This is a genomic window from Pseudomonas zhanjiangensis (genome assembly GCF_041027545.1).
GTDB lineage: Bacteria > Pseudomonadota > Gammaproteobacteria > Pseudomonadales > Pseudomonadaceae > Aquipseudomonas > Aquipseudomonas zhanjiangensis.
Genome location: NZ_JBFTEG010000004.1, coordinates 55,757 through 113,427, shown reverse-complemented (window position 1 = coordinate 113,427; position 57,671 = coordinate 55,757). Strand labels below are relative to the sequence as shown.

The window sequence follows — 57,671 nt, the reverse complement described above, 5'->3', positions numbered from 1 at the left end:
GGAAACCCAGGCCACGGCGATGCACCTGGCCGAGGCGTCCGAGCACCAGGCCCAGGAAATCGCCGGCGCCTCTGCCGCGATCAACGAGATGGCCGTGTCGATTGACCAGGTATCGGCCAACGCCAGCGAATCCTCCGCGGTAGCGGAACGTTCGGTAGCCATCGCCAACAAGGGCAACGAGGTGGTGCACAACACCATCACCGGCATGGACAACATCCGTGAGCAGATCCAGGACACCTCGAAGCGGATCAAGCGTCTCGGTGAGTCGTCCCAGGAGATCGGTGACATCGTTAGCCTGATTAACGACATTGCCGACCAGACCAACATCCTCGCACTCAACGCCGCGATCCAGGCCTCCATGGCCGGTGACGCGGGCCGCGGCTTCGCCGTGGTAGCGGACGAAGTACAGCGCCTGGCAGAACGTTCCTCGGCGGCAACCAAGCAAATCGAGGCGCTGGTCAAGACCATTCAGACCGACACCAACGAAGCGGTTATCTCCATGGAGCAGACCACCTCCGAAGTGGTGCGCGGTGCTCGCCTGGCGCAGGACGCGGGGGTCGCGCTGGAAGAGATCGAGAAGGTATCCAAGACCCTTGCGGCCTTGATCCAGAACATCTCCAACGCGGCGCGCCAGCAGGCCTCGTCGGCCGGCCACATCTCCAACACCATGAACGTGATCCAGGAGATCACCTCGCAGACCTCGTCCGGTACCACCGCCACCGCCAAGAGCATTGGTAACCTGGCCAAGATGGCCAGCGAGATGCGTAGGTCGGTATCCGGCTTTACCTTGCCGGAAGCTGGGGAGCAGGCGTAAACGGCGGGCGTGGCGAGCCGGTTTCGTTAGGCAGCCGGCCGCCGCCCAGGATCAGCAGCGAGGTTCTCGACATGCAGTCAGGCGTCTGGGCCTTGCAGCCGGTAGTGGACATGTCCGCCACCGAGTTCCGCGACTGGCAGGTCTTGCTGGAAGATCGCACCGGCGTGGTGATCAGCGAACAACGCCGAGCCTTCCTGCAGACCAACCTGACGGCGCGGATGCGTGAACTGGGCATAGCCGACTATGCCGACTACTTCCGCCAGGTCACCGATGGGCCGCGCGGTGCGGTGGAATGGTCGACCCTGCTGGATCGCCTGACCGTGCAGGAAACCCGCTTTTTTCGCCATCGGGCCTCTTTCGATGTGCTGGAAGCGTACCTGCGTGTTCGCTTGCAGCAAGGGATGACCAGGCCCTGGGAGTTATGGAGCGTGGGCTGCTCCAGTGGCGAGGAGCCGTACTCGCTGGCGATCAGCGCCGCCGAGGTACTGCGCCAGAGCGAGTACCCCGAGTACTTCGGCGTCACGGGCACCGACATCAGCCTCAATGCGTTGAACAAGGCGCGCGCCGGCGAGTATGGCGCGCGCAAGCTGGATCAGATGGATACCGACCTGTGCCAGCGCTATTTCGCCAGGCAGGTCGATGGACGATTCAAGGTAAAAGCGAGCCTGGCGACACGGGTCTGTTGCGCCAAGCTCAATGTGCTGGAACTGGCCAAGGCGCCTATGTCCGGTATGGACGTTATTTTTTGTCAGAACATGTTGATCTATTTTCGTCGCTGGCGTCGCCGCGAGATCCTCAATCGCCTGGCCGAGCGCCTGGCGCCAGGAGGGCTGCTGGTGGTGGGAGTGGGCGAAGTGGTCGGTTGGCAGCACCCGGAGCTTATCCAGGTCGCCGACGAGCGGGTTCTGGCGTTTACCCGCAAGGGATAGGTTTATGAGTGGAGTGGCTATGGGTGATCGGCACGACTATGTCGCCCTGGAATGGGTCAAAGGCGAAATCGCGGAAACCCTGAAGCAGGCGCGCCAGGCCCTGGAGGCGTTCGTCGAGAACCCGCAGGACGCGACGCGCATGCGTTTCTGCCTGACCTATGTGCATCAGGTTCACGGCACTCTGCAGATGGTCGAGTTCTACGGCGCGGCCTTGCTCGCCGAAGAGATGGAGCAGCTGGCCCAGGCGTTGATGGAGGGCCGCGTGACCAACCAGGGCGAGGCCCTGGAAGTGCTGATGCAGGCCATACTGCAGCTGCCGGTGTACCTCGACCGGATCCAGACCGCACGGCGCGATCTGCCGATGGTCGTGCTGCCGCTGCTCAACGACCTGCGTTCGGCCCGCGGCGAGAAGCTGCTGTCGGAAACCAGCCTGTTCTCCCCCGACATGTCCGCGCGCCTGCCGGCGCTGTCGAGCGAGTCCATGGCGCAGTTGCGCGCGAGCGAGTTGCTGCCGCTGCTGCGCAAGCTGCGGCAGATGCTCCAGGTGGCCCTGGTCGGCGTGATTCGCAACCAGGATCTGCCGACTAACCTGGGTTACATGGCGCGGGTGTTCGCGCGCCTCGAAAGCCTGTGCCAGGGGGCGCCGCTGAGCGCCCTGTGGCAGGTCGCCTCGGGCCTGGTCGAAGGCCTGGCCGCCGGCAGCGTGGCCAATGGCAGTTCGGTGCGCACCCTGCTGCGCCAGGTCGACAAGGAGCTCAAGCGCCTGCTCGAGCAGGGCGCCGACGCGGTCAACCGGCCCGCGCCCGACGAACTGATCAAGAACCTGCTGTTCTACGTGGCCAAGGCGCCGGCCCAGACCCCGCGCATCCAAGCCCTGAAGGCCCAGTACCGACTCGACGATGCACTGCCCGACCATGAGGTGGTGGACGAAGAGCGCGCCCGCCTGGCCGGCCCCGACCGCGACGCCATGCGCTCGGTGGTGGCGGCGCTGTGCGAAGAGCTGGTGCGGGTCAAGGACAGTCTCGACCTGTTCGTGCGCAGCGACCGCAACCAGGTGGTCGATCTGGAGGCGCTGCTGCCCCCGCTCAAGCAGATCGCCGATACCCTGGCGGTATTGGGTTTCGCCCAGCCGCGCAAGGTGATCGTCGACCAGCTCGAGGTGGTACGCAGTCTGGCCCTGGGCCAGCGTGAGCCCAACGATGCGGTGCTGATGGATGTCGCCGGTGCGCTGCTTTACGTCGAGGCAACCCTGGCCGGCATGGCTGGGCCGGTGGAAGAGGCGGGGCGTGAGGAAAGCCGCCTGCCGACCACCGACGTGGCGCAAATTCATCAGCTGGTGATCAAGGAAGCGCGCAATGGCCTGGAGCAGGCCAAGGACGCGATCATCGAATTCATCGCCTCGCAATGGAACCATGAGCACCTGGCGCGTGTGCCGGAGCTGTTGACCCAGGTCCGCGGTGGCCTGGCGATGATCCCGCTGGAGCGTGCCGCCGCCTTGCTGAACGCCTGCAATCGCTATATTCAGGAGCAGCTGCTGGCCCGCAAGGCCGTGCCCAATTGGCAGAGCCTGGACACCTTGGCCGATGCGATCACCAGCGTGGAGTACTACCTCGAACGCCTGAGCGAGGATCATGGCAGTCAGGGCGAGCTGATTCTCGATGTGGCCGAGGAGAGCCTGGAAAGTCTGGGCTATCCACTCAAGGAAAAACCCTCGATTCTCGATCGCGTCGAACCCGAGCAAGAGACCGCTGCTCCCCTGGCCGATCCGTTGGACGACCTGCAAGTGCTGGCCGACGAAGCCGTCGAGCCGATCGAGGCGCCAAGCGAGCCCGAGACGCAATGGTCGGCCCTGGAAGCGCTATCCGTCGAAGAACTCACGGGCGAGATTGCCGAGCCGGAGGAGGCCGGCGTCGGTGAGTTGCCGGATGATCTGGGCTACAGCATCGAAACCCTGGACCTGGATGTCGACTCGGCCGGTCTGGAGACGCAGTCCAGCACTGAGGCCGAGCTGCCGAGCCCGCCGGAGCATGAGGCGCCAGCCGATCCCGGCAGTGTGGAAGAGCATCTGCTGGAAGAGTTCAATCTCGACCCGCTGTCCAATCCCGCCGATTGGGACGAGGCCGAGCTGGCGTCGCTGGAATTGCCGGAGGTCGAGCTGCCGACGGCCCAAACGCCCGCCGCCGAGCCTGCGCCAGCAGCCGACAAGCCCCTGTCGATGGCCGATGTGATGGCCGCGCCGGTACAGGCGATCAACCCTCCGGCGCACGACGTCCCGCCGAGTCTGCTGCCGCCGCCGGCCGACGAGGAACCCGTGGATGAGGAGCTGCTGGAGGTCTTTGTCGAGGAAGTTGGCGAGGTCCTGGAGACCATCGCCGAGTATCTGCCGCAATGGTGTGCCGATCCGGCCAACAAGGATGCCCTGATCGAAGTCCGTCGAGCCTTCCACACGCTCAAGGGCAGTGGCCGGATGGTCCGTGCGCTGGTCATCGGCGAGCTGGGCTGGTCGATCGAGAACCTGCTCAACCGGGTGCTCGATCGCAGCATCGAGGGAACCCCCGAGGTGCAGCAGGTGATTGGTGAGGTGGTGGCGCTGATGCCGGAACTGGTCGAAGAGTTTGCCGCCAAGGCCCAGCGCCAGCGCGATGATGTCGACCTCCTGGCCGCGACGGCCCATGCCCTGGCGAAAGGCCAGGCACTCCCAAAAGCTGACGCCCCGGCCGAACAGGCAGCCGAGCCAGTGGGCGCAGTCGAGGCTGCCGAGGTGCCGGGTGACGGCGCCGAAGTGCTGGACCCGCAGCTGCTGGAGATCTTTCGCAACGAGGCGGAAACCCATCTCGATACCCTGGTCGGTTTCCTCGCCGATTGCGCGCAGGAATTGCCCCAGCCGATTACCGACGACTTGCAGCGCGCCCTGCATACGCTCAAGGGCAGCGCCTATATGGCCGGTATCCTGCCGGTGGCGGAGATCGCTGCGCCGCTGGAGAAGATGGTCAAGGAGTTCAAGAGCAACCTGATCCAGATGGATCTGGCCGAAGCCGAACTGTTGAGCGGCGCCGAGAAGCTGTTCCGCCTCGGTCTGGAGCAGCTGGAAAGTCAGCCCCTGGCACCCTTGCCGGGCGCAGCCGAGTTCCTTGAACGGGTGCAGCAGTTGCACCAGGAGCGCCTGTCGTCCGCGCAGAGCGGACGACAGGGTGAGCCGGGTGAAGGCCGTGACCCGCAGCTGATCAGTATCTTCCTGGCCGAGGGCATGGACATCCTGCTGGATGCCGAAGACTTGCTGCGGCGCTGGCGCGAGCACCCGAGCGAGCGGCAGGAGCTGAGTGCCCTGCTGGACGAGCTGACCACCCTGGGTCGTGGCGCGGAAATGGCCGAACTACCGCAGATCGATGAGCTGTGCGAGGCCTTGCTCGATCTCTATGGTGCCGTCGAGGAAGGCAGCCTGGCCGTCAGCGAGCGGTTCTTCAGCGAAGCCGAGCAGGCCCATGAGGCCCTTATCGGCATGATGGATCAGGTCGCCGCCGGCCTGCAGGTCAGTGCCCAGCCCGAGCGGGTCAAGGCATTACGCAGCCTGCTTGGCGAGGCGCTGGACCCGAACACTCTGGCCCTGCTGTCCAGCGAGGGTGGTCAGGGTATGGAAATCGTCGAACTGGATGCGGCGACCGCGGCGCTCGAGCGCTCGCGCTGGGCGCTCGAGGCCGACGGCGAAGTCGCCACCGAAGTCGACGTGCAGGTCGATCAGGATGAGTCCAGCGACCAGGGGCGTACCCCGGCGGCTGGTCCGTCGAGCGATCATCAGGCGCTCGATGGGGAAATGGTAGAGATCTTCCTCGAAGAGGCGGTAGATATCCTGGAAAGCGCCGGCCAGGCGTTGGAGCGCTGGTCGGCCGATCCGGACAACAAGGCCGCGCTGTCGTCCCTGCAGCGGGACCTGCACACGCTCAAGGGCGGCGCGCGAATGGCCGCGATTCGACCCATTGGCGACCTTGCCCACGAGCTGGAGTCGTTGTATGAAGGCCTGGCGGATCGACGCTACAGCTACTCGCCAGGGCTGGCCGGCCTGCTGCAGCGCAGCCACGATGAACTGGCACTGGAACTCGAGCAGCTGCAAGGCGGGGGCGAGCTGCAGGTGCCCACGGCACTGATAGCTGCCATTCGCGAATTCCGCCAGGGCGGCCAGCCGAGCTTGCCCGTGGCGCAGGCCCCGGCCGAGACTGAAGCCGAAGCCGAAGCCGAAGCCGAAGCCGAAGCCGAAGCCGAAGCCGAAGCCGAAGCCGAAGCCGAAGCCGAAGCCGAAGCCGAAGCCGAAGCCGAAGCCGAAGCCGAAGCTGATGTAGAACCGGACATGAATCTGCAGGCAGGCGAGCAGCAGGCGCTGGTCGAGCCCGATGAACCGGGCACGAACGAGAGCCCTGCAGCGCTCCTGTCCGAGCTGCCGGCTGAGCCGGAAGAACCGCAAGAGGCGGCGCCTGCCGTAGCCGACGAGCGCGACGCCGAGTTGGTGGAGATTTTCCTCGAGGAGGGTTTCGACATCATCGACAGCGCCGGTGCAGCCCTGCAGCGCTGGATGGACGACGTTGACAACAGTCTCGAGCTGGAGTCCCTGCAGCGAGACCTGCACACCCTCAAGGGCGGCGCGCGGATGGCGGAGATCCGTGAGATCGGCGATCTCGCCCATGAGCTGGAGTTCCTCTACGAGGGGTTGGGTGATGGCCGTCTGCGCGCCAGCCCGGCCTTGTTCCAGTTGCTTCAGGCTTGCCATGACCGGCTGGCCGAGATGCTCGAGGCGGTCAAACAGCGGCGCCCGGTGCCCGATGGCGCGGCCTTGATCGAGGCGATCAAGGGCTTTCGGAGCAACCCCGACGAGCAGCTGAGCATGCCGTCGGCCGTGCAGCTCAAGATTGCCGCTGCCGAAGAGGACGAAGACGAGGCCGAGACCGACATTCTCGACATCTTCCTGGAAGAGGCCGATGACCTGCTCGAGGCGATGGAAACCAGCATTGGTCGGTTCGAGGACCACCCCGAGCAGGGGGGCGCCATCGACGACATGCTGCGCATCCTGCATACCCTCAAGGGCGGCGCGCGCCTGGCCGGGCAGAAGCGCCTGGGTGATCTGAGTCATGACCTGGAGCAGCACCTGACCGAGGCCCAGCAGCAGGGCGCGCCCTGGCCGGAGAGCCTGTTCCTTGACGTCCAGTCCGGCTTCGAGGGCCTGCAGAAAGAACTCGACCAGCTGCGTCAGCGTCTGTTGCAGAGCCAGGTACCGGAGACGGCCCCGGCAGCCGACAGCGAACCGGCTGCCCTTCCGGCGGTTAATCTGTCCACGCCGATCATGGCGGCCAGCCCGATGCCGGCCCAGGAGCTGGTGACCAAGGTACTGCCTTTCGTGCGCCGCGCCGAACAGGCCGCCCAGGATGCCGCCGCACGGCGGGCGCCGCAGGAGCTGGTCAAGGTGCCCGCCGAGTTGCTCGAAGGCCTGGTCAACCTGGCGGGGGAGACCTCGATCTTCCGTGGTCGGGTCGAGCAGCAAGTCAGTGACTTCGGCTTCACCCTGAACGAGATGGAAGCGACCATCGACCGGGTCCGCGACCAGTTGCGCCGCCTGGATATCGAAACCCAGGCGCAGATCCTCAGCCGCTACCAGGCCGAGGCCGAGCGCGCCGGCTACGAAGATTTCGACCCGCTGGAGATGGACCGCCATTCGCAACTGCAGCAGCTCTCGCGCGCGCTGTTCGAATCAGCTTCCGACCTGCTCGACCTCAAGGAAACCCTGGCAACCCGCAACCGCGACGCCGAAACCCTGCTGCTGCAGCAGGCGCGGGTCAATACGGAACTGCAGGAAGGCCTGATGCGCACCCGCATGGTGCCCTTCGACCGCCTGGTGCCGCGCTTGCGCCGCATCGTCCGGCAGGTGGCCGGCGAGCTGGGCAAACAGGTCGAATTCGTCGTCGGCAACGCCGAAGGAGAAATGGACCGCACGGTGCTCGAGCGCATAGTCGCGCCCCTGGAGCATATGCTGCGCAATGCCGTCGACCATGGCATCGAGGCCGCCGAAGTGCGCCGCGCTGCGGGCAAGCCGGCGCAGGGCCATATCCGCCTGAACCTGGGCCGCGAGGGCGGCGACATCGTCCTCACCCTGGCCGACGATGGCGGTGGCATCAAGCTGGACGCCGTGCGCCGCAAGGCCATCGAGCGCGGCATGATGGACGAGCAGTCGGACCTGACCGACCACGAGATTCTCCAGTTCATCCTCGAGGCCGGGTTCTCCACGGCGGAGAAGGTCACCCAGATTTCCGGGCGTGGCGTCGGCATGGACGTGGTGCATTCCGAGGTCAAGCAGCTCGGTGGCTCCATGAGCATCGACTCGACGCCTGGAGAAGGTACCCGCTTCACCATTCGCCTGCCGTTTACGGTATCGGTCAACCGGGCGCTGATGGTGCTGTCCGGCGAAGACCTCTACGCCATCCCGCTGAATACCATCGAGGGTATCGTGCGGGTATCGCCCTACGAGCTGGAGGCCTACTACGCCCCGGATGCGCCGCGTTTCGAGTATGCCGGGCAGGCCTACGAGCTGCGTTACCTGGGCGACCTGTTGAACAACGGCCAGCAACCCAAGCTGGTCGGGCAGAGCCTGCCGTTGCCGGTCATCCTGGTGCGCTCCAACGAACACGCGGTGGCCGTCCAGGTCGACTCGCTGGCCGGTTCGCGGGAAATCGTGGTGAAGAGCCTCGGCCCGCAATTCGCCGGGGTGCACGGTATTTCCGGCGCGACCATCCTCGGCGATGGCCGGGTGGTGGTGATCCTCGACCTGCTGGCGACCATTCGCGTCCTGCATGCCCACCTGCTCACCCAGCAGCAGCCGCGTCTGGCCGTGCGGGCGCCGAGCGTCGAGGAAATCGAGGCCGATCGTCCGACCCTGGTCATGGTGGTGGACGACTCGGTGACCGTGCGCAAGGTCACCAGTCGCCTGCTCGAGCGCAACGGCATGAACGTGCTCACCGCCAAGGACGGGGTGGATGCCATCGCCCAGTTGCAGGAGCGCAAGCCCGACATCATGTTGCTGGATATCGAGATGCCACGCATGGACGGCTTCGAGGTGGCGACCCTGGTGCGCCATGACGAGCGCCTCAAGGACCTGCCGATCATCATGATCACCTCGCGTACCGGCGAGAAGCACCGTGAGCGCGCGTTGGCCCTCGGGGTCAACGAGTACCTCGGCAAACCCTATCAGGAGTCGCTGCTGCTCGAACGTATCGCGCAACTCGTGGACCGCCACCCGGTGGACCGCCACCCAGTGCAGGACCACTCGACGGATCGCCCTTCGGATAAACCGACATGATGGAAAAAGCAGCGGCACGCATCGCGGTCATCGCCGACACCTCGCTGCAGCGCCATGTGCTGCAGCAGGCCCTGGTCGGCAGCGGCTACCAGGTGGTACTCAACAGCGACCCGGCGCGATTGGATGAGGAGGCCCTGGCGGCCTGCGAGACCGACCTGTGGCTGGTCGACCTGGCCCAGTCCGAGGATTCGCCCCTGGTCGACAGCCTGCTGGAGCGGACCTCGGCGCCGGTGCTGTTCGGCGAGGGCCACGCGCCGGAGCGCCACTCGGAAAACTACCCGCGCTGGGAGCGGCGGCTGTTCGGCAAGCTGAAGAAGCTGGTCGGCGACCCCTCGCAGGCGGTCGGGCCCAGCCTCGAGGCCCTGCTGGCCGAGGCGCAGCGCCCCGCGCGCCTGGATTTGCCGCAAGTATTGGCCGATACCCCGCTGGTGGCGGGCGAGCCCGCTCGCCAGGTGTGGCTGTTGGCCGCGTCCCTGGGCGGGCCGGCGGCGGTCAAGGCATTCCTCGATGCTTTGCCGGGCGGACTGCCCATCGGCTTTGTCTATGCCCAGCACATCGATCCCGGTTTCGAGGCGGCCCTGCCGCAAGCGGTTGGCCGGCACAGCCAGTGGCAGGTCAACGCGGCGCGCCACGGCGACCCGGTGCGCTGCGGCGAGGTCGTGGTGGCGCCGATCAGCCGCGAGCTGGGCTTCAGTGACGAAGGTCAGATGCAGATCGCCGAGCGTGCCTGGCCGGAACCCTACAGCCCGTCCATCGACCAGATGATGCTCAATCTGGCCCAGCATTTCGCCGGTCTCTGCGGGGTGATTGCCTTCAGCGGCATGGGCAGTGACGGCAGCGCCGCCGCTGCCTATGTGAAGCGCCAGGGCGGCGAGATCTGGACCCAGCGCAGCGACAGCTGCGCCTGTTCGAGCATGCCGGACGGCTTGCGCGAAGGGGGCTACAGCAGCCTCAGTGCCGATCCGCGGGAGCTGGCCGAGGCCCTGGTCAAGCACCTGGCCGAGCAGTGCAGTTAACCAGGGGCAAGGCCCCGCATAGGACATTTTGATGAGCCAAGCCATAGCCACTACCACTAGCGTCGACAGCTTGACCGGCCTGCTGGTGCCGTTGGCCGATCGCACCCTGTTGCTGCCCAACGTGGCGGTCGCCGAGCTGATTCCCTATCGGGCACCGCAGGTGTCTGCGGGGATGCCGGCCTGGTTTCTGGGGCAGATCCCCTGGCGCGATCTGCAGCTGCCGTTGCTGTCCTTCGAGGCGGCTTCCGGGGCTCAGGCCAAGGTCGCTGCCGGTGCCCGGGTGGCGGTGATCAACGCCCTCGGCGGTCGGCCCCAGGTCAAGTTCATCGCCTTGCTGGTGCAGGGCATTCCGCGTTCGGTCAAGGTGGGCGCCGACCTGGCGCGCGCCGATGCGGCACTGGCGCCTCTGGAACTGGATGCGGTGAGTCTCGGCGAGAATGTGCTGAAGATTCCCGACCTGATCGGTCTGGAGCAGAAGCTTGCGGATGCCGGCCTGATCTAACGAGCGCGGCACGAAAAAGCCCCGCCTGCCGAACGACCCGATCAGGGGCATCCGGCAGGCGGGGCTTTTGCTTTCAGCCGGTTAGCGGCTGGATTCGAGCGACGCGCCGACCAGCGGCTTGTCGGCGGTCGCCGGCTCGCTCACGGCCTGCTTGCCGGTCCAGTAGTCGGCATTCTTGATACCGAGCTTCTCCGGGTCGAACACAGGGTCCAGGCCCTGCTTCTTCTGCGCCTCGTAGTCCTTCAGGCAGGTGTAGGCGATCTTGTGCATCAGGATGATGGCGCCGATGTTCAGCCAGGCCATCAGGCCCACACCCAGGTCGCCCAGGTCCCAGGCCAGGGACGCGCTGCGCACGGTGCCGTATACGGTGGCGGCGATGATGCCGAACTTCAGCAGCAGGGTCAGCCAGGGGCGATGGACCTTGCGGTTGATGAAGGCGATGTTGGTTTCGGCGATGTAGTAGTAGGCCAGGATGGTGGTGAAGGCGAAGAAGAACAGGGCCACGGCGACGAAGGCGTTGCCGAAGCCCGGCATCATGTTCTCCATGGCGGTCTGCACGTAGCCCGGGCCTGCGGCGACGCCGGCGATGCCGGTGAACAGCGCGCTACCATCGGCGGCCTGCACGTTGTACTGACCGGTAATCAGCAGCATGAAGGCGGTGGCGGAGCAGACGAACAGGGTGTCGATGTAGACCGAGAAGCCCTGCACCAGGCCCTGCTTGGCCGGATGGCTGACGGCCGCGGCCGAAGAGGCGTGCGGGCCGGTGCCCTGGCCGGCTTCGTTGGAGTAGACGCCGCGCTTGACGCCCCACTGGATGGCCATGCCGAGAATGGCGCCGAAGCCCGCTTCCATGCCGAAGGCGCTCTTGAAGATCAGCGCGATCACGTCAGGCAGCTGGGTGATGTTCAGCAGGATGATGACCATCGCCACCAGGATGTAGCCCAGGGCCATGAAGGGCACCACCACCTGGGTGAAGTGGGCGATGCGCTTGACGCCACCGAAGATGATCAGGCCGATCATCACGGCGAGGATGGCCGCGGTGGTGTTGGGATCGATGCCGAAGGCAGTGTTGACGCTGGAGGCGATCGAGTTGGCCTGTACGCCCGGCAGCAGCAGGCCGCAGGCAAATACGGTGACGACCGCGAAGATCCAGGCGTACCACTTCATGCCCAGGCCCTTCTCGATGAAGAAGGCCGGGCCGCCGCGGTGCTGACCGTCGATGTCTTCCTTGTAGACCTGGCCCAGGGTGGATTCGACGAAGGCCGAGCTGGCGCCGAGGAAGGCGACCATCCACATCCAGAACACCGCGCCCGGGCCGCCGAAGGTGATGGCGGTGGCCACGCCGGCGATGTTGCCGGTACCCACGCGCCCGGCGAGGGTCATGGTCAGAGCCTGGAAGGAGGTGATGCCGTGCTCATCGGTGCGCCCGGTAAACATCAGCTTGATCATTTCTTTGAAGTGACGGACCTGCAGGAAGCGTCCGCGAAGGGAAAAGTACAGACCGACGCCCAGGCACAGGTAAATCAGTGCCGGGCTCCAGACCAGTCCGTTGAGGGTCGAGACCAGTTCGTTCATAGGGTGCTCCTTGTGCCTCGGGCTTGCAGTGGCATTCCTTATGGGAATGCATGGCGCCCTGGCGGATTGTTATTGGAGAGAGGTTCGGCATGGTGGCTGCCGGCCTCGGCAAGAGCGAAATGCGGGTTGGACCGCGGCTCGCTTTTGGCGTGCAGAGGATGCCAGAGCAGGGCGGCCTTGCCACCCCGAAAAATCACATCTTGTTACATCCAGGCGACAGCGACTTACGAAAAGTCGCCCCAGAGCTGCTGGGCCACCGCCAGGGCCACCACTGGTGCGGTTTCGGTGCGCAATACTCGCGGCCCGAGGCGGGCGGCCTGGAAGCCAGCGGCCTTGGCCAGCTCGACTTCGCTCTCGCTCAGGCCGCCCTCGGGGCCGATCAGAAAGGCCAGGGTCTGCGGCTTGGCGTGACTGGTCAGTGGCGCGGCCTGCGGATGCAGGACCAGCTTCAGCTCGGCCTGCACCGACGCTTGCCATTCGGCCAGGGTCAGCGGCGCATGGATCAGCGGCAGGACCGAGCGTCCGCACTGTTCGCAGGCACTGATCGCCACCTGGCGCCAGTGGGCCAGGCGCTTGTCGGCGCGCTCGTCCTTCAGGCGCACCTCGCAGCGCTCGGAGGCAATCGGGGTGATCTCCGCCACGCCCAGTTCGCTGGCCTTCTGGATCGCCCAGTCCATTCGTTCGCCGCGCGACAGGCCCTGGCCCAGGTGCACGCGCAGCGGCGATTCGGCCTGGCCGGCCAGTTGTTCGCGCAGCTCGACCCGCACGCTTTTCTTGCCGACCTCGATCAGCTCGCCGCGGTACTCCTGGCCGCTGCCATCGAACAGCTGCACCTGGTCGCCGACACTTCGGCGCAGCACGCGGCCAATGTAGTGGGCCTGGGCCTCCGGCAGCTGGTGCTGGCCGAGGGTGAGGGGGGCATCGATAAAGAAGCGGGATAGGCGCATGAGGGAGCGAACCTGGAGCAAAGGCGCAAATTCTAGCCGTAGGCTGCGGCGTGTGCACCGCTATCAGAAGGCTGGATCAGGCTTTATCGATGCGCCGGGCGTTGGCCAGGGTTGGCCGAGGCGCTTTTCATCCACCGCAACAGCGCAATGCTGGATGGAGGAGGCGCCATCCACCCGACGTATCTGCCAGCCAATTCAGCCCGGGTCGCGAAAGCCCGGGTACTGGGTGTTGCCCAGGGCTACGCTGACCGACTCGCGGGTGGCGATGTCGATGCCTTCGCTGGCCACCTCGGCAAGAAAATCGATCTGCTCCTCGCTGATCACGTAGGGCGGCAGGAAATACACCACGCTTCCCAGCGGGCGCAGCAGTGCGCCGCGCTCGAGGGCGTGCTGGTAGACCTTGAGGCCGCGGCGCTCCTGCCAGGGGTAGGCGGTCTTGCTCGCCTTGTCCTGGACCATCTCGATGGCCAGGGCCATGCCGGTCTGGCGCACCTCGGCGACGTGCGGGTGATCGGCCAGGTGCGCGGTGGCACTGGCCATGCGCGCGGCCAGCCGCTTGTTGGCCTCGATCACCTTGTCCTGCTCGAAGATATCCAGGGTTGCCAGGGCCGCCGCGCAGGCCAGCGGGTTGCCGGTATAGCTGTGCGAGTGAAGGAAGGCGCGCAGGCTCGAGTAGTCGTCGTAGAAGGCCTGGTAGACCTGGTCGGTGGTCAGGCAGGCGGCCAGCGGCAGGTAGCCGCCGGTCAGCGCCTTGGACAGGCAGAGGAAGTCCGGGCGGATGCCGGCCTGTTCGCAGGCGAACATCGTTCCGGTGCGGCCGAAGCCGACGGCGATCTCGTCGAGGATCAGGTGCACGCCGTAGCGGTCGCAGGCCTCGCGCAGCAGCTCGAGGTAGACCGGGTGGTACATGCGCATGCCGCCGGCGCCCTGGATCAGCGGCTCGACGATGACCGCGGCGACCTCCTGATGGTGCTCGGCCAGGCACTGCTCCATGTGGGCGAACATGGCCCGCGAATGCGCCTCCCAGCTCATGCCCTCGGGGCGGTAGTAGCAATCCGGGCTGGGAACCTTGAGGGTGTCGAGCAGCAGTGCCTTGTAGGTGTCGGTGAACAGGGCGACATCGCCGACCGACATCGCCGCCACCGTTTCGCCGTGGTAGCTGTTGGACAGGGTGACGAAGCGTTTCTTCGCCGGCTGGCCGACGTTGAGCCAGTAGTGGAAGCTCATCTTCAGCGCGACCTCGATGCACGAGGAACCGTTGTCGGCATAGAACACCCGATCCAGGCCGGCAGGAGTCAGCTTGACCAGGCGCTCGGACAGCTCGACCACCGGCGCATGACTGAAGCCGGCGAGGATCACGTGCTCCAGTTGGTCGACCTGGTCCTTGATGCGCTGGTTGATGCGCGGGTTGGCATGGCCGAACACGTTGACCCACCAGGAGCTGACGGCGTCGAGATAGCGCTTGCCGTCGAAATCTTCCAGCCAGACGCCGGAGCCGGAGCGGATCGGCACCAGGGGCAATTGCTCGTGGTCTTTCATCTGGGTGCAGGGGTGCCAGAGTACAGCCAGGTCACGCTGCATCCAGTGGTCATTCAGGCTCATCGAAACGCTCTCCCAATCATCTGCGGCAAGCCTATCAGATGTGTCCGTGGTGTGGGCCCGTAGCGCGGGGGGGGCTGTGCTGCTGCCGCCGGTGCCGTGCCGGTGGCCGTCGAGCCCCGGGGCGGTGAACTTGTGGTCCGGGTTTCGGACTAATACCGGTTGGGCGCAGGGTCGCTGGAACGCATCGTATTTCCCGATGTTTCATAGCGAAATTTTCTGCTTTTCATCGATAGGCTTGTTGTTAGTCTTGCCTCCATCAATTTTCATGGAACGCTTCCGCATGCAGTGGCGCAACTCCCCCAGCGGCTATGGTCTGGTCAGTATGTTCTTGCACTGGTTGGTGGCGGCCACGGTGTTCGGCCTGTTCGGCCTGGGCTACTGGATGGTCGGCCTCGACTACTACAGCAGCTGGTACAAGGCCGCACCCGACCTGCACAAGAGCATCGGCCTGCTGCTGCTCGCCGTGATGCTCGGGCGCATGCTCTGGCGTCGCCTCAGTCCGCCGCCGGCGAGCCTGCCCAACCATGGGCGGATGACTCGCCTGGGTAGCCGCCTGGGCCACGCCTTCCTCTACCTCGGCCTGCTGCTGCTGATGCTCTCCGGCTACCTGATCTCGACCGCCGAAGGGCGTGGCATCGAGGTGTTCGGCCTGTTCGAGGTGCCGGCGACCCTCAGCGGAGTCGTCGGCCAGGAGGACATCGCCGGGCTGGTGCACAAGTACCTGGCCTGGACCCTGGTCGTCTTCGCCGTCATCCACGCCCTGGCGGCCCTCAAGCACCACTTCATCGATCGTGACCGCACCCTGCTGCGCATGCTCGGACGCTGAAGCGCCGCCGCGAATTGCTCACCCTCACTAGGAGAATCCCCATGCTGAAGAAAACCCTCGTCGCCCTGAGCCTCGGCGCCGCCCTGTTCGGCGCCGGTCAGGCCCTGGCGGCCGACTACGCCATCGACAAGCAGGGCCAGCACGCCTTCGTCAACTTCAAGATCAGCCACCTGGGCTACAGCTGGTTGTATGGCACCTTCAAGGACTTCGACGGCAGCTTCAGCTTCGACGAGAAGAATCCCGAGGCCAGCCAAGTCAAGGTGACCCTGAATACCGCCAGCGTCGATACCAACAACGCCGAGCGTGACAAGCACCTGCGCAGCGGTGACTTCCTCAACGTCAGCCAGCACCCGACCGCGACCTTCGCCTCGACTGCGGTCAAGTCGACGGGTGCCGGTACCGCCGATATCAGCGGCAACCTGACGCTCAATGGCGTGACCAAGCCGGTGGTCATCGCCGCCAGCTTCGTCGGCCAGGGCGACGATCCCTGGGGTGGCTACCGCGCCGGCTTCGAGGGCAGCACCACGCTCAAGCTCAAGGATTTCGATATCCAGAAAGACCTCGGCCCGGCTTCGCAGGAAGTGCAGCTGATCATCTCGGTGGAAGGCGTGCGCCAGTAAACTCCTGAACCTGTTAAACGACAACGCCGCCCATTGGGCGGCGTTGTCGTTTATGGCTGCTACGGCGGGCTGGCTCAGTCGTCGCGGTTGCGCGTGAGCAGGGCCGGCTTCTCGCTGCGTGGCCGAGCGCTGTTCGACAGTTCGTCGAGCTGCTCGGGGGTCGGGAAGCGGTCGAGGCGCGAGCCCTTGTGCATGATCACCGGCTGCTTGTCGCGGGGGCTCTTCACTGCAGCCTCCTGACGCGGCAGTTCGTCGCGATTGAGCGAGGTGGTCCGGCCGTCACGCGGCGGGCGAGCTCGGCCGGCGCCATTGCGGCCCTGGCCACTCTGGCCACCGGCGCCCTGGCGACGACCCTGGCCGCCTGCGCCTGCCGCGTTGGCGCGTGGGGGCTTGGCAGCACGTGGCTGGCCGCTGCCGGCGCCATTGATACCTGCAGGCGCACCGGGCCGACGGCCACGGTTCTGCTGCTTGTTCTGGTGCGGGCTGACGTAATCCACCCGGTTGCCGAAATTATCGATTTCATCGTCGCGGAACTCGTCCGGCGCGCGGTCCGGAGGTAACGCGGGCACCGCCGGCGCGGCGGCGCGGGCCGAACCGCGGGGCTGTTGATCACGGCCGCTGCGGGCCTTGCCGCGGCTGCTGTTGGCCTTGCCGCTGTCCTTGCCCTTGTCCTTGCGTCCGCCGCCGTGGCGTTCGCCGTCCGGCTTGGCGCCGCGTGGCTGGCGCGGCTTCTGCGGTTCGCGTACTTCCGGGCGCTCGGCCTCGACGGTGCTGACATCGAAGCCCATCAGGTCGCCGTCGGCGATCTTCTGCTTGGTCATCCGCTCGATGCCCTTGAGCAGTTTCTCTTCGTCAGGCGCCACCAGCGAGATCGCTTCACCGCTGCGGCCGGCACGACCGGTACGGCCGATGCGGTGCACGTAGTCTTCCTCGACGTTGGGCAGCTCGAAGTTGACCACGTGGGGCAGTTGGTCGATATCCAGGCCGCGGGCGGCGATATCGGTGGCGACCAGCAGGCGCACGCGGTTGGCCTTGAAGTCGGCCAGGGCCTTGGTGCGGGCATTCTGGCTCTTGTTGCCGTGGATCGCCACGGCCGGCAGGCCGTGCTTGTCGAGGTACTCGGCCAGGCGGTTGGCGCCGTGCTTGGTGCGGGTGAACACCAGTACCTGCTCCCAGGCGCCGGCGGTCACCAGGTGGGCGAGCAGGGCGCGCTTGTGGCTGGCCTGCAGGCGGAACACCCGCTGCTCGATGCGCTCGACCGTGGTGTTCGGCGGCGTGACCTCGATGCGCTCGGGATCGTGCAGCAGCTTGCCGGCCAGGTCGGTGATGTCCTTGGAGAAGGTGGCCGAGAACAGCAGGTTCTGGCGCTTGGCGGGCAGGCGCGCGAGGACCTTCTTGACGTCATGGATGAAGCCCATGTCGAGCATGCGGTCGGCTTCGTCGAGCACCAGGATCTCGACATGGGCCAGGTTGACATTGCCTTGTCCGGCCATGTCGAGCAGACGCCCCGGGCAGGCGACCAGGACATCGACGCCCTTGGCCAGGGCCTGGGTCTGCGGGTTCATGCCAACGCCGCCGAACACGCAGGCGCTGACGAAATTCAAATCGCGGGCATAGACCTTGAAACTGTCATGCACCTGGGCGGCCAGCTCGCGGGTGGGGGTCAGTACCAGCACGCGCGGTTGCTTAGGGCCATGGCGGTGCTCGCGATCCGGGTGACCGTTGGGGAACAGTCGCTCGAGGATCGGCAGGGCGAAGCCGCCGGTTTTACCTGTACCCGTCTGGGCCGCCACCATCAGGTCGCGACCTTGCAACACGGCGGGGATGGCCCGCTGTTGCACCGGCGTGGGTTGGGTGTAGCCGGCGGATTCGACCGCACGGACTAAAGCCTCGGAGAGACCGAGGGAGGCAAAGGACATGTGAAATCCTGTCTAGTGAGGGCGCTGCCCTATGGGGTGTATTGCCTGGCTTGAATCGCGGCGTGGGGCGCGCAATCCCGTCCGGTACTGCTGCCTCTGGGGGCGAGCATCCGGGCGCAAGCCTGGCGGGAAGGCCGAGTATAACAGAGCCGCCGTCCTGTGGGGCGGTTCGACCGCCCGGCGGTGGCGAAGGCCAGGGAGGCCCGGCTGCGCCGAGCGCGTCCTGGCATTCGGTCACACCCGGCCCTTGAGGCGATCGACGCCGGTGGCGGGGCGTGCAAATTGTTCCGCGAGCACCGATCATGCACGGCCCTGGCGTCGGATGGCGACCTCTCGGCTGGGTCCGGTGCGCCTGCATCGCCCCCCTTTGGCTCGGACATCTAGGCTATAACTTGACTAAGCGATCAGGCCGGTTTGGCTTGCGCAGTATCACTGCCATGGAGTGTCGTAATGGCTAGCAGAAAAACCACCAATGCCACCGTATCCCCCAAGGGAAGCCTGGAAACCCTGTCGCAGCGCGAGGTGCAGCAACTGCGCGAGACCGGCTCGGGCAGCGTCTACGCGCTGTTCCGACAGTGCGCCCTGGCGATCCTCAATACCGGCTCGAACAGCGACAACGCCAAGACCATCCTGGAGGCCTATCCGGACTTCGAGATCCTCATTCACCAGCTCGACCGTGGCATCCGCCTGGAGCTGTGCAACGCCCCGGCCGATGCCTTCGTCGACGGCGAGATGATCGCCAGCACCCGGGAGATGCTGTTCAGCGGCCTGCGCGACATCGTCTACACCCAGAGCGAACTGGAGAACAAGCGGGTCGACTTCAACAGCTCCCAGGGCATCACCGACTATGTCTTCCACCTGTTGCGCAACGCCCGTACCCTGCGTGCCGGGGTGGAGCCGAATATCGTGGTGTGCTGGGGCGGGCACTCGATCAGCAGCGAGGAGTACAAGTACACCAAGATCGTCGGCCACGAACTGGGCCTGCGTGGCCTGGATATCTGCACCGGTTGTGGCCCCGGGGTGATGAAGGGGCCGATGAAGGGCGCCACCATCGCCCACGCCAAGCAGCGCATCATCGGCGGGCGCTACCTGGGGCTGACCGAGCCGGGGATCATCGCCGCCGAGGCGCCCAATCCGATCGTCAACGAGCTGGTGATCCTGCCCGATATCGAGAAGCGCCTGGAGGCCTTCGTGCGGGTCGGACACGGCATCATCATCTTCCCCGGCGGTGCCGGTACCGCCGAGGAGCTGCTCTATCTGCTCGGCATCCTGCTGCACCCGGACAACCGGGAGGTGCCCTTCCCCCTGATCATGACCGGCCCCAAGAGCGCCACCCCCTACCTCGAGCAGTTGCACGCATTCATCGGGCATACCCTGGGCGCCGAGGCGCAGCAGCGCTGCAAGGTCATCATCAACGATCCGGCCCAGGTCGCGCGGGAGATGGCCAAGGGCATCAAGGAGGTCACCCAGTTCCGCCGCGAGCGCAGCGACGCCTACCATTTCAACTGGTTGCTGAAGATCGACGAGAGCTTCCAGCGTCCGTTCGAGCCGACCCATGAAAACATGGCCGGCCTGAACCTGACTCGCGAGCAGCCGGTGCACGAGCTGGCAGCCCAATTGCGCCGCGCCTTCTCCGGCATAGTCGCCGGCAACGTCAAGGTTCAGGGGATTCGCCTGATCGAGGAGCACGGGCCCTACCAGATCACCGGTGATCCGCAGATCATGCAGCCGTTGGGGCGCCTGCTGCAGGCGTTCGTCGACCAGCACCGGATGAAACTGCCGGGGGGCAGTGCCTATGTGCCCTGTTACCGGGTGCTGTCCTAGCGCGGTAGCGCTTGACCAGGGGAGCCATTTGGCGCCGGAGTGCCGGCATTGGATTGGGGGATGTGGGTGCGAGGCGCTGGAAGCGTGATTCCTGCGCCGATCCCGGCGGCCGCTGGCATAAAAAAACCGGACATTGTCCGGTTTTTTTGCGGCTGGCCAGGGCGCTCAGCGCGGCAGCTTGAGGTTGTTCCAGATCGCCAGGCTGGGGGCGGCCAGGTTCATGGTGTAGAAGTGCAGGCCCGGGGCGCCGCCGGCAAGCAGGCGTTCGCACATCTCGCTGACCACCTGCTCGCCAAAGGCGCGGATGCTGTCGCTGTCATCACCGTAGGCTTCCAGCTGCTTGCGCACCCAGCGCGGGATCTCGGCGCCGCAGGCGTCGGAGAAGCGGGCCAGCTTGCTGTAGTTGGTGATCGGCATGATGCCGGGCACCACCGGAATCTCCACGCCCATCTTGCGCACGCGCTCGACGAAGTAGAAGTAGCTGTCGACGTTGAAGAAGTACTGGGTGATGGCGCTGCTGGCACCGGCCTTGGCCTTGCGCACGAAGTTGGCGATATCGCTCTCGAAGTTGCGCGCCTGGGGGTGCATCTCCGGGTAGGCGGCGACTTCGATATGGAAGTGCTCGCCGGTTTCCTCGCGGATGAAGCTGACCAGTTCGTTGGCATAGCGCAACTCGCCGCTGGCCAGGCCCATGCCGGACGGCAGGTCGCCGCGCAAGGCGACGATGCGCTTGATCCCGGCGTTCTTGTACAGGGTCAGCAGTTCGCGCAGTTCGGCCTTGCTGTCGCCGACGCAGGACAGGTGCGGGGCGGTAGGCACGCCCACCTCGCCGTCCAGTTGCAGCACGGTATTGAGGGTGCGGTCGCGGGTCGAGCCACCGGCGCCGTAGGTGCAGGAGAAGAACTCCGGGTTGTACGCGGCCAGCTCGCGCGCGGTGCTCAACAGTTTTTCATGTCCGGCTTCGGTCTTGGCGGGAAAGAATTCGAAGCTGTAGCTGCGTTCTTGGCTCATAGGCTATTCCGTAGGCCGGGTTGGCCGAAGGCCTAACCCAGCATGGATTGATTGGGTTGATGGGTTACGCCGCTGCGCGGCTAACCCACCCTACGGGGATCAATAGCGATAGCTGTCCGGCTTGAACGGACCATCCTGGGTGACGCCGATGTACTCGGCCTGCTGCTTGGTCAGCTGGGTGACCACGCCGCCGAAGCCCTTGACCATCTCCAGGGCCACTTCCTCGTCGAGCTTCTTGGGCAGCACTTCCACGCACAGGCGCGCGGCCTTGTCGGTCGCCGGCAGGTCGGCGAACTTCTGGCCGAACAGGAAGATCTGCGCCAGTACCTGGTTGGCGAAGGAGCCGTCCATGATCCGGCTCGGGTGGCCGGTGGCGTTGCCCAGGTTGACCAGGCGGCCCTCGGCCAACAGGATCAGGTAGTCGTCGTTGGCCGGGTCGATGTCCTTGCCGGTGCGGTGGACCTTGTGCACTTGCGGCTTGACCTCCTCCCAGCCCCAGTTGGCGCGCATGAAGGCCGTATCGATCTCGTTGTCGAAGTGGCCGATGTTGCACACCACGGCGCGCTTCTTCAGGGCCTTGAGCATGCCGGCGTCGCAGACATTGACGTTGCCGGTGGTGGTGACGATCAGGTCGATCTTGCCCAGCAGGGCGGCATCGACGCTGGCCTCGCTGCCGTCGTTGAGGCCGTGTTTGTACGGCGAGACCAGCTCGAAGCCGTCCATGCAGGCCTGCATGGCGCAGATCGGGTCGACTTCGGAAACCTTGACGATCATGCCTTCCTGGCGCAGCGACTGCGCCGAGCCCTTGCCCACGTCGCCGTAGCCGATCACCAGGGCCTGCTTGCCGGACAGCAGGTGGTCGGTGCCGCGCTTGATGGCGTCGTTGAGGCTGTGACGGCAGCCGTACTTGTTGTCGTTCTTGCTCTTGGTCACCGAGTCGTTGACGTTGACCGCCGGGACTTTCAGGGTGCCGGCCTTGAGCATGTCGAGCAGGCGGTGCACGCCGGTGGTGGTTTCCTCGGTGATGCCGTGGATCTTGTCGAGCATCGCCGGGTATTTCTTGTGCAGGATCTCGGTCAGGTCACCGCCGTCGTCCAGCACCATGTTGGCGTCCCACGGCTGGCCATCCTTGAGGATGGTCTGCTCGATGCACCACTCGTACTCGGCTTCGGTCTCGCCCTTCCAGGCGAACACCGGGATGCCGGCGGCGGCGATGGCGGCGGCGGCCTGGTCCTGGGTGGAGAAGATGTTGCAGCTCGACCAGCGCACCTCGGCGCCCAGGGCGATCAGGGTCTCGATCAGCACGCCGGTCTGGATGGTCATGTGGATGCAGCCGAGGATCTTCGCGCCCTTGAGCGGTTGCTCGGCGGCATACTTGCGGCGCAGGCCCATCAGCGCGGGCATTTCCGATTCGGCGATGATCAGCTCGCGGCGGCCCCAGGCGGCCAGGGAAATGTCGGCGACCTTGTAGTCGGTAAAACCGGCAGGCGTCAGTACAGCGCTCATAATGAGTTCTCCATTCGTTGTCTGCGATCAGACCGTGTGAAAACTACTGCGCTCGGCCAGGCTGCGTTAGAAACCGGCTCGGAATGCTCATGTACAAAAGTACACTCCGCTTCCTCGCCTGTTTCTGTCTTGCCTGACCTTCGCTCGCTACGTTTTCACGCAGTCTGATTGAGCGCCGTTGATGCGTATGGTTAACGCCCCATCCGAGCCTGACAAATCCCTGCTTGGCAGGGTCTGCTGCAGCGCCCCTCGGACGGGTGGCGGGAGCGACCGGAGCGGTGCCGGTCGCGCAAAGCCTGCGGATTATAGCCAGGCTGGCGGCGAAGCCCAAGGCTTTCCGTCGCCCTGGGCGCGGCCCGGTGGTAGCCTTGGCCTATTGCGCAGTCATGGACCCGTCATGGGCAATCACAAGATCGAAATTCGCCGACGCAACGTCGAGAAGATTCTTCTGGCCGCCGAGAAAGTCTTCGCCGAGAAGGGCTACGGCGGCACCTCCATGGGCGACATCGCCGAGCAGGCCGAACTGCCGCGCTCCAACCTGCACTACTACTTCAGCACCAAGGACGAACTGTACCGCGCGGTGCTGCTCGGCCTGCTCGAGGTATGGAAGCAGGATGCGCTGTGCTTCGAGACCTTCGACGACCCGCGGGTGGTGCTGAGCAGCTACATCCGCGCCAAGATGAACCATTCGCGCAGCCGTCCGCACGGCTCCAAGGTCTGGGCCAACGAGATCATCCATGGCGCGCCGTTGCTTGGCGCGGCCCTCGACGACAGCCTGTACGGCTGGGCGAAGATGAAGGAGGCGAAGATCCGTCAGTGGGTCGAGGACAAGCGCATCCTGCCAGTGGAGCCCTCGGCGCTGCTGTACATGATCTGGGCCTCGACCCAGCACTACGCCGACTTCAGCCACCAGGTGACCCTGCTCAACGAGCACCAGCCGCTGTCCGAGCGCCAGTTCGAGCAGGCGGTGCAGACCGTGACCAGCGTGATCCTGCGCGGGATCGGCCTGGAGCCTTAGCCGACAGGGTAGGGGTGCCGTGCGCACCAGGAACCTCGGCAACGGCTCCGGTGCGCGCGGCGCACCCTACCGGGCTAGCCCGCCTCGCGGTAGGGATTGCGCGGGTCGTGGTTCCAGTCGAGGAACGGCTTGCCGGTGTCCTGAGGCACCATCTCGATGCAGTCCGCCACCGGGCAGGTGATCTGGCACAGGTTGCAGCCCACGCACTCGGCGTCGATGACTTCGTAGGTGTGCGTGCCGTCGGCCTGCTTCAGGCTGGCGATGGCCTGGTGCGAGGTGTCTTCGCAGGCGATGTGGCAGCGGCCGCAGCCGATGCAGGCGTCCTGGTCGATCCTGGCGATCACCTGGTAGTTGATGTCCAGGTACTTCCAGTCGGTGGTGTTGCCCACCGCCTTGCCGGAAAAGTCCGCCAGGCTCTGGTGGCCCTGGCTGTCCATCCAGCGCGACAGGCCGTCCTTCATCTGCTCGACGATGCGAAAGCCGTGCAGCATCGCTGCGGTGCACACCTGCACCGCGCCGCAACCGAGGGCGACGAACTCGGCGGCGTCGCGCCAGCTGCCGATGCCGCCGATGCCGCAGATCGGCAGGCCGCGGGTCTGCGGGTCGCGGGCGATCTCGGCGACCATGTTCAGGGCGATCGGCTTGACCGCCGAGCCGCAGTAACCGCCGTGGGTGCTCTGGCTGCCGACGATGGGGTGGGCGACCATGCGCTCCAGGTCGACGCTGGTGATCGAGTTGATGGTGTTGATCAGCGACACCGCGTCGGCGCCGCCGCGCATGGCTGCGCGCGCCGAGGTGCGGATGTCGGTGATATTCGGCGTGAGCTTGACGATCACCGGCAGCGAGCAGTAAGTCTTGCACCAGCGGGTGACCATCTCGACGTATTCCGGCACCTGGCCGACCGCCGCGCCCATGCCGCGCTCGGGCATGCCGTGGGGGCAGCCGAAGTTCAGCTCGATGCCGTCGCAACCGGTGGCCTCCACCAGCGGCAGTATGGCTTTCCATGATTCCTCCACGCAGGGCACCATCAAGGACACGATCAGAGCCCGGTCGGGCCAGTCCTTCTTCACCTGAGTAATCTCGCGCAGGTTGATCTCCAGCGAGCGGTCGGTGATCAGCTCGATGTTGTTGATCCCGAGGACGCTCCTGTTAGCCCCGTAGTGCGCCGAATAGCGCGACGACACGTTGACCGCCGCCGGGTCCTCGCCGAGGGTCTTCCAGACCACTCCACCCCAGCCCGCCTCGAAGGCGCGGACCACGTTGTAGGCCTTGTCGGTGGGCGGCGCGCTGGCCAGCCAGAAGGGATTGGGGGCCTTGATGCCGGCGAATTCGATGGAAAGATCGGCCATTTATGCAGCCTCCACGTTGGACATGAGCTGGGAATGGATGGCCTCGGCGGCCAGCTTGCCGTGCTGCACGGCCTGGACAGTGAGGTCCTGGCCGAGGGCGGTGCAGTCGCCGCCGGCGTAGATGCCGGGAAGGCTGGTGCGCAGCTTGGCGTCGACCCAGATGCGCTCGCCCTCGCGCTTGAGCTCCCGGGCCAGCGGGTCGGCCAGGGCGCCGGCGTCGAAGGCCTGGCCGATCGCCTTGAAGATGGCGTCGGCGGCCAGCTCGAAGCGCTCGCCGGTGCTCTGCAGGCGTCCGTCGACCTGCTGAGTGCGGGTGAAGCGCATGCCGCGGACCCGGCCCTGGTCGTCGAGCAGCACGGCCTCGGGCTGCGCCCAGGTCAGCAGGCGCACCTGGTTGGCCTTGGCGATGTCCTGCTCATGGCCGGTGGCGTTCATCTCCTCGAAACCGCGGCGATAGACCAGGTTGACGTCGCGGGCGCCGAGCTTGCTCATCTGCACCGCCATGTCGATGGCGGTGTTGCCGGCGCCGAGGACGATGCAGCGCTCGGCCAGCGGCAACCGGGTCAGGTCGTCGGCCTGGCGCAGCTCGCGGATATAGTCGGTGGCGGCGAGCATGCCCGGCGCGTCCTCGTCGGCCAGGCCCAGGCGCTTGCTGGCGGCCAGGCCGATGGCGAGGAAGATCGAATCGAACTGCTGGCGCAGCAGGCCGAGGCTGAGGTCGACGCCGAGCTTCTGGCCGTGGCGGATCTCGATGCCGCCAATCTGCAGGAGGAACTCCAGCTCGCGCTGGGCGAAGTCGTCCACCAGCTTGTACTTGGCGATGCCGTATTCGTTGAGGCCGCCGGCCTTTTCTCGGGCCTCGAAGATCACCACCTCGTGGCCGTGCATGGCCAGGCGATGGGCGCAGGACAGTCCGGCCGGGCCGGCACCGACCACGGCGATGCGCTTGCCGCTGGCCGGCGCGCGCTCAAAAGGGTGCTCGGTGAACCCGGCGTTGTCGAGGGCATGGCGCTGCAGCAGGCCGATCAGCACAGGCGCGCATTCCTTGGCGTTGTTGCGCACGCAGGCCTGCTGGCACAGCACCTCGGTGGGGCAGACCCGGGCGCAGCTGCCGCCGAGGATGTTCGCCGAGAGAATGGTCTGCGCCGCGCCCTGGACGTTCTCCTGCTGGATGCTGCGGATGAATGCGGGGATGTCGATCTCGCTGGGGCAGGCGTTGACGCAGGGCGCGTCGTAGCAGTACAGGCAGCGCGCGCTTTCCAGGGCGGCCTGGCGGGCGGTGAGCGGCGGGGCCAGATCGACGAAGCGATCGGCCAGTTCGGCCGCCCCGGCATCCGGTCGCGGCAGGTGGCTGAGGGTGTCTATCACGGTAAATGCCTCACGGTCTTGTGGCTTTTATTGGGCAGTTAACAGCGGATAAGCGGCCGTCCGGCCTCTGCGGGCCGGATCGGGCAGATGGTCGTGGCTCAGCGCTCCACGGCAGTGGGGCGGTTGTGCTCGGCGCGCTTGCTCAGCAGGTCGAACACCGCCGGGTAGGCCGGGCGCTCGACATAGCGGCCGGCGCCGCGCTCGGCGCGCAGCTCGCCGTCGGCCCAGACCAGGCGGCCCTGGCTGATGGTGTGGCTGGGCACGCCGCGCACCGTCTTGCCTTCGAAGATGTTGAAGTCGACCTGCTGGTGGTGGGTCGCGGCCGAGATGGTCCGGGTGCCCTGCGGGTCCCAGAGCACCAGGTCGGCGTCGGCACCGACGCGCAGGGCGCCCTTGCGCGGGAACAGGTTGAAGATCTTCGCGGTGTTGGTGCTGGTCAGGGCGACGAAGTCGTGAATCGACAGCCGCCCGCTGTTCACCCCCTCGTCCCAGAGCAGCGCCATGCGGTCCTCGATGCCGGCGGTGCCGTTGGGGATCTTGCTGAAATCGTCGCGGCCGGCGGCCTTCTGCTCGGCGCAGAAGCAGCAGTGGTCGGTGGCGGTGGTGTGCAGGTGGCCGGCCTGCAGGCCGCGCCAGAGTGCCGCCTGATGTTCCTTCGGGCGGAACGGCGGGCTCATCACGTAGCCGGCGGCGGTCTGCCAGTCGGGGTGGCGGTAGACGCTGTCATCGAGCAACAGGTGGCCGGCCAGCACCTCGCCGTACACCGGCTGGCCCTTGGCCCGGGCGTAGGCGATCTCGTCCAGGGCCTCCTGGGTCGAGACGTGCACCAGGTACAGCGGCGTGCCCAGGGTTTCGGCGATGCGGATGGCGCGGCTGGCGGCCTCGCCCTCGACCTGCGAGGGCCGTGACAGCGGGTGCGCCTCCGGGCCGGTCAGGCCCTGGGCCAGCAGCTTCTGCTGCAGGTGGTAGACCAGCTCGCCGTTCTCGGCGTGCACGGTGGGCACCGCGCCCAGCTGCAAGCAGCGTTCGAAACTGGCCACCAGGGTGTCGTCGGCGGCCATGATGGCGTTCTTGTAGGCCATGAAGTGCTTGAAGCTGTTGACCCCGTGCTGCGCCACCAGCTCGCCCATCTCGGCGGCGACCTGCTCGTTCCACCAGGTGATGGCGACGTGGAAGCCGTAGTCGGACGCGGACTTCTGCGCCCAGCCGCGCCAGGTGTGGAAGGCCTCGAGCAGCGACTGCTGCGGGTTGGGGATGACGAAGTCGATGATCGAGGTGGTGCCGCCGGCCAGGCCAGCGGCGGTGCCGCTGAAGAAGTCCTCGCTGGCCACCGTGCCCATGAACGGCAGCTGCATGTGGGTGTGCGGGTCGATGCCGCCGGGCATCAGGTACTGGCCGCTGCCGTCGAGCACCTGGCAGCCGGCGGGAGCGTCGAGGTTGTCGCCGATCGCCTGGATCAGGCCGTCGGCGCAGAGCAGCTCGGCGCGGTAGCTTTCTTCATGGGTGACCAGGGTGGCGCCGCGAATCAACAGGGACATAGCGAACTCCTCACAGGCTGGCCGGTGCTGGCCGGCTCTTGGCGTTATGTGGATCGGGCGGGAAATTTAATCCTGTCAGATCTGTCAGGATTGAAATCTAGTAGCTGTTAGTGGATTGGGCAAGAATATTTTTTGCTAGCTTTATGAATTTATAAGGTATTGAAAAATAACGATAAAAACTAAAAATCACCAATTTGGTGAGGCGTTTCACCATTTTGACGCACTTGACAGGATCCAAATATGGTCGAGATTTCCCATGGAAAATCAGCCGCTTGAGCCGGGTCCCTAGGCGGTGCGGGGCGCTGCAAAAAAGTTTGCCTGCACCAGTTTGATTCCTGACTATGCGGACAGACTTGCGCGTGCGCCTCTACGGGCATCGGCAAGGCCGCCGCCGGCAAACTGGTTGGTTGAGTAAAGTTGTTCAGAATCAGAGATATGCGTCGCCTTGGCGGCAGTGGTAAGGCCCGGTTCGCAGGTTCCGGCACGCTTATTGAGTGCCGCTGCCGACGACTTGGCCGTGCAAGAGCTCCGGCCATCGACTTAGCCCGATGCGCTAACAATCAGAAAAATACTGGAGAGGCCCATGCAACAGAGCAGATCGCAAGTGACCGAGCGGGACGGCCTGTACGAGCTGAACGCCGGCAGCGACGTACTCGACAGCCCGCGCTACAACCACGACATCGCCCCGACCCAGGTCCATGAACGCACCTGGAACAAATGGCACATCACCGCGCTCTGGGTCGGCATGTCGATCTGTGTGCCGACCTACACCCTCGGTGGCGTGCTCACCGCCTATTTCGGCCTGTCGGTTGGCGAGGCACTGCTGGCGATCCTGCTGGCCAACGTGGTGGTGCTGATCCCGCTGACCCTCAATGCCTTCGCCGGCACCAAGTACGGCATCCCCTTCCCGGTGCTGCTGCGTTCCTCGTTCGGGGTGATCGGCTCCAACGTGCCCTGCCTGATTCGCGCGGTGGTCGCCTGCGGCTGGTTCGGTATCCAGACCATGTTCGGCGGCTTGGCCATCCACCTGCTGCTCGGCTCGATCTTCGAGCCCTGGAAGGCCCTCGGCGGCACCGGCGAGGTGATCGGCTTCCTGATCTTCTGGACCCTCAACCTGTGGGTGGTGCTGCGCGGCGCCGAGTCGATCAAGTGGCTGGAAACCCTCTCGGCGCCCCTGCTGGTGCTGGTCGGTGCCGGTCTGCTGGTGTGGGCGCTGCCCAATGTGTCGATGAGCGAGCTGCTGGCGCAGCCGGCCAAGCGTCCGGAGGGCGCCAGCGTCACCGGCTACTTCCTCGCCGGGCTGACCGCGATGGTCGGCTTCTGGGCCACCCTGTCGCTGAACATCCCGGACTTCAGCCGCTACGCGAAAAGCCAAAAGGACCAGATCATCGGCCAGGTGCTCGGCCTGCCGCTGACCATGTTCCTGTTCGCCGCCCTTGGCGTGGTGATGACCGCCGCCTCGGCCTCGCTGGTCGGCGAGACGGTGTCCGACCCGGTCAGCCTGATCGGCCACATCCAGAGCCCGGGCTGGGTCGCCCTGGCCATGGCGCTGATCATAGTGGCGACCCTGTCGACCAACACCGCGGCGAACATCGTCTCGCCGACCAACGACTTCCAGAATATCGCGCCCAAGCTGATCGACCGCACTAAGGCGGTGCTGCTCACCGGCTTCGTCGGCCTCGGCCTGATGGCCCACGAGCTGCTGAAAAAACTCGGCTGGCTGGTCTCCGACCTGAGCCTGGAGAGCGTCTACTCCAACTGGTTGCTGGGTTACTCCAGCCTGCTCGGGCCGATCGCCGGGATCATGGTGGTGGACTATTTCCTGATCAAGAAGCAGCAGCTGGATCTGGCCGGCCTGTACCGCGACGACGTCTACCCGGCCTGGAACTGGATGGGTTTCATCGCCTTCGCCGTGCCGGTGGCGCTGACCCTGCTGTCGCTCGGCAGCAGCGCCTTCAGCTGGTTCTACGACTACGGCTGGTTCACCGGATCCTTGCTCGGTGGCCTGCTCTATTTCGGGCTGTGCAGCCTGCGCAACCCGGCCCCGGCGGTTGCCGCCAAGCCGACCCTGTGATGCCGCGCGGGCGCTGCGGCGCCCGCCCTTCGATCCTTGCCTGAGGAGAATTCCATGAACACGGCTCAATCCGTACTCCAGTCCAGCCTGTCCCATATCAACGGCGAGCGCCTGTGGCAGTCGCTGATGGACCTGGCCCGGCTCGGCGCCACCGCCAAGGGCGGGGTCTGCCGCCTGGCCCTGACCGACCTCGACCGCCAGGCCCGCGACCTGTTCGTGCGCTGGTGCGAGGAGGCCGGCTGCACGGTGAGCGTCGACGGCGTCGGCAACATCTTCGCCCGTCGTCCCGGGCGCAACGCCGAGCTGCCGCCGGTGATGACCGGCAGTCATATCGACACCCAGCCCACCGGCGGCAAATTCGACGGCTGCTTCGGCGTGCTCGCCGGGCTCGAGGTGCTGCGCACCCTCAACGACCTGGGGGTGCAGACCGAGGCGCCGCTGGAGGTGGTGGTCTGGACCAACGAAGAGGGCTCGCGCTTCGCCCCCTGCATGATGGGCTCCGGGGTGTTCGCCGAGAAATTCACCCTGGCCGAGACCCTGGCCAAGCGCGACGCCGACGGCGTCACGGTGGGCGAGGCGCTGAACGCCATCGGCTACGCCGGCCCGCGGGCGGTGACCGGTCATCCAGTGGGCGCCTATTTCGAGGCGCACATCGAGCAGGGGCCGATCCTCGAGGACCAGGCCAAGACCATCGGCGTGGTCCTCGGCGCGCTCGGGCAGAAGTGGTTCGACCTGAGCCTCAAGGGCGTCGAGGCCCATGCCGGGCCGACCCCGATGCACCTGCGCAAGGACGCCCTGGTCGGCGCCGCGGCGGTGGTCGCGGCGGTCAATCGGGTGGCCCTGGCGCACCAGCCGCACGCCTGCGGCACGGTCGGCTGCCTGCAGGCCTATCCCGGCTCGCGCAACGTGATTCCCGGCGAGGTGCGCATGACCCTGGACTTCCGCCACCTGGAGCCGGCGCGCCTGGATGCGATGATCGAGCAGGTGCGCGGGGTGATCGAGGCCACCTGCGCCGAGCACGGCCTGAGTTTCGAGTTGATCCCCACCGCCGACTTTCCGCCGCTGTACTTCGCCGAAGACTGCGTGGCCGCGGTACGCAGCGCGGCCCAGGGCCTGGGCCTGTCGCACATGGATATCGTCAGCGGCGCCGGCCACGACGCCATCTTCCTCGCCGAGCTGGGCCCGGCCGGGATGATCTTCGTGCCCTGCGAGGGCGGCATCAGCCACAACGAGATCGAGAACGCCGCGCCGGAGGACCTGGCCGCCGGCTGTGCGGTGCTGCTGCGGGCCATGCTCGCCTCCTCGCAGGCGCTGGCCGAGGGCCAGCAGGCGGCCTGAGTGCCCGGGGGCGCGCTCGAACGGGGCGGCAGGCTCGGCTCGGCGGCATTGGCGCTGCGCCGAGCCGGCGCCGGTTGCGCATTCGCACTCGAGCCGGGCCGCGTCAGGGGCGTGCAACTACATCACGTCGGGCTTGGCTGGCGCGATGTTGCTGGGGATACTGTGCGGCCCTTTGCTGCGCAGTCAGGACCTCGATGAAACTGAAAACCTTTGTGCTGCTCGGGCTCGCCGGTCTGACCCTGAGCGGCTGCGACAGCGTCGATCCGAACTCGCCCCTGGGCAAGCGCCAGGCGATCTTCAAGCAGATGCTCAAGACCAGTGAAGACCTGGGCGGCATGCTGCGTGGACGGATCGCCTTCGACGAGACGCGCTTCGTCAGCGATGCGGTGGAGCTGGACCGGCTGTCGCGCCAGCCCTGGCAGCATTTTCCGCAGGTACAGGATGAGGGCGATAGCCGCGCCAAGGACGAGGTCTGGCAGCGCCAGGCGCGTTTCCAGGAGCTGGCCCGTGCGCTGGAGGCCTCCACCGCCGCCTTGGTCGCGGCCACCGCCACGCCACCGCTGCAGCCCGACGACCTGGCGCCGGCGGTGCAGCGGGTCGAGGACAGCTGCAAGGCCTGTCACGAGGAGTTCCGCGCCTTCTGAGCCTCAGAAGCCGGCGATACCCTGCGCCTGCAGTTGTGCGTGCAGGGCAAGCACCTCGGGGTGGTGAAAGAAGGCCTGCAGCTGCGCCGCCCTGATCGGGCCTATGCCGGGTTCGGCCTGCCAGCGCGCCGCGTCGCGCGCGGCCAGCGCGTCCCAGTCGGCGTCGAGGGCGCCCGGCGCTATCGCCGGCAGGCCGAGGCCACGCAACCAGTCGCTCGACGGCCGTTGCCGGGCCTGGGCCAGGCTGGCTGCCAGCTGCGCCGCTGCCGCCTGGCTCAGGCCGGGCACCTGCGCCAGCTGCTCCTCGCTCAGCTCCAGCCAGCCGAGCAGGCCGTCGAACGATCGGGCCCGCAGCAGTTTCTCCCAGGTGCCCGGGCCAACGCCGGGCAGGGCCAGGCCCTGTTTGCCGCCGAGCCAGCTCAGGCGCGCGCGGAACTGCTCGGCGCAGGCCGGCGTGTCGCGCCAGCAGCTCAGGGCGTGATAGGCGTCGGCGTCAGGCACCGCCAGTTCGGTGCGTTCGCGGGTGCGCCAGATCACCTCATCGAGTTGCGCGACTGTGGCGCCGGCGAGGCGGATCGAGACCTGGTCGCCGGGACGCAGGTCCAGCGCCTGCCAGCGTTGCAACGAGCCGAGGCTGATCGACTCGATGCGCCTGTCGTCGAGGCGAACGGGCAGTAGGCGCAGCACCGGGGTAATCCGCCCGCGCCGACCGATGCGGAAATCCACCGCGCGCACCTCGGCCAGCGCCTGGCGCGGCGGGTACTTCCAGGCGGCTGCCCAGGCGGGTGGCTCGGCTCGCCAGCGTCGGCCCGGCGGGCGTCGGTCCTGGCGCAGCACCACGCCATCGCTGGCGAAGGGCAGGGCACTGCGATACCAGTGTTCGCGCCAGTGGCGGGCGGCCAGGTAGCCATCGATGCGCTGGCTGAACCGCTGGCTGTCGGCAAAGCCGAGGCCGGCGAGCCGTTCGAGGCGCTCGCGCATATCACGCGGGCCGTCCGGCCAGTCCCAGACGAACAGGCCGATGCCGGCGGCCTGCTGCTCGCTCAAGGTCTTGCGCGCCAGCAGCCCGGCCACCTTGGCGCGGGCGCCCAGCGCACCGGCCTCGGCCTGCACGTGAGCGTCCAGGCGCCAATAGAGTTCGCCCTGCAAAATCAGCGCGAGGCTGTCGGGCAGTTGTTGGGGGACCGCCGGCAGGCGCAGTGCCGCACCCGTCCAGTCCTGACCGCGGCGGCCGTCGCCGCGGCTGATGGCCTGGACCAGGCGGCCGTCGCGGTAGACCAGGGTCACCGCCACACCATCGACCTTGGGTTGTATCCAGAGCCTGTCGCGACTGGCGATCCAGCCCTGCACGGCGGCGTCATCGGCGAGTTTCTCCAGGCCGGTGTGGGCTATCGGGTGCGCTTGCTGGCCTGCGCTGCTCGCCAGTGGCGCCGCGGCAGCGCCGGCGCTGGCCGGGAAGCACTGGCGCCAGTGCGCCAGGCGCGCGCGGGCCTGGTCGTAGAGCTCGTCGGCCACCAGCGACAGGCCCTGGCGGTGATAGGCATCGTCCCAGTGGGCGATCTGCGCGCCGAGTGCGGCGATCTCCGTGTTGGCGCGCGGGACGGGCCAGTCGGGGCAGGGCGCGGCCAGGCAGGCGGCGGCGAGGGGGAGCAGGCACAGCGCGATCCATGGCTTCATCGTGAGCATCCTTGCTCGGGCGTCGAGGTCTGAAGCTTAGTTCATGCTGTGCAGTTGGCGGCGAGCGGGGGCCGTAGCGGGCCGGTAACAAAAAGCCCCGCACGGGGCGGGGCTTCTGCAGAGCGGCTGTGCGCGCTTAGAGGCCGGCGGCGGCGCGCAGGTCGGCGGCCTTGTCGGTCTTTTCCCAGGTGAAGGCGGTGAAGCTGTCATCGCCGTAGCTCATTTCCACCGGGGTGCGGCCGAAGTGGCCGTAGGCCGCGGTCGGCTGGTACATCGGGTGGAGCAGGTCGAGCATCTTGGTGATCGCGTAGGGGCGCAGGTCGAAGACTTCGCGCACCAGCTTGATGATGGTGTCTTCGCTGACCTTGTTGGTACCGAAGGTGTTGATCGAGATCGAGGTCGGCTGGGCCACGCCGATGGCGTAGGACACCTGGATCTCGCAGCGCTCGGCCAGGCCGGCGGCGACTATGTTCTTGGCCACGTAGCGGCCGGCATAGGCGGCGCTGCGGTCGACCTTGGACGGGTCCTTGCCGGAGAAGGCGCCGCCGCCATGGCGGGCCATGCCGCCGTAGGAGTCGACGATGATCTTGCGCCCGGTCAGGCCGCAGTCGCCCACCGGGCCGCCGATGATGAACTGGCCGGTCGGGTTGATGTGGAACTGGGTGTCCTTGTGCAGCAGTTCGGCCGGCAGCACGTGCTTGACGATCAGCTCCATCACGCCTTCGCGCAGGTCGTTGTAGCTGACGTCCGGGTTGTGCTGGGTCGACAGCACCACCGCGTCGATGCCCACCACCTTGCCGTTCTCGTAGCGGCAGGTGACCTGGCTCTTGGCGTCCGGACGCAGCCACGGCAGCAGGCCGGACTTGCGCGCCTCGGTCTGGCGCTCGACCAGGCGGTGGCTGAAGCAGATCGGCGCCGGCATCAGCACGTCGGTCTCGTTGCTGGCATAGCCGAACATCAGGCCCTGGTCGCCGGCGCCCTGATCCTCGGGCTTGGAACGGTCGACGCCCTGGTTGATGTCCGGGGACTGCTTGCCGATGATGTTGATGATGCCGCAGGTGGCGCCGTCGAAGCCGACGTCGGAGCTGTTGTAGCCGATGTCGATGATGACCTTGCGCACCAGGTCTTCCAGGTCGACCCAGGCCGAGGTGGTGACTTCGCCGGCGATGATCGCCACACCGGTCTTGACCAGGGTTTCGCAGGCCACGCGGGCGTGCTTGTCCTGGGCGATGATGGCGTCGAGCACCGCATCGGAGATCTGGTCGGCGATCTTGTCCGGATGGCCTTCGGACACGGACTCGGAGGTAAACAGGGAGTATTCGCTCATCGATCGGTCTTCCTAATTAATACCGGTGGGTGAGGGCCCGCAGGCCATTGTGTTGTTCCGGCTTGGCGAAGTGCCGTACCTGAATCTGGAAACCATTGCGCAACCCCAGGTACAGGCTCTCGCCTGCGCAGAGGCCGGCGGCCTCGGCCCAGCGGGCCAGGTCGTCCTGTTCGAAGCCCAGCCAGAGATCGCCGCACGCCTGCCTGGCCCAGCTCTGGTCGTGGCTGCACAGCTCGGTGATCAGCAGGCTGCCACCGCCCTTGACCCGTTGCGCCAGGGTCTTCAGGGCCTCGGCCGGGGCGGCGAAATGGTGCAGGACCATGTTCAGCACCACGCAGTCGGCGGCCGAATAATCGTCGTTGAGGGCGTCGGCGAGTTGCAGTTCGACGTTGCCCAGGGCTTCTTCGGCGCAGCGCTGGCGTGCCAGGTCGAGCATCGCCGGACTGTTGTCCAGCGCCGTGACCCGGGCGAAGCGGCGGGCCAGGTCGGGCAGGAAGCCGCCGTCGCCGGGGCCGATCTCCAGGGCCGTGGCATCCGCGCCGAAGCCCAGGGCGTCGAGCAGTGCCAGCAGGCTGTCGCGGTAGTGCGGCAGGCCGGCGATCAGGTCCTGCTGGGCCTGGAAGCTGGCCGCAGTGCGGGCGAAGAACTCGCGGCTGGCGGCGGCACGCTGACGGTGCACTTCGCCGATGCGCGCCTGGACGTCGGCCGGCAGTTGCAGCGCGTCGACCTCGTCCAGCAACGCCGCATGCAGGGTGCCGCCGAGACGTTCGCCCTGGGACAGGGCGCGGCGGTAGAAGATCGCATTGCCCTCGCGGCGGGTCGCCACCAGGCCGGCCTGGGCCAGGACCTTGAGGTGGTGGCTCATGCCCGACTGGCCGATGGCGAAGATCTGCGCCAGCTCCAGCACGCCGAACGAATCGTTGGCCAGGGCGCGCAGCACGTTCAGGCGCAAGGGGTCGCCGCCGGCCTTGCACAGGGCGGCCAGTTCGTCGGCGGGCTCGAAGCCAAGTGGGGAGGCGCGCAGGTTCATAGGGTGGGCAGTCTAGTCGGTCAATTTTCATCCAGCAATACCAATATCAAAAAGTTTTGATATGGCTGCGGCGGTTGCGGCGTGGTCCGTGCCGACAGCCGGCGGGGAAGAAAACATCGCTGCTGCGACCATCTGTCATTGCCCCGCGGCGCCCGGCTGGGCGAAAATGGCCGCCTTTTTCGACCCGCTGTTGCCAAAAGCAGCCCCCCGCAGGAGATTCAGTGATGCCCAGCCGTCGTGAGCGCGCCAATGCCATTCGTGCCCTGAGCATGGATGCCGTGCAGAAAGCCAACAGCGGCCACCCCGGTGCCCCGATGGGCATGGCGGATATCGCCGAAGTGCTGTGGCGCGATTACCTCAAGCACAACCCGAGCAACCCGAGCTTCGCTGACCGTGACCGCTTCGTGCTGTCCAACGGCCACGGCTCGATGCTGATTTATTCGCTGTTGCACCTGACCGGCTACGACCTGGGCATCGACGACCTCAAGCAGTTCCGTCAGCTGCACAGCCGCACCCCGGGCCATCCGGAATACGGCTACACCCCGGGCGTGGAAACCACCACCGGCCCGCTCGGCCAGGGCCTGGCCAACGCCGTGGGCTTTGCCCTGGCGGAGAAGGTGCTGGGCGCGCAATTCAACCGTGAAGGCCACGCCATCGTCGACCACAACACCTACGTGTTCCTCGGCGACGGCTGCATGATGGAAGGCATCAGCCATGAAGTCTGCTCGCTGGCCGGCACCCTGGGCCTGGGCAAGCTGATCGCCTTCTACGACGACAACGGCATCTCCATCGATGGCGAAGTGGAAGGCTGGTTCACCGACGACACGCCCAAGCGCTTCGAGGCCTACGGCTGGCAGGTGATCCGCAATGTCGACGGCCACGACGCCGAAGAGATCAAGATCGCCATCGACACCGCACGCAAGAGCGAGCAGCCGACCCTGATCTGCTGCAAGACCACCATCGGCTTCGGCTCGCCCAACAAGCAGGGCAAGGAAGACTGCCACGGCGCGCCGCTGGGCGCCGAGGAAATCGCCCTGACCCGCGCCGCCCTGGGCTGGGAGCATGGACCCTTCGAGATCCCTGCGGACATCTATGCCGAGTGGGACGCCAAGGAAGCCGGCGCCGCCGTCGAGGCCGAGTGGGACCAGCGTTTCGCCGCCTACGCCGCTGCCTATCCGGAGCTGGCCGCCGAGTTCAAGCGGCGCATCGCCGGCGAGCTGCCGGCCGACTTCGCCGAGAAGGCCAGTGCCTACATCCAGGAAGTCGCCGCCAAGGGCGAAACCATCGCCAGCCGCAAGGCCAGCCAGAATGCGCTGAACGCCTTCGGCCCGATGCTGCCCGAGTTCCTCGGCGGCTCGGCCGACCTGGCCGGTTCCAACCTGACCCTGTGGAAGGGCTGCCAGGGCGTCTCCGCCGAAGATGCTGCGGGCAACTACATGTTCTACGGCGTGCGCGAGTTCGGCATGAGCGCGATCATGAACGGCATCGCCCTGCACGGTGGTTTCGTGCCCTACGGCGCGACCTTCCTGGTGTTCATGGAATATGCCTGTAACGCCGTGCGCATGGCCGCGCTGATCAAGAAGCGCGTGCTGTTCGTCTACACCCACGACTCCATCGGCCTGGGCGAGGATGGCCCGACCCACCAGCCGATCGAGCAGCTGGCCAGCCTGCGCTGCACGCCGAACCTGAATACCTGGCGCCCCTGCGACGCGGTGGAATCCGCGGTGGCCTGGAAGTGCGCGATCGAGCGCAAGGATGGCCCGAGCGCGCTGATCTTCAGCCGCCAGAACCTGGCGCACCAGCAGCGCGATGCCCAGCAGATCGACGATATCGCCCGCGGCGGCTACGTGCTCAAGGACTGCGCCGGCGAGCCGGAGCTGATTCTGATCGCCACCGGCTCGGAAGTCGGCCTGGCCGTGCAGGCCGCCGCCAAGCTCGCCGAGCAGGGCCGCCAGGTGCGCGTCGTGTCGATGCCGTCGACCAGCGTGTTCGACCAGCAGGATGCCGGCTACAAGCAGGCCGTGCTGCCGGTCCAGGTCGGTGCGCGGATCGCCATCGAGGCCGCCCATACCGACTTCTGGTACAAGTACGTCGGCCTGGAAGGCCGCGTCATCGGCATGACCAGCTTCGGTGAGTCCGCCCCGGCGCCGGCGCTGTTCGAGCACTTCGGTTTCACCGTCGAGAACGTGCTGGAAACCGCCGCCGAGCTGCTGGAAGGCTGATCTGCCGCCTGTCGGAGCGAGTCTGCTCGCTCCGACAGGCTGTCCTCATCCACCCAAGGGATGCTCATGCCCACTCGCCCTTTTCGCGTCGCCCTCAACGGCTACGGCCGCATCGGCCGCTGCGTGCTGCGCGCTTTGCATGAACGCGGTGCCAGCGCGGGCCTGGAGATAGTCGCGCTGAACGACCTGGCCGACCAGGCCAGCCTCGAATACCTGACCCGCTTCGACTCCACCCACGGCCGCTTTCCCGGCGAAGTACGGGTCGAAGGCGATTGCCTGCACATCAACGGCAGCTGCGTGAAGGTGCTGCGCCAGGCCGAGCCCGAGGCCGTCGACTGGGCGGCGCTGGATATCGACCTGCTGTTGGAGTGTTCCGGCCAGTACACCACGCGCGCCGCCGCCCGGCGCTTCCTCGAGGCCGGCGCGCCGCGGGTGCTGCTGTCGCAGCCGATGGCTAGCGAGGCCGATATCGACGCCACCGTGGTGTTCGGGGTCAACCAGGCGTGCCTCTCCGGGGCCGAGACGCTGGTGTCGAATGCTTCCTGCACCACCAACTGTGGCGTGCCGTTGCTCAAACTGCTCAACGAGGCGGTGGGGCTGGAGTACGTGTCCATCACCACCATCCATTCGGCGATGAACGACCAGCCGGTGATCGACGCCTACCACCACGAGGACCTGCGCCGCACGCGCTCGGCCTTCCAGTCGGTGATTCCTGTGTCCACCGGGCTGGCCCGTGGCATCGAGCGCCTGCTGCCGGAGCTGGCCGGGCGCATCCAGGCCAAGGCCATTCGGGTGCCGACGGTGAACGTCTCCTGCCTGGATATCACCCTGCAGACCGCCCGCGACACCTCGGCCGAAGAGATCAACCGGGTGCTGCGCCAGGCGGCCGAAAGCGGCCCGCTGAAGAATCTCGTGGCCTACACCGAACTGCCCCACGCCAGTTGCGATTTCAACCACGACCCGCATTCGGCGATCGTCGATGGCAGCCAGACCCGGGTGTCCGGCCCGCGCCTGGTCAACCTGCTCGCCTGGTTCGACAACGAGTGGGGCTTCGCCAACCGCATGCTCGACGTGGCCGAACACTTTCTTGCCGTATCCACCGTTCAACCAGCCCCCGTGAAGGACTGATTCCATGACCGTTCTGAAGATGATCGACCTCGACCTCCAGGGTAAGCGCGTGCTGATCCGCGAAGACCTCAACGTGCCGGTGAAAGACGGCGTGGTGAAGAGCGACGCGCGCATCCTCGCGGCCCTGCCGACCCTCAAGCTGGCCTTGGAGAAGGGCGCGGCCGTGTTGGTCTGCTCGCACCTGGGCCGCCCGGAAGAGGGCGTGTTCAGTGAAGCCGACAGCCTGCAGCCGGTCGCCGACTACCTGAGCCAGGCGCTGGGCCGTGAGGTGCCGCTGGTCAAGGATTACCTCGGCGGCGTCAGCGTGCAGCCGGGCGAGTTGGTGCTGCTGGAGAACGTGCGCTTCAACAAGGGCGAGAAGAACAACAGCGACGAGCTGGCCCGGCAGTATGCCGCGCTGTGCGACGTATTTGTCATGGACGCCTTCGGTACCGCCCACCGCGCCCAGGGCTCGACCCATGGCGTGGCCAAGTTCGCCGAGGTCGCCTGCGCCGGTCCGCTGCTGGCCGCCGAGCTGGACGCCCTGGGCAAGGCCCTGGACAAGCCGGCACGGCCGATGCTGGCGATCGTCGCCGGCTCCAAGGTGTCGACCAAGCTGGACGTGCTCAACTCCCTGGCCGATATCTGTGATTCGCTGATCGTCGGTGGCGGCATCGCCAACACCTTCCTCGCCGCCGCCGGCCTGCCGGTTGGCAAGTCGCTGCATGAGGCCGATCTGGTCGACACCGCCAAGGCCATCGCGGCCAAGGTCAGCGTGCCGCTGCCGGTCGATGTGGTGGTGGCCAAGGCCTTCGCCGAAGATGCCGAGGCCACCGTCAAGGCGGTCAAGGACGTGGCCGAGGACGACATGATCCTCGACATCGGCCCGCAGACCGCGGCGCAGTTCGCCGAGATGCTCAAGGCGTCGCAGACCATCCTGTGGAACGGCCCGGTCGGCGTGTTCGAGTTCGACCAGTTCGGCAACGGCACCCAGGTGCTGGCCGAGGCCATCGCCGAGAGCCCGGCGTTCTCCATCGCCGGTGGCGGCGACACCCTGGCGGCCATCGACAAGTACGGCGTGGCCGAGCGCATCTCCTATATTTCCACCGGTGGTGGCGCCTTCCTCGAGTTCGTCGAGGGCAAGGTGCTGCCGGCAGTGGAAGTGCTGGAGCAGCGGGCCAAGGGCTGAGTCGCCCTCCATCGACCCGGCGGGGGGCTGCGCCCCCTGTCCCGTCAGACTTGAATAGCGCCTGCCCCTGCGGCAGGCTTGCACGATTAACGAGCCCCACCGGGAGAAAGAACACCATGGCACTCATCAGCATGCGCCAGATGCTCGACCACGCCGCCGAATACGGCTACGGCGTGCCGGCCTTCAACGTCAACAACCTCGAGCAGATGCGCGCCATCATGGAAGCGGCCGACAAGACCGATTCCCCGGTCATCGTCCAGGCTTCCGCCGGGGCCCGCAAGTACGCCGGCGCGCCCTTCCTGCGCCACCTGATCCTGGCCGCCATCGAGGAGTTCCCGCACATCCCGGTGTGCATGCACCAGGACCACGGCACCAGCCCCGACGTCTGCCAGCGCTCGATCCAGCTGGGCTTCAGCTCGGTGATGATGGACGGCTCGCTCAAGGAAGACGGCAAGACCCCGGCCGACTACGACTACAACGTCCGCGTGACCCAGCAGACCGTGGCCATGGCCCATGCCTGCGGCGTCTCGGTGGAAGGTGAGCTGGGTTGCCTGGGCAGCCTGGAAACCGGCATGGCCGGCGAGGAAGACGGCATCGGCGCCGAAGGCACCCTGGACCACAGCCAGATGCTCACCGACCCGGAAGAGGCCGCCGACTTCGTCAAGCGCACCCAGGTCGATGCCCTGGCCATCGCCATCGGCACCAGCCACGGCGCCTACAAGTTCACCAAGCCACCAACCGGTGACATCCTCGCCATCGATCGCATCAAGGCCATCCACCAGCGCATCCCCAACACCCACCTGGTGATGCACGGCTCCAGCTCGGTGCCGCAGGAGTGGCTGAAGGTGATCAATGAGTTCGGCGGAGACATCAAGGAAACCTACGGCGTGCCGGTCGAGGAAATCGTCGAGGGCATCAAGCACGGCGTGCGCAAGGTCAACATCGACACCGACCTGCGCCTGGCCTCCACCGGTGCCATGCGCCGGATGATGGCCGAGCACCCGAGCGAATTCGACCCGCGCAAGTTCTTCGCCGCCACAGTCACCGCCATGCGCGATATCTGCATCGCCCGCTACGAAGCCTTCGGCACCGCCGGCAACGCCTCGAAGATCAAGCCGATCTCCCTGGAGGCCATGTACCTGCGCTACGCCAAGGGCGAGCTGGCCGCCAAGGTCAACTGAACCGCGGCATCTGAGGGGCCACCGCCAGGCGGGCCCATCGATGGCCACCCCGCAACGTCCCGCTCCAGCAAGGCGCGCGCGGAGTGGCCATTTTTTCTGCGCCGGCGCGGTGGCAGAAATCAGTTGGCGGTCGGCTGGTCGGCCGGGCCTGAACCGTCTGCAGCTGGCCGATGCTCGGCTGTTCGATCCTGGGCGGCGCCAGGCAGGCATAAGTGAAAACATCGGAGCGCGGGATCGAGGCCCCTGTCCGCGCAAGCGAAGGCATTGGTTGCCCAGAGCGGAGCGAATCTACCAAGGCCCCTGTCACCCGATAAGGCAAAGCAGGTGCGTGGTCGACCTACTGTAAGCCATGGCTTACATGAGCTGCTGCAGATCACCACTGTTGCCGCTGAAGGCCGGCGGCTAATCTTCTACCCATGGACGTAGCGCAGGAAGCGCAGAGTAACCAACACGGACGCGCAGGATAGCCACCAGGATGGTGCGCCGATCATGGATGTCAGGACTCAGTCTGCAAAGGCCCCGCGCTCGCGGGGTTTTCTTTTTTGGGCGTTCGCCCCGTCGCCGTGGCCGGGCGGCTGATATCGCCGATCGAACTGGGACTGCCCCCGCAATCAGCGAGCCACCGGCTGGACGGTGCTGAGCGTCTAGGCCGAAGCCTGAAGCTGACCGAACCAGTCCAGGGTTTCATCCCACAGCGGTTGGGCAGCGGGGCGGAAATAGCCCATATGGCCGATCGCGCCGAGCCCGTCGCCTGCCACCTGGATGTCCCGCGCCCGATAGGGCGCACTGCTGTAGGCGGCCATGAAGGCGTCGCGCGATTGCGGTGGCGCCCAGAGATCGTCCAGGGCGTTGGCGGCGACGATCGGTGTACGGACCTCGGCGAAGCGCGCCGCCAGGTCGGGCATCTGCGGGTCGTCGAAGAAGTAGCGGGGTCGGCTGCACCAGCGTTTCCATTGCCTATAGACCCCCAGGGGCAGGTCTTCGCCCATGCCCAGCTTGCTCCAGGCCAGGTAGCCCTTGACGCTGGTCAGCAGCGGGCCGACCAGTCGCCACATGGCCAGTACCCGCAGCCGTTCGGCCCGGGGCATCCAGCCGTGCCAGCCGGCGCCGGTGCCGAAGGTGTAGAAGCCCTGCACCCGGTGGTGGTTGGGCAGCAGGCCGAAGGCATGGCCGCCGAACGAATGACCCACCAGGTACAGCGGACGCTCGGCATGCTGGTGCAGGTCGACGGCGGCGGGCAGGTCGCTTTGCGCCCAATCCAGGAAGTCGATCTCGACACCGCGCAGCGTCCGCGGTTTCGACAGGCCTATGCCGCGAAAGTCCAGGGTCAGGGTGTCGAAGCCACGGCGCGCGGCATGCTCGGCGAAGCGCCGGTAGAAGCCCTGTGGAACCCCGGTGGCGCCGGCGATCAGCAGCTGGGCGAGCGGTTGCGGCGCGTGATAGCGGGTGGCCGTCAGGGGATAGCCGTCCAAGGCGCGTAGCGACAGGCTCTCGCGGCGAATGTCGAGGCGGTCGTGGATCATCGGGCGTCTCCTCCCGGAGTCTGCCGGGTCATGTTGAACAGGGCGTCGGCGGCCCGTCTGAGGGGCTCGCTGCTGCCGGCAACGCGGGCCTGGAGCAAGCCGCCTTCGTAAAGGGCGACGAAAAGCGCGGCGAGGTTGGTGGCGGACTCGGGCGCATGGCCGTGCTGCTGCAGTTGTTGGCTAAGGGACAGGCGCACGGCGGCGAAGATGCGCTGCAGCGCGGCGCGGATCTCGGCGTCCTCGGGGCCGCTTTCCAGGGCGACGGTGGCCAGCGGGCAGCCACGTTCGAAGCGGCTGTCTTCCAGCTGGCTCAGCGCCGTCTGCAGCCAGCTGTGCAGCGCCGCCAGCGGGTCGCCATGGCGCCTGAACAGCTGGCTGAACTGCTCGTCGATGCGCCGGCCAATGTGGTCGATAGCGGCCACTGCCAGCTCGCTCTTGCCGCCGGGGAAGTGGTGGTAGAGGCTGCCCTTGGGCGCCCCGGCGATCTCCAGCAGTTCGCTCAGGCCGACGCCATGCAGGCCCTTGCGCTGCAGTGCGTCGGCCATGGCGGCGATGAGTTTGTCGCGAGTATTGGTCTTGGTCATGGCTGATTATATAGACCGGTCGGTCCAATTAGCCAAGTGCTCATTGCGCCGCATTCAACTGGTGAATAGGCAGGTATCAGCCGGTCAGGGGCAGTTGGTTGGCAGCGAAGTCGATGGTTTGGCAGCCCGCCTGCCAGCGCAGGCCGTCGCGGAAGGTGGCTCTGGCTGTGCGGAAGGGCGCTCTAACGGGTCATCTTCTTGACGAAGACCACAACGAACAGGGCCATGGTGAAGCTGCCGACAAAGGCTTCGAAGGCGGCGATGGGGCGGGCCAGCCCATGCGGGCTGATGTCGCCGTAACCCAGGGTGGTGAAGGTGACCACGCTGAAGTAGAAGCAGTTGAGCAGGTCCATCAGGTTGACGAGCAGGTCGCGGTCCAGGGCCAGGCCCAGTGTCTGCTCGCCGAGACGAACGCCGACCAGGAAGTACAGCAGGCCACAGAAGCCGATCAGTCCGAGGGAAAACAGCACCACATTAAGCGGTTTCTCACCGTAGCCGCTGAACAGGTCGACCAGCCAGGACAGCAGGCGCTGGGCCGAATAACGTGGCATCCGTAGACGGCGCATGACCATCTCGCGGTGGAAGAAGCGCCCGGCCTGCTCGAACAGCCCGGCCTGCTCCAGGTGCAGGCGCAGGTTGCGATAGGTTTCCTCGGCTTCCTGGAACAGCTCGGTGGCACCTGTACAATCGCCGCTGCGCAGGCGCTGACGGCCTTGGCGCTCCTGCAGCAGCTGGCGGTCCCAGATCACGTTGTCCAGGCGCGCGCCGTCCAGACGAATGCCCAGCAGGTTGCAGCCGCGCAAATCGGCGCAGTGCAGGTTGGCCTGGCGCAGATCGGCCTTCATCAGCGAGCTGCCGCGCAGGTCGAGGGCGAACAGGTGGGCGCCATGCAGATTGGCCCGGTACAGGTCGGCATCGCGCAGCTGATAGCCCGCGTGCTCGCCGTGGTTGACCAGGTCGATGCCGGCCAGGTCGGCATTCTTCAGCTGGAAGCCGACCATCGGCCGTCCCGAGCGTGCCCGCTGCGCCAGGGCGTCACCGAGGCCTTCTCGTTCGCGCTTGTCGACCGTGGTATCCAGCCAGAAGCTCTCTTCGAACTTCGCTTCCGCCATGTGGCAACCCTCAGGCATATTCAGCCAGGCGCTGACCGTCCGAGCGAAGGCTCAGCGCTTGACGTGCTGGGCCACCCATTCGGCGTAGGCATCGATGAATTTCTGCAGGAGCGGCTTGATGTCGTCATCGAGCATGCCAGCGTCATCGAAGAAGCTGCCGGCATTGCCCAGGTAGGCCTCCGGCTTCGGCATCATGGGCACATCGAGCGTTACCATGGACTGGCGCAGGTGCTGGTTGGCGCCGAAACCGCCGATGGCACCCGGCGAGGCGCTCAGCACCGCACCGGGCTTGCCGCTGAAGCCGCACTGGCCGAGAGGACGTGAGGCGACGTCGATGGCGTTCTTCATCGGCGCCGGTACCGAGCGGTTGTACTCCGGGGTGACGAACAGCACGGCATCGGCTGCCTTGAGCTTGTCGCGAAAATCGCTGTAGGGCTGCGGCGGTCGTTCGCCGTCGATGTCCTCGTTGTACAGCGGCAGCTCGCCGATCTCGACGATCTCCAGCTTCAGCGAGGCCGGCGCCAGTTCGGCCAGCGCCAGGGCCAGCTTACGGTTGATCGAGGCTTTGCGCAGACTGCCGACCAGGACGGCGACGTGGTGGACCTTGCTCATTAGGACTCCTTGCCAGCGGGGCGGGAACAAGAGGGGCTGAGCTGAAACTATAGCCTGACGTCAGGCCGATGCCCCGGGCCGGCGCGCAGCCAGGCGAGGCCAGGCGCTTTGGGCGATGACGTTCGGCTCGGCTGGGGGCGCAGCAAGAACGACTGCGGGTGAGTCAATGGAAGGGAAAAATGTAGTTCATCCAGGCCGCCATGCGCAGGAGGATCTTGCGCATCACCGCGAGATGCCGCAAATGCTGGCTGTAGATCGCGGTTTGCGCATAGGCGCCTCCGGGCAAGGACGCGGCATAGGCGGCGAAGCGCGGGTCGGTGATCTCGATGTTCACCGGCACTCGTCCCGGCGGTTGCGCACCGTTGAAGTTGGTCAGGTTGCCCGAGGGCTGGATCTGTCCCTCGGCGATCACGCTGAGCACTTGTTTCACCCGGCCAGAGAACACCTGGCCGGGAATACCGTCGAACGCCACCTCCGCTTCGTCGCCAGGCTGCAGCCGCAGCATGCTGTTCTGTCGCATCCAGGCCGTGTAGTAATACCCCTCGTCGGGAATAAACACCATCGACGGGCGCAGCGGCAGGGTGGTCGCATACATGCCCGGGCGTAGCGAGACATGGGTCACGAAGCCGCGGCTGGGCGCCCGGACGACGCACTGTTCGAGTTCGTACTGGGCGATATTGAGTTGCGCCTGCAGATCGTTGACCTGGGCAGTCATCACATCCAGGTCCCGCCGCTTGCCCATGCCGCGCTTGACCAGTTCGCTGGCGCGATAACGATCGGCCTGGGCCGAGGTCAGCTGCGCCTTGAGCGATTTGACCCGGTTTTCGAAGGGGGTCGGGTCGATGCGAAACAGGATATCGCCCTGTTCCAGCGGCAGGTTGGGCTGCACCGGCACTTCCACGACCTGGCCGCTGACCACCGGAATCACGGGCGTCGACACGAAATACAGGCGGCTGGCTTCCGAGTAGGGGTGGTTGTAGTTCATCAGGAAGATCAAGGCGCCGATCAGTACCACGCCGCCGAGGAAGGCGGTGGGCACGGTCCACTTGTTCAGCGGGATGCGAAAGAGCTTGAAGATGGCCGTGCACAGGGCGGCGTAGGTCAGAATCAGCAACAGGTCCATGACTCAATCCTCCTGCCCGGCTGGCGTCTTGGGGGCGGCGGCAGGCGGCTGCTCCAGGGCGCCGACCCGCAGGCGCAACGCTGCCAGCTCTTCCTCCAGGCGCGCGACCTGGCTGTCCTGCGACTGGCCGTTGCCGAAGCCCCAGCCCCGGTCGGCGCGATAGAGGGTGGCCCAGATCCAGAGGAACGGCCAGATCGCGTGCAGGGTGAACAGGCTGACCCAGCCCGCCACATGAATGGCATCCTGATGGGGGTGGTGACGCTTGTGCGCGATCTCGTAGGGAATGTCGTGGATGACGATGATGCCGTAGAACAGCACCAGCGCCACGAAGACCAGCATTCCGAGAGCGACGTAATCCAGCATGTATGGCTCCCTTGGCGATGGATAAGCCAGCAAGCGCTTGGGCGTGGCTACGTCGTTCGGCAGGGCGCGCCGCGCAACGGCCTAGCACTGTTTGTAGTTCAGCGCGGTGCTCTACGCAATCCAGTTGCCAGCGCGCCGCCCGACCCCGTCTGGGGCGGCTTCATCCCCAGCCTGCCAGAGGCTCATCTACAGTTAAGCGACCACAACCCTATCTGGAGGTGCGCAATGACGATGAAAGTCCCTGTTGCGCTTGGCTTGGCAACTGCTCTGTTGCTCTCAGGGTGCGCCAGCGACAGCACTCGGCCCGAACAGTATTCGGGATTTCTTGCCGACTACTCGGCGCTGCAGCCCGCACAGTCGGCCAGTGGCGCACCGATCATGCGCTGGGTCTCGCCGGGCTTCGACCTCCAGCGCTATTCATCGGTGCTGGTGGAGAGGCCGCAGTTCTATCCCGCGCCGCAGCCGAGCGCGCAGGTCAGCCAGCAGACCCTGGATGCGATCGCCAGCTACCTGCAGCAAGCCATGCAGCGAGAGCTGGCGGGGCGCCTGCGCATCGTCGAGCAAGCGGATCAGGACACCCTGGTGCTGCGCTCGGCGATCAGCGCCGTGAACCTGTCTCCAGAGGGGCTCAAGGTGTACGAGGTGGTTCCCGTCGCCCTGGTTGCCGCGGCAGCCAGCACGGTGGCGGGAACCCGCGACCTGAACACCGAGATTTACGTCGAGCTGGAGGCGCTGGATGCCCGTAGCAGTGCGCCCATGGCGCGGGTGGTACGCAAGGGCCACGGCTTGCAGCTGGAAAACGACAGCACCCAACTACGCCTGGAAGACATCAAACCAGCGCTGGATGTGTGGGCGCAGGATGCGCGCGACTTCAAGCCATAGCGGCCGGTCTGCCTGATTCGACGGCGCCTCCAGGCGCCATCCAGGCGCCAGGCTTCGCCGTTGCCGCTGCGCGCCGTCTGCCTGCTCGATCTTGTCGCGGCATAAGCCTTGGCACTCGAACCCGCCGCGCCAACCAGTTGACTGCTCGCTCCCGGGGACTGCCTTCGCGCTTCGACGGCCGGTGGTGGCCTGTACCACTACGGGCCAGTCAGTCAGGGGGCGTAGCGCCGAAGGCCGTGAGCAAGTCCTCGACCATGGCGCGTTGCGCCTCGCTTGGCTGGCGGCCGCGATGGCTGGCCAGGTCGAAGCGCACGCTGAAGCCGAGTGGTTCGGCCAGCAGCGCACGCAATTGACCGCGCGCGATCCAGGGCGCGGCGATGTGTCGGGGCAGGTAGCCGATATGGGCGCCGGAGAGGATGAAGGCCAGGGTGCCCTCGACCTGCTCGCTGCGCGCACTGCTGGCGCTGGCCTGCCAGGGCTCGGCGGGATGGTTGTAGCGGTAGGGGTGGTGCACGCCATCCTGCTCCTGCAGGTGCTCCACGGCGAGCGGCGTCTGTTCGAACAGCGGGTGACCGGCGGCGCAATACAGCCTCTGCTGCTCCTCGAACAGCGGCCGGTAGTCGAGGGCGGTCTGGGTACCGGAGAAGTAGCCGATGGCCAGGTGCAGCTGGTCCTGCAGCAGGCGTCGCTCCAGCTCGGCCGGCATGGCGCTGAGCAGCTCGATGTGCACGTCCTGGTTGCGCCGGCGAAAGGCGCCGATGGCGGCGCCGACCCGCGCCAGCACCTGGTCGTCGAGGGCCTCGGACAGGCCGACGCTGAGAGTGCCGAGCAGCTTGTCGGCCATGCCCTGGGCCTCGCCCTTGAAGGTCTCGATGGCGGCGAACAGTTTGTGCGCCGCCAGCAGTACCTGCTCACCCTTGGGCGTCAGGCGGAAACCGGCCTTGCCGCGTTCGCACAGGCGAAAGCCCAGGCGGGTTTCCAGCTTGGCCATCTGGGTGCTGATGGTCGACTGGCCGATCCCCAGTTCGCCTTGCGCGGCGCTGAAGCCGCCGCTTTCCACCACGGTGACGAACAGGCGCAGCAGTTGCAGGTCGAGGTCGCGGACTTGGCTGAGCATGGTGCTCCAAACATTGATGTCAATCGATGCCAGAGTAGATCACTTCGTATTTATTGGAAGCAATACCGGGCGCAGGATGAGTGCCGTAGGGTGGATGACGTCTTTCCCATCCACCGATTGCGTCATTGGCGGGTGGAAAACGCTGCGCGGTTTCCACCCTGTGTCCGCCGGCCACCGTCGGCCATCCATCCGAGGAATACCGCCATGCGCCTTGCCGCAAGCCTGTTACTGCTCGCCTTCACCCTGCCGTTGCAGGCCGAGGAGCGGGTGCTGAATATCTACAACTGGGCCGACTACGTGGCGCCGCAGGCGCTCGAGCGCTTCCAGGCCGAGAGCGGCATCCGGGTCAAGTACGATACCTTCGACAGCACCGAGGTGCTCGACAGCAAGCTGCTCACCGGCGGCAGCGGCTACGACGTCGTGTTTCCCGCTTCCAGCGGCCTGGCCCGGGCGATCCAGGCCAAGGCGCTGCAGCCGGTCGGCGCCCTGAGCAATGCCGGCAACCTCGATCCGGAGTTGCTGGCCAAGCTGGCCGGCGTCGATCCCGGCAACCAGTACGGCGTGCCCTATACCTGGGGCACCGTGGGCCTGGGTATCAACCAGCAGGCGGTCGAGCAGCGCCTGCCGGGCGTGGCGCTGGACAGCCTCGACCTGCTGTTCAAGCCGGAGTACGCGAGCAAGCTCAAGGATTGCGGTATCGCCGTGCTGGACTCGCCCCAGGAGGTGATCGCCATCGCGCTCAACTACCTGGGCAAGCCGCCCTACAGCGCCAGCAGCGAGGACCTCGCGGCCGCGCAGCAACTGCTGGCGAAACTGCAGCCCAACCTGCTCTACGTGAACTCCGCCCGGCAGATCAACGACCTGGCCAGCGGCGCCGTGTGCCTGGCGCTGACCTATACCGGCGATGCCGGCATGGCCGCGGCGCGGGCGGCGGACACCAAGCAGCCGTTCGATGTGGTCTACCGCATCCCCCGCGAAGGCACGCTGATCTGGTTCGACACCATGGCCATCCCCAAGGATGCGCCGCACCCGCAGGCAGCCCGCGCCTTCATCGACTACATGCTCAAGCCCGAGGCGATCGCCGAGCTGACCAACGAGCTGTATTTCGCCAATGCCAACGCTGCCTCGGCGCCGCTGATCGATGAAGCGGTGCGCAGCGATCCGGATATCTACCCGGCCGCCGAGGTGCGCGCCAGGCTGTTCCCCGAGCAGATCATGGCGCTCAAGGACCAGCGCAAGCGCACCCGCCTGTGGACCGCGTTCCGCACCCAATACTGATCACCTGAACGAGTAGACGACCATGGACCACGCCTTCGACAACGACCAGGCCATCACCCGCGACAGCCTGTACGGCACCAGCGCCGAACCGACCTACGCCGGCATCACCAGCTTCATGCGCCGCCGCTATACCCGCGACCTGCGCGGCGTCGACCTGGTGGTCAGCGGAGTGCCGTTCGACACCGCCACCACCAACCGTCCCGGCAGCCGCTTCGGCCCGCGGGCGATCCGCGCCGCCTCGATCCAGTCGGCATGGGCCCGCCACTTTCCCTGGGAGTTCGACCCCTTCGACCTGCTGGCCTGCATCGACTACGGCGACTGCTACTTCGACCACGGCACCCCGCAGGATACCCCGGCGGCGATCGAGGCCCATGCCGACAAGATCCTCGCCGCCGGCTGCGCCATGCTCACCCTCGGCGGCGACCACTTCATCAGCTACCCGCTGCTCAAGGCTCACGCGAAGCAGCACGGCGCGCTGTCGCTGATCCACTTCGACGCCCACAGCGACACCTGGCCGGACGAAGAGGGCGCGCGCATCGACCACGGCACCATGTTCTACCATGCTGCGAAAGAAGGCCTGGTCGACCCGGCGCGCTCGGTGCAGGTCGGCCTGCGTACCACCAACGACGATATCATGGGCTTCCAGGTGCTGGATGCGCGCGAGGTGCACCGGCACAGCCCGGAGCAGATCGCCGAGCGCATCCGCGCGCGGGTCGGCGACCACCCGGTGTACCTGACCTTCGACATCGACTGCCTCGACCCGGCCTTCGCCCCCGGCACCGGTACCCCGGTGTGCGGCGGCCTCTCCAGCCACCAGGCGCTGGAAATCCTGCGCGGCCTGCGCGGCATCAACCTGGTCGGCATGGATGTGGTGGAAGTGGCGCCGCCCTACGACAACGCCGAGGTCACCGCCCTGGCCGGCGCGACCCTGGCCATGGAGATGATCTGCCTGTATGCGGCGCGGCATAAGCTGGCGCGCTGATCCCGGATGTTGCCTTGGGGCGTGCTGGTGACTTTGCCTCAGCGCGATAGGTGCCGGGTGGTATTGGATAAGCCCTCTTCGCATGGCCATTGGCAAACCGCAGAAGTCAAAAAGCCGCGCAGTGCGCGGCTTCTGATGTGCTGGGCCCATAGGGAACCCAAGAATGGCAATCCTAAGCTACTCGGTGCGAAAGCGCCCCACCAGCTGCTTGAGCGCGCTGCTGAGCTCTTGCTGCTCGCGGGAGTATTGCTCCACCTCCATGGCCTGGTTGGAAACCTGGCTGACGGCGTCGTTGATGGCGACGACGTTCTGGTTGATGTCCTCGGTCACCAGGTGCTGTTCCTCGGTGGCCGTGGCGATCTGCATGGTCATGTCGCGAATCATCTGCACCGAGCCCTCGATGTTCTCGAAGGCCTCCATGACTTCGCTGGCCAGCTCGATCGCCTTGTCCGACTCGGCCAGGCTCTGGCTCATGCTTGTCGTGACCTCCGAGATGCGCTTGACCAGCAGGTTGAGGATATTGTTGATCTCGCCGGTGGAGTCCTGGGTGCGCTTGGCCAGGTTGCGCACCTCGTCGGCCACTACCGCAAATCCGCGGCCCTGCTCGCCGGCGCGGGCCGCTTCGATGGCGGCGTTCAGGGCAAGCAAGTTGGTTTGCTCGGCGATCTGCTGAATGGTCGAGAGAATATTGTTGATACTGACCGTCTCGCGCTCCAGCTCCTGTATGACCTTGCTGGAGCTGAGGATGCTCGCCCCCAGGTTGTTCACCCCATCGGTGCTGCGGGCGATCACTTCCTTGCCGTTGCGGGTCGCCTCCAGGCCCTGTTTGGAGGCATCGGCGGTTCTGACACAGGTTTGCGCCACCTCGTTGGCGGCCGAGGACATCTCGGTCACCGCCGTGACGATCTGCTCCACGGCGCCCAGCTGGCGCTGAAGACTGGCGGACATGGCCGTGGTGCGCGCGTTGGTCTGGTCGGAGACGCCGTGCATGCTGATGGCGTTGTCCTTGATCACCTTGATCATGGCCTGGGTGGATTCGATGAACTGATTGAACCAGTTGGCCAACTCGCCGGTTTCATCCTTGCTCAACAGCGACAGGCGCCGGGTCAGGTCGCCTTCGCCCTGGGCAATGGTGCGCAGGCCTTCCTTGACCAGGTTGATCGGGGTGACGATACGGTTGGCGATGACCACGCCGGCGATGCCGAACAGCAATACCAGCACGGCCGAGACGATCAGGGTCAGCCAGGTCAGTTCGTTGGCGCTGGCGAAGATCTCGTCGGTCTGCTTGAAGCCGATGAACTTCCAGCCCAACTCCGGTGAGGTGTAGACGTTGGCCATATAGTCGACCCCATCGATGCTCACCTCGATCAGGCCATTCTGGGTCCGCTCGATGGTGGCGAAGTAGTCGTCCTGCAGCTCGCCGAGCTTCTTGAAGTTGTTGCTCGGCTTGTGGCCGTCGACCAGCAGGGTGCCGCTGTTTTCCACCAGCATGAAGAAGCCGGTTTCGCCGAAGCGGATCTTCTGCGTCATGTCGGTGAGGGCCTTGAGCGAGACATCCACCGCCACCACCCCGGCAAAATTCCCGGCCTGGTCCTTGAAGCCCTTGAGCACCGAGACATAGACCGCATCGTCGGGCTCCCAGTAGTAGCCGTCGCGGCGCGCCAGCTGGAAGTTGGCGTCTTTGCCGATGTCGAACCAGGGGCGCTTGCGCGGGTCCCAGTTGCCGTAGTCGCCCGTGCCCGGCCACTCCACGTAGGCGCCCTTGGCGTCACTCATGTAGACGTAGCCAAGGGCCGGATTGTTGTTACCGATGGTGGAGAAGTAGTCGAAGATCTGCTTCTCGCGGCCGCCATGAGCGGTGGCGACCTGGCTGGGCTTTTGCGCCTCGCCGAAGTAGGTGCTCAGTTCGCCGCCGTTGGTGTCCCTGACGGCGGGGTAGGCGGCCATTGCCGAGACGGTATGCCCAACGGAGTTGAAGAAGGTGACGAAGGTGTTGTCCACCAGTTGCACATCCAGGCTGCTGGACTCGCGGAAATGGGTGCTGGCCTGCTCCGTCACGTTGCGGATGGTCAGTAGCGCCACGATCAGCACAGGAACCAGGGTGGCAACCAGAAAGCTCGCCAGCAGTTTGGTTTTGATCTTCATCAGAAAGGCCTCTGGTGCATGGTTAGGTGGCTGACCGAGGTGCTACGAGTATTTACTTGCAGCAACCCGCCTGCGCAGCAAGGGGACAGACTCAGTTATCGGCACGGTCACGTGTTTCTTCAATGGGTCGTTGACCCGCTTCGGTCACTTGAGCATGCGTGCTGTCACGAGCCACCTCGTGGCCCATCACCAGGGCGACCAGCATATTGCCCTCTACTGGCGCTGGCTACGGCGCTGGCTACGTCGATTGCCTGGGCGGCGACGCTCAGGGTACTTCCGAAAGATTGGACGCACTGGCGGCGGCTTATGGCCATTACCGCTGCTGCCCGTTGGCGCAGGCTTGGCTCCCCCTGCCAGGCGAGGTCATCGGCGTATTTCTGGTCATGTCCAGGAAGCATGGGGCGCGGTGGATGCCGTCGAATGCGCCGCCGGCCAACCTGCCGAGCAGGGAGCAGTCGGCATCCCGGCAGCTGAGCCCCGGGCGCTGGGCGTTGCACGGCCGGGGTTGCCGACCTTTGTCCAGCGCCTGCAGGGCGCGCTGATAGCCCTGACTCAAGGCGGCGCCGTCATAGACGAAAAAGCCCACCGTGAAGGTGGGCTTGAGTCGTTGATTGATATGGTGGGCCCACACGGACTCGAACCGTGGACCAAAGGATTATGAGTCCTCTGCTCTAACCAACTGAGCTATAGGCCCCCAGAAGGCCGGCGGATTATACCGGCGCCTGCAGGGCGGCGCCAACCGAACGGGGCGATTCGAGGAATTTGTCGGCGAACGCCTGGGCCGTCAGCGGGCGGCTGACGACGTAACCCTGGATCTGTTCGCAGCCCTCGGCGGCGAGAAACAGTTCCTGCGCCTTGGTTTCCACGCCTTCGGCGATCACGGTCAGGCGCATGCTGCGGCCCAGGGCGATGATGGCGCGGGCGATGGCGACATCGTTGGGGTCGTCCGGCAGGCCGAGGACGAAGGAGCGATCGATTTTCAGGATGTCCAGGGGCAGGCGCTTGAGGTAGCTCAGCGAGGAGTAGCCGGTGCCGAAGTCGTCGATGGCCAGCTGCACGCCGAGGGCCTTGAGCTGGTGGAGGATGCCCAGGGCCTCTTCGGTCTGGTTCATGATGAAACCTTCGGTGATCTCTAGCTGCAGCAGGCTGGGGTCGAGGGCGTTGTCCGCGAGTAGGCCGGCGATGTAGTGGCGCAGGCGCGGCTGGCGCAGTTGCTCGCCGGCCAGGTTGACCGAGAGCGGGCCAAAGGGCGCATGCCGGGCTTGCCATTCGCGCATCTGCCGGCAGGCTTGCTGCAGGACCCAGTCGCCAATGGGCAGGATCAGCCCGGTTTCTTCGGCCAGGGGGATGAAGCGGTTGGGCGGGACCTCGCCGAAGCGCGGGTGGTGCCAGCGTAGCAGGGCTTCGGCGCCAATCAGCTGCTGGTTGGCCAGGCTCATCTTGGGTTGGTAGTACAGCTGCAGTTCGCCGCGTTCTTGGGCGCGGCGCAACTCATGCTCCAGGGCCACGCGCTCGGTGGCTTGAAACGTCAGGTCGCGGGTGTAGAGCTCCACTCGATTGCGGCCCTTGGCCTTGGAACGGTACATGGCCGCGTCGGCGTTTTTCACCAGGGTGGCGACGTCGACGCCATCCTTCGGATAGAGGCTGACGCCGATGCTGGCGCTGACGAAGAATTCATGGGCGTCGAGCTGGAAGGGCGGTGTGAAGCAGGCCAGTAGCTTGTTGGCGATCTGCTCTGCGTCGTCGGCCTGATGCAGGCCGGGCAGCAGGATGATGAATTCATCGCCCCCCAGGCGGGCAACGGTGTCGACGTCGCGCAGCCGCTCCTTGAGCCGCTGAGCGATGCCCTTGAGCAGTTGGTCGCCGACCGGATGGCCGAGGCTGTCGTTGATGTGCTTGAAACGGTCCAGGTCGAGGAAGAGCACGGCGCCCTGGCTCTGCTCTTCGCGGGCGTCTTCCAGGGCGTGGCGCAGTCGGGTTTCAAACAGGGTGCGGTTGGGCAGCCCGGTCAGGGGGTCGTGGTGGGCCTGGTGGTCGAGGCGCGCCTGAGCATGTTTCAGCGGGCTGATATCGGCGAACACGCCAACGAAATGGGTGATCTGATCCGCCTCGTTGCGCACGGCGCTGATGGTCAGCCACTCGGGGTAGAGCTCGCCGTTCTTGCGCCGGTTGCAGATCTCGCCTTGCCAGTGGCCTTGGTCCTCCAGTTGCCGCCACATGGCGTTGTAGAAGGCCTGGTCGTGTTGGTCCGAGGCGAGCAACTGGGGCGTCTGGCCGAGTGCCTCGGCTTCGCTGTAGCCGGTAATGCTGGTGAAGGCGCGATTGACCGCGACAATGCGCTTGTGCGGGTCGGTGATCAACACGCCCTCTGCGGTACTTTCGAAGACGGTGGCGGCCTGCTGGAGTTTCTCCTGCATGATCTGCCGTTCGGTGATGTCGCGGGCAATGGTCAGCAGGCAGGGCTGGTCGCCGATCGGCACCGGCTGGGCGGACAGTTCGCACAGGCGGGTGCGACCGTCGCGGGTGCGAATGAGGGCGACCTGGTCCCGCAAGCGGCCGTGCTGTTGGATTCGCTCGATCATCCGGGTGCGGTCGTCGGGATTGGCCCAGATGCCCAGCTCCAGAGTCGAGTGGCCAATGGCTTCTTGGCTGCTGTAGCCGGTGATCTGGCTGAACCCCTCGTTGACCTCGATCAGCTGGCCGTCGGCGATGCGGGTGATGAGCATGCCGTCGGGCGAGGCGTGGAAGGCCCTGGCGAACTTTTCTTCGGAGATCTGCAGCTGCTGCTGGGTGGCCTTGAGCTGGCTGATGTCGCGCATCACCAGCACCATCGCCGGCGTATGGTCGAGCCGGAACGCCTGAGCGGAGAGCAGCGCGGTGAACAGCGAACCGTCCCTGCGGCGCACGGGTATCTCCAGGTTGCGCAGGCTCTTGCCTCGCAGGTGTCGTTGCAGCATGGCGGCAACGCCGGGTGCGCCCCAGAGGTCGAGGGCGTCGCTGGTGTTGCCCAGCGCCTGAGCGACGGGGATACCGGTCTGTTGCTCGAAGGCGTTGTTGGCATCGAGCAAGCGGCCATCGGCTTGGCTGGCAATCAGCAGGATGTCCGGGCACTGCTGAAAAACCGAGGCGAACTTCTGCTCGGACAGGCGCAGCGCCTGTTCGGTCTGCTTGGCCTCGGTGATGTCGATCATCAGCCCGCGGATAATGGGTTGCTCGCCCAGATGCAGTTGGGTGGATAGCTCGCGGACCCAGATGCAGCGACCATCGAGCGCCAGCATGCGGTATTCGGCAATCTGGTCGGCGCCGTCGTGGCGCTGGGGGGCGTCGAGGTGCATGACCCGGTCGAGGTCGTCGGGGTGGATGGCGCGCTGACGAAAGCCCGGCTGCAGCCAGTCCTGCAAGGGGTAGCCCAGCAGCTTCTCGGCGTGGGGCGAGACATAGGAGTACACCGGCTTGCCCGGCGGGGCCTCCCAGGCGATGGCGGAGAGGCTCTCCACCAGGCTGCGGTAGTGCAGTTCGCTGCTGCGCAGTTCGTCCTCCAGCGCCTTGCGGCTGCGAATCTCGCTGCGCAGGCGCCTGTTGATGTGGCTGACTGTGGCGATGATGGTCATCAGCGCCAGCAGACTGGGCAAGCCATACAGCAGTATCTCCGGCCAGGGCATGCGCTTGTCCAGCACGTCGCCCACCCAGGGCTCGCGCAGGGCGGCGATTTCATCCGGGGTCAGCTCGGCGAAGAGCTTGTCGAGAATGCCGATCAGAGGCTCCTGGGCGTAGGGGGCGGCCATGGCCAGCTGGTAGCGGTAGGGCGTTTCGCCGCTGATCAGCAGGCCTTCCAGCTTGAGTTGGCGCTGGCTCCAGACGCTGGAGGCGAGGTCGCTGACGAAGGCGTCCACCTGGCCGGTGGCCAGCGCCTGCAGCGCGGCATTCACGCTGGGTAGCGGGGTCAGGGCCAGGTCGGGATGCTGCTGGCGCAACAGCTCGTGCGGCGCATAGCTGTCGACCACCGCGGTGCGCAGGCCATAGAGGTCGGCGAGGCGGTGCGGCTGCGGCCCGTTGCTGCGCGCCATGATGATGATCGGGAAATCCAGGTAGGGACGGGTGAACCGCAGGTAGGTCTGTCGCTGCGCCGTGCTCATCACGCCCGGCAGCAGGTCGAGCTGTCCCGCCTTGGCCTGGTTCAGCACTTCGCTCCAGCTACTGGGCTCGACGGGCTGCATGCGCACGCCGAGACGCTGCTCGATAAGGGCAATATAGTCGGCGGCGAGCCCTCGGTAGCGCCCTTGTTCGTCGCGGAACTCGAATGGTGGCCAGGACGCATCGACCCCGAGGCGAATCACGGGGTGTTCGCTCAGCCAGCGGCGTTCTTCTTCGTTGAGCGACAGGGCATGGCTCGAAACCGTCCAGCACGCCAGGCACAACAGCAAAATGGCCGACATCAGCGGCATGGCAGCCTCACTATGG

Annotated in this window: 40 protein-coding genes, 1 tRNA gene, 2 pseudogenes and 1 riboswitch (1 of these 44 cut by a window edge); of the genes and pseudogenes, 19 read left to right on the top strand and 24 right to left on the bottom strand. The window is 66.2% G+C overall.

The features are described 5' to 3' along the window. The 5 genes from AB5S05_RS07460 to AB5S05_RS07440 all read left to right on the top strand — a co-directional run. Positions 1-814 carry the 3' end of a methyl-accepting chemotaxis protein gene (locus AB5S05_RS07460; RefSeq protein WP_369286872.1) on the top strand. Its footprint begins 1,235 nt before the window's first position, so the window shows 814 of its 2,049 coding nt (coding positions 1,236-2,049); its start codon lies beyond the left edge, outside the window; the stop codon is at positions 812-814. 71 nt (positions 815-885) lie between these two features. Further along, positions 886-1,743 carry a CheR family methyltransferase gene (locus tag AB5S05_RS07455; protein WP_369286871.1) on the top strand — a complete coding sequence of 286 codons (858 nt, stop codon included), beginning with the start codon at positions 886-888 and terminating at the stop codon, positions 1,741-1,743. 19 nt (positions 1,744-1,762) lie between these two features. Continuing rightward, complete coding sequence (locus tag AB5S05_RS07450; protein WP_369286870.1) at positions 1,763-9,079, top strand: Hpt domain-containing protein; 7,317 nt, start codon at positions 1,763-1,765, stop codon at positions 9,077-9,079. Continuing rightward, complete coding sequence (locus tag AB5S05_RS07445; protein ID WP_369286869.1) at positions 9,076-10,095, top strand: chemotaxis protein CheB; 1,020 nt, start codon at positions 9,076-9,078, stop codon at positions 10,093-10,095. The genes AB5S05_RS07450 and AB5S05_RS07445 overlap by 4 nt, the downstream gene beginning before the upstream one ends. Before the next feature lie 31 nt (positions 10,096-10,126). Further along, positions 10,127-10,597: a chemotaxis protein CheW gene (locus AB5S05_RS07440; RefSeq protein WP_369286868.1), complete on the top strand. Its 471-nt coding sequence runs from the start codon at positions 10,127-10,129 to the stop codon at positions 10,595-10,597. 81 nt (positions 10,598-10,678) lie between these two features. Here AB5S05_RS07440 and AB5S05_RS07435 read toward each other — a convergent pair whose 3' ends face one another. The 3 genes from AB5S05_RS07435 to AB5S05_RS07425 all read right to left on the bottom strand — a co-directional run bounded on the left by AB5S05_RS07435 (position 10,679) and on the right by AB5S05_RS07425 (position 14,721). Beyond that, a complete protein-coding gene (locus AB5S05_RS07435; RefSeq protein WP_369286867.1) occupies positions 10,679-12,172 on the bottom strand; it encodes an alanine/glycine:cation symporter family protein in 1,494 nt (497 codons plus the stop codon). Between the two features lie 224 nt (positions 12,173-12,396). Beyond that, positions 12,397-13,119, bottom strand: a complete 723-nt coding sequence (locus AB5S05_RS07430; protein WP_369286866.1) for a 16S rRNA (uracil(1498)-N(3))-methyltransferase — start codon at positions 13,117-13,119, stop codon at positions 12,397-12,399. A 195-nt stretch (positions 13,120-13,314) separates the two neighbouring features. After that, positions 13,315-14,721, bottom strand: coding sequence for an adenosylmethionine--8-amino-7-oxononanoate transaminase (locus tag AB5S05_RS07425; protein ID WP_369286865.1), 1,407 nt, complete (start codon positions 14,719-14,721; stop codon positions 13,315-13,317). Positions 14,722-15,001: 280 nt separating this feature from the next. Here AB5S05_RS07425 and AB5S05_RS07420 point away from each other — a divergent pair, with 280 nt between their 5' ends. Both AB5S05_RS07420 and AB5S05_RS07415 read left to right on the top strand, forming a co-directional pair. Beyond that, positions 15,002-15,547, top strand: a complete 546-nt coding sequence (locus AB5S05_RS07420) for a cytochrome b (RefSeq protein WP_369286864.1) — start codon at positions 15,002-15,004, stop codon at positions 15,545-15,547. 41 nt (positions 15,548-15,588) lie between these two features. Next, positions 15,589-16,167, top strand: a complete 579-nt coding sequence (locus tag AB5S05_RS07415; RefSeq protein WP_369286863.1) for a YceI family protein — start codon at positions 15,589-15,591, stop codon at positions 16,165-16,167. Positions 16,168-16,241: 74 nt separating this feature from the next. Here the strand turns inward: AB5S05_RS07415 and rhlE2 are convergent, their stop codons facing one another. Continuing rightward, positions 16,242-18,086, bottom strand: coding sequence for an RNA helicase RhlE2 (gene rhlE2 / locus AB5S05_RS07410; protein WP_369286862.1), 1,845 nt, complete (start codon positions 18,084-18,086; stop codon positions 16,242-16,244). Between the two features lie 450 nt (positions 18,087-18,536). Between rhlE2 and ppnN the strand changes: the two genes are divergently transcribed. Beyond that, positions 18,537-19,910: a nucleotide 5'-monophosphate nucleosidase PpnN gene (gene ppnN, locus AB5S05_RS07405; RefSeq protein ID WP_369286861.1), complete on the top strand. Its 1,374-nt coding sequence runs from the start codon at positions 18,537-18,539 to the stop codon at positions 19,908-19,910. A gap of 165 nt (positions 19,911-20,075) precedes the next feature. Here ppnN and metF read toward each other — a convergent pair whose 3' ends face one another. Both metF and AB5S05_RS07395 read right to left on the bottom strand, forming a co-directional pair. Beyond that, positions 20,076-20,921, bottom strand: coding sequence for a methylenetetrahydrofolate reductase [NAD(P)H] (gene metF, locus AB5S05_RS07400; protein ID WP_369286860.1), 846 nt, complete (start codon positions 20,919-20,921; stop codon positions 20,076-20,078). Positions 20,922-21,020: 99 nt separating this feature from the next. Beyond that, positions 21,021-22,427 (bottom strand): adenosylhomocysteinase, encoded by a 1,407-nt coding sequence (locus AB5S05_RS07395; RefSeq protein WP_369286859.1) that lies wholly within the window; start codon positions 22,425-22,427, stop codon positions 21,021-21,023. A 163-nt stretch (positions 22,428-22,590) separates the two neighbouring features. Continuing rightward, positions 22,591-22,684, bottom strand: a riboswitch (S-adenosyl-L-homocysteine riboswitch). A gap of 140 nt (positions 22,685-22,824) precedes the next feature. Here AB5S05_RS07395 and AB5S05_RS07390 point away from each other — a divergent pair. Next, a complete protein-coding gene (locus AB5S05_RS07390) occupies positions 22,825-23,445 on the top strand; it encodes a TetR/AcrR family transcriptional regulator (RefSeq protein ID WP_369286858.1) in 621 nt (206 codons plus the stop codon). Between the two features lie 74 nt (positions 23,446-23,519). On the opposite strand, the gene preA is transcribed toward AB5S05_RS07390, so the two are convergent. The 3 genes from preA to hydA all read right to left on the bottom strand — a co-directional run bounded on the left by preA (position 23,520) and on the right by hydA (position 27,700). Beyond that, a complete protein-coding gene (preA, locus tag AB5S05_RS07385; RefSeq protein ID WP_369286857.1) occupies positions 23,520-24,794 on the bottom strand; it encodes an NAD-dependent dihydropyrimidine dehydrogenase subunit PreA in 1,275 nt (424 codons plus the stop codon). Further along, entirely contained in the window at positions 24,795-26,162 is a 1,368-nt protein-coding gene (locus tag AB5S05_RS07380) for an NAD(P)-dependent oxidoreductase (RefSeq protein WP_369286856.1), read from the bottom strand. It abuts the gene before it with no gap. A 98-nt stretch (positions 26,163-26,260) separates the two neighbouring features. Next, a complete protein-coding gene (gene hydA / locus AB5S05_RS07375) occupies positions 26,261-27,700 on the bottom strand; it encodes a dihydropyrimidinase (protein ID WP_369286855.1) in 1,440 nt (479 codons plus the stop codon). A gap of 583 nt (positions 27,701-28,283) precedes the next feature. Here hydA and AB5S05_RS07370 point away from each other — a divergent pair. The 3 genes from AB5S05_RS07370 to AB5S05_RS07360 all read left to right on the top strand — a co-directional run bounded on the left by AB5S05_RS07370 (position 28,284) and on the right by AB5S05_RS07360 (position 31,756). Then, positions 28,284-29,774, top strand: coding sequence for an NCS1 family nucleobase:cation symporter-1 (locus AB5S05_RS07370; RefSeq protein WP_369286854.1), 1,491 nt, complete (start codon positions 28,284-28,286; stop codon positions 29,772-29,774). A gap of 54 nt (positions 29,775-29,828) precedes the next feature. After that, positions 29,829-31,112, top strand: a complete 1,284-nt coding sequence (locus AB5S05_RS07365; protein WP_369286853.1) for a Zn-dependent hydrolase — start codon at positions 29,829-29,831, stop codon at positions 31,110-31,112. A gap of 194 nt (positions 31,113-31,306) precedes the next feature. Then, positions 31,307-31,756: a c-type cytochrome gene (locus tag AB5S05_RS07360; RefSeq protein WP_369286852.1), complete on the top strand. Its 450-nt coding sequence runs from the start codon at positions 31,307-31,309 to the stop codon at positions 31,754-31,756. 3 nt (positions 31,757-31,759) lie between these two features. Here the strand turns inward: AB5S05_RS07360 and ligB are convergent, their stop codons facing one another. The 3 genes from ligB to AB5S05_RS07345 form a co-directional block, all read right to left on the bottom strand. Next, positions 31,760-33,433: an NAD-dependent DNA ligase LigB gene (gene ligB / locus AB5S05_RS07355; RefSeq protein ID WP_369286851.1), complete on the bottom strand. Its 1,674-nt coding sequence runs from the start codon at positions 33,431-33,433 to the stop codon at positions 31,760-31,762. A gap of 136 nt (positions 33,434-33,569) precedes the next feature. Next, the gene (gene metK / locus AB5S05_RS07350) at positions 33,570-34,760 is read right to left on the bottom strand and encodes a methionine adenosyltransferase (RefSeq protein WP_369286850.1); all 1,191 of its coding nucleotides are present in this window, start codon (positions 34,758-34,760) and stop codon (positions 33,570-33,572) included. A gap of 16 nt (positions 34,761-34,776) precedes the next feature. Then, positions 34,777-35,790, bottom strand: coding sequence for an ArsR/SmtB family transcription factor (locus AB5S05_RS07345; RefSeq protein WP_369286849.1), 1,014 nt, complete (start codon positions 35,788-35,790; stop codon positions 34,777-34,779). A 224-nt stretch (positions 35,791-36,014) separates the two neighbouring features. Between AB5S05_RS07345 and tkt the strand changes: the two genes are divergently transcribed. The 4 genes from tkt (at position 36,015) to fba (ending at position 41,489) form a co-directional block, all read left to right on the top strand. Further along, complete coding sequence (gene tkt / locus AB5S05_RS07340; RefSeq protein ID WP_369286848.1) at positions 36,015-38,012, top strand: transketolase; 1,998 nt, start codon at positions 36,015-36,017, stop codon at positions 38,010-38,012. A 66-nt stretch (positions 38,013-38,078) separates the two neighbouring features. Continuing rightward, positions 38,079-39,140 carry an erythrose-4-phosphate dehydrogenase gene (gene epd, locus AB5S05_RS07335; protein ID WP_369286847.1) on the top strand — a complete coding sequence of 354 codons (1,062 nt, stop codon included), beginning with the start codon at positions 38,079-38,081 and terminating at the stop codon, positions 39,138-39,140. Between the two features lie 4 nt (positions 39,141-39,144). Continuing rightward, positions 39,145-40,308, top strand: coding sequence for a phosphoglycerate kinase (locus AB5S05_RS07330; RefSeq protein ID WP_369286846.1), 1,164 nt, complete (start codon positions 39,145-39,147; stop codon positions 40,306-40,308). A gap of 116 nt (positions 40,309-40,424) precedes the next feature. Continuing rightward, positions 40,425-41,489, top strand: a complete 1,065-nt coding sequence (fba, locus tag AB5S05_RS07325; protein WP_369286845.1) for a class II fructose-bisphosphate aldolase — start codon at positions 40,425-40,427, stop codon at positions 41,487-41,489. A gap of 644 nt (positions 41,490-42,133) precedes the next feature. Here the strand turns inward: fba and AB5S05_RS07320 are convergent. From AB5S05_RS07320 to AB5S05_RS07295, 6 genes are all read right to left on the bottom strand, one after another. Further along, positions 42,134-43,012 (bottom strand): alpha/beta hydrolase family protein, encoded by an 879-nt coding sequence (locus AB5S05_RS07320; protein ID WP_369286844.1) that lies wholly within the window; start codon positions 43,010-43,012, stop codon positions 42,134-42,136. Further along, positions 43,009-43,596, bottom strand: a complete 588-nt coding sequence (locus tag AB5S05_RS07315; protein ID WP_369286843.1) for a TetR/AcrR family transcriptional regulator — start codon at positions 43,594-43,596, stop codon at positions 43,009-43,011. The genes AB5S05_RS07320 and AB5S05_RS07315 overlap by 4 nt, the downstream gene beginning before the upstream one ends. Before the next feature lie 182 nt (positions 43,597-43,778). Beyond that, on the bottom strand, positions 43,779-44,708 hold the full coding sequence (locus AB5S05_RS07310) for an ion channel (protein WP_369286842.1): 930 nt from the start codon (positions 44,706-44,708) through the stop codon (positions 43,779-43,781). 51 nt (positions 44,709-44,759) lie between these two features. Further along, a complete protein-coding gene (locus AB5S05_RS07305; RefSeq protein WP_369286841.1) occupies positions 44,760-45,320 on the bottom strand; it encodes an NADPH-dependent FMN reductase in 561 nt (186 codons plus the stop codon). Between the two features lie 163 nt (positions 45,321-45,483). Continuing rightward, on the bottom strand, positions 45,484-46,443 hold the full coding sequence (locus AB5S05_RS07300) for an HlyD family secretion protein (RefSeq protein ID WP_369286840.1): 960 nt from the start codon (positions 46,441-46,443) through the stop codon (positions 45,484-45,486). A 3-nt stretch (positions 46,444-46,446) separates the two neighbouring features. Beyond that, a complete protein-coding gene (locus AB5S05_RS07295; RefSeq protein WP_369286839.1) occupies positions 46,447-46,806 on the bottom strand; it encodes a DUF3302 domain-containing protein in 360 nt (119 codons plus the stop codon). Here AB5S05_RS07295 and AB5S05_RS07290 point away from each other — a divergent pair. Further along, complete coding sequence (locus AB5S05_RS07290; protein ID WP_369286838.1) at positions 46,690-47,688, top strand: DUF3313 domain-containing protein; 999 nt, start codon at positions 46,690-46,692, stop codon at positions 47,686-47,688. The genes AB5S05_RS07295 and AB5S05_RS07290 overlap by 117 nt on opposite strands. 208 nt (positions 47,689-47,896) lie before the next feature. Here the strand turns inward: AB5S05_RS07290 and AB5S05_RS07285 are convergent, their stop codons facing one another. Then, a complete protein-coding gene (locus tag AB5S05_RS07285) occupies positions 47,897-48,805 on the bottom strand; it encodes a LysR family transcriptional regulator (protein WP_369286837.1) in 909 nt (302 codons plus the stop codon). A gap of 204 nt (positions 48,806-49,009) precedes the next feature. Between AB5S05_RS07285 and AB5S05_RS07280 the strand changes: the two genes are divergently transcribed. Continuing rightward, a complete protein-coding gene (locus AB5S05_RS07280; protein WP_369286836.1) occupies positions 49,010-50,083 on the top strand; it encodes a polyamine ABC transporter substrate-binding protein in 1,074 nt (357 codons plus the stop codon). A 22-nt stretch (positions 50,084-50,105) separates the two neighbouring features. After that, positions 50,106-51,065 carry an agmatinase gene (speB, locus tag AB5S05_RS07275; protein WP_369286835.1) on the top strand — a complete coding sequence of 320 codons (960 nt, stop codon included), beginning with the start codon at positions 50,106-50,108 and terminating at the stop codon, positions 51,063-51,065. Between the two features lie 177 nt (positions 51,066-51,242). On the opposite strand, the pseudogene AB5S05_RS22125 reads toward speB, so the two are convergent. From AB5S05_RS22125 to AB5S05_RS07255, 5 genes and pseudogenes are all read right to left on the bottom strand, one after another. Further along, a pseudogene (locus tag AB5S05_RS22125) lies at positions 51,243-51,764 on the bottom strand (methyl-accepting chemotaxis protein); the annotation flags it as partial. A 339-nt stretch (positions 51,765-52,103) separates the two neighbouring features. Further along, positions 52,104-53,210 (bottom strand): annotated as a pseudogene (locus AB5S05_RS22120) (cache domain-containing protein); the annotation flags it as partial. Between the two features lie 313 nt (positions 53,211-53,523). After that, the gene (locus AB5S05_RS07265) at positions 53,524-53,841 is read right to left on the bottom strand and encodes a hypothetical protein (RefSeq protein WP_369286833.1); all 318 of its coding nucleotides are present in this window, start codon (positions 53,839-53,841) and stop codon (positions 53,524-53,526) included. After that, positions 53,828-53,904 (bottom strand) — tRNA-Ile (locus tag AB5S05_RS07260). Before AB5S05_RS07260 ends, AB5S05_RS07265 begins: the two co-directional genes overlap by 14 nt. Positions 53,905-53,920: 16 nt before the next feature. Further along, positions 53,921-57,655 (bottom strand): EAL domain-containing protein, encoded by a 3,735-nt coding sequence (locus AB5S05_RS07255; protein ID WP_369286832.1) that lies wholly within the window; start codon positions 57,653-57,655, stop codon positions 53,921-53,923. Positions 57,656-57,671: the final 16 nt, after the last annotated feature.

What these genes read in the sequence shown, in the direction of transcription:
- AB5S05_RS07390 (WP_369286858.1), top strand. Translation starts at nt 22,825, where the DNA reads ATGGGCAATCACAAGATCGAAATTCGCCGACGCAACGTCGAGAAGATT.
- hydA (WP_369286855.1), bottom strand. Translation starts at nt 27,700, where the DNA reads ATGTCCCTGTTGATTCGCGGCGCCACCCTGGTCACCCATGAAGAAAGC.
- tkt (WP_369286848.1), top strand. Translation starts at nt 36,015, where the DNA reads ATGCCCAGCCGTCGTGAGCGCGCCAATGCCATTCGTGCCCTGAGCATG.
- speB (WP_369286835.1), top strand. Translation starts at nt 50,106, where the DNA reads ATGGACCACGCCTTCGACAACGACCAGGCCATCACCCGCGACAGCCTG.
- AB5S05_RS07295 (WP_369286839.1), bottom strand. Translation starts at nt 46,806, where the DNA reads ATGCTGGATTACGTCGCTCTCGGAATGCTGGTCTTCGTGGCGCTGGTG.
- AB5S05_RS07445 (WP_369286869.1), top strand. Translation starts at nt 9,076, where the DNA reads ATGATGGAAAAAGCAGCGGCACGCATCGCGGTCATCGCCGACACCTCG.
- AB5S05_RS07425 (WP_369286865.1), bottom strand. Translation starts at nt 14,721, where the DNA reads ATGAGCCTGAATGACCACTGGATGCAGCGTGACCTGGCTGTACTCTGG.
- preA (WP_369286857.1), bottom strand. Translation starts at nt 24,794, where the DNA reads ATGGCCGATCTTTCCATCGAATTCGCCGGCATCAAGGCCCCCAATCCC.
- ligB (WP_369286851.1), bottom strand. Translation starts at nt 33,433, where the DNA reads ATGAAGCCATGGATCGCGCTGTGCCTGCTCCCCCTCGCCGCCGCCTGC.
- AB5S05_RS07430 (WP_369286866.1), bottom strand. Translation starts at nt 13,119, where the DNA reads ATGCGCCTATCCCGCTTCTTTATCGATGCCCCCCTCACCCTCGGCCAG.
- AB5S05_RS07255 (WP_369286832.1), bottom strand. Translation starts at nt 57,655, where the DNA reads ATGCCGCTGATGTCGGCCATTTTGCTGTTGTGCCTGGCGTGCTGGACG.
- AB5S05_RS07360 (WP_369286852.1), top strand. Translation starts at nt 31,307, where the DNA reads ATGAAACTGAAAACCTTTGTGCTGCTCGGGCTCGCCGGTCTGACCCTG.
- epd (WP_369286847.1), top strand. Translation starts at nt 38,079, where the DNA reads ATGCCCACTCGCCCTTTTCGCGTCGCCCTCAACGGCTACGGCCGCATC.
- fba (WP_369286845.1), top strand. Translation starts at nt 40,425, where the DNA reads ATGGCACTCATCAGCATGCGCCAGATGCTCGACCACGCCGCCGAATAC.
- AB5S05_RS07345 (WP_369286849.1), bottom strand. Translation starts at nt 35,790, where the DNA reads ATGAACCTGCGCGCCTCCCCACTTGGCTTCGAGCCCGCCGACGAACTG.
- AB5S05_RS07440 (WP_369286868.1), top strand. Translation starts at nt 10,127, where the DNA reads ATGAGCCAAGCCATAGCCACTACCACTAGCGTCGACAGCTTGACCGGC.
- AB5S05_RS07395 (WP_369286859.1), bottom strand. Translation starts at nt 22,427, where the DNA reads ATGAGCGCTGTACTGACGCCTGCCGGTTTTACCGACTACAAGGTCGCC.
- AB5S05_RS07285 (WP_369286837.1), bottom strand. Translation starts at nt 48,805, where the DNA reads ATGCTCAGCCAAGTCCGCGACCTCGACCTGCAACTGCTGCGCCTGTTC.
- AB5S05_RS07280 (WP_369286836.1), top strand. Translation starts at nt 49,010, where the DNA reads ATGCGCCTTGCCGCAAGCCTGTTACTGCTCGCCTTCACCCTGCCGTTG.
- AB5S05_RS07370 (WP_369286854.1), top strand. Translation starts at nt 28,284, where the DNA reads ATGCAACAGAGCAGATCGCAAGTGACCGAGCGGGACGGCCTGTACGAG.
- metK (WP_369286850.1), bottom strand. Translation starts at nt 34,760, where the DNA reads ATGAGCGAATACTCCCTGTTTACCTCCGAGTCCGTGTCCGAAGGCCAT.
- AB5S05_RS07420 (WP_369286864.1), top strand. Translation starts at nt 15,002, where the DNA reads ATGCAGTGGCGCAACTCCCCCAGCGGCTATGGTCTGGTCAGTATGTTC.
- AB5S05_RS07305 (WP_369286841.1), bottom strand. Translation starts at nt 45,320, where the DNA reads ATGAGCAAGGTCCACCACGTCGCCGTCCTGGTCGGCAGTCTGCGCAAA.
- AB5S05_RS07310 (WP_369286842.1), bottom strand. Translation starts at nt 44,708, where the DNA reads ATGGCGGAAGCGAAGTTCGAAGAGAGCTTCTGGCTGGATACCACGGTC.
- metF (WP_369286860.1), bottom strand. Translation starts at nt 20,921, where the DNA reads ATGAGCCAAGAACGCAGCTACAGCTTCGAATTCTTTCCCGCCAAGACC.
- AB5S05_RS07290 (WP_369286838.1), top strand. Translation starts at nt 46,690, where the DNA reads ATGGGGGTGGTGACGCTTGTGCGCGATCTCGTAGGGAATGTCGTGGAT.
- ppnN (WP_369286861.1), top strand. Translation starts at nt 18,537, where the DNA reads ATGGCTAGCAGAAAAACCACCAATGCCACCGTATCCCCCAAGGGAAGC.
- AB5S05_RS07435 (WP_369286867.1), bottom strand. Translation starts at nt 12,172, where the DNA reads ATGAACGAACTGGTCTCGACCCTCAACGGACTGGTCTGGAGCCCGGCA.
- AB5S05_RS07315 (WP_369286843.1), bottom strand. Translation starts at nt 43,596, where the DNA reads ATGACCAAGACCAATACTCGCGACAAACTCATCGCCGCCATGGCCGAC.
- AB5S05_RS07415 (WP_369286863.1), top strand. Translation starts at nt 15,589, where the DNA reads ATGCTGAAGAAAACCCTCGTCGCCCTGAGCCTCGGCGCCGCCCTGTTC.
- rhlE2 (WP_369286862.1), bottom strand. Translation starts at nt 18,086, where the DNA reads ATGTCCTTTGCCTCCCTCGGTCTCTCCGAGGCTTTAGTCCGTGCGGTC.
- AB5S05_RS07300 (WP_369286840.1), bottom strand. Translation starts at nt 46,443, where the DNA reads ATGGACCTGTTGCTGATTCTGACCTACGCCGCCCTGTGCACGGCCATC.
- AB5S05_RS07365 (WP_369286853.1), top strand. Translation starts at nt 29,829, where the DNA reads ATGAACACGGCTCAATCCGTACTCCAGTCCAGCCTGTCCCATATCAAC.
- AB5S05_RS07320 (WP_369286844.1), bottom strand. Translation starts at nt 43,012, where the DNA reads ATGATCCACGACCGCCTCGACATTCGCCGCGAGAGCCTGTCGCTACGC.
- AB5S05_RS07455 (WP_369286871.1), top strand. Translation starts at nt 886, where the DNA reads ATGCAGTCAGGCGTCTGGGCCTTGCAGCCGGTAGTGGACATGTCCGCC.
- AB5S05_RS07330 (WP_369286846.1), top strand. Translation starts at nt 39,145, where the DNA reads ATGACCGTTCTGAAGATGATCGACCTCGACCTCCAGGGTAAGCGCGTG.
- AB5S05_RS07450 (WP_369286870.1), top strand. Translation starts at nt 1,763, where the DNA reads ATGGGTGATCGGCACGACTATGTCGCCCTGGAATGGGTCAAAGGCGAA.